The following is a 47,869-nucleotide window of genomic DNA, read 5'->3' as shown; positions in this document are numbered from 1 at the left end:
GCCCGCCTGCGTGTTCGGTAAATTTAGACCGCTTAGCGGCGCAAGTATCGCCCGCTGCGAGCGTGATTTTTAGCTCAAAATCCTATAAAAATTCGCTCATTTTTTCTCTTTATTTTGTTTGATTTCCTCAAGACTTAGACCGCTTTTACCGATGCTGTCCATACCGAGCGTTTCGATCATCACGAGTATTGCGGCTGGGTCTTTGCCTAATACGCGTGCTAGCGTATTCGTAATCTCGGCGATGATTTGCTTTTTTTGCTCTTTTGTAGGCTCCGGAGCGGCTACTTTTATATTTACGAATGGCATTTTCTCTCCTTAAATTTGATAAAGCAGGGCTAATTATATCAAATTTTAGCCTGTTACCCGTCTCGCTTGCGTTCTAAAATTTAAGTAGATATATTAGAATTTAACTTTAAATTTGATTTAAAGCTAGTATGATTATTATGTGATTTGGTAGTAGTAAAATTAGTTAAATTTACCCAAAAGGAGCGAATATGCGTAAGATTTTTTTCGGTTCTATCGTTTTGGCTGCGGCCTTGGCAAGCGGCGCGCTTATAGCGGTGCCGCAGACTGCGAGTGCGGGCGTTTTGGCGCATCAAGTAAAAACCCAGGGCGAGCTTGGCTCGGTGTTTATCAACCCCTACGACGTGGCGCCTCTGACCGCCGTCATTGATCGCGCCGGCAAGGACATCAAGGATATCCACGTGCGGGTGCTCGGTAAGCCGAACGGCGGCATCGACATCGCCTATAACGTCTCCGAGCATGCGCTGCTGACGCACGACGGCGTGCCGATCTGGGGGCTGTACCCCGACTATCTAAACGAGGTCGAAGTAAGCTACGTTTTTAACGGCGAAAAGAAGGTCGAAAAGTATAAAATTTACGCTCAGCCGATCGTGACGTATAGCCGCGATTATAGATTTGGCCACATGCAAAAGATGAAGGTCAAAAAGGTCGATCCTGCGTTTAAAAATAGGCTCTATCTCATCAACAACACCATCACGAGCGTCCATAAACCGCTTGATTGGAAAAACGGCGGTACGGCTAGCTGGAACGACTTTACGGAAAATTTCGTCGTCGATACTCAGGGCGAGGTCAGATGGTATCTGGACTATCAGAAATTTTATGACCGCAGCGAGCGCAGAGTGATGGACGGCGGCATGATGATGGGCTTTCATCAGCTGCCAAACGGCGATCTGAGCTGGGGCATGGCGCAGCGATATATGCGTTACGATATGATGGGCAAGGAGGTGTATAATCGCGAGCTGCCGCGCGGCTACATCGACCTTAGCCACGAGGTGATGCCGCTAAAAGGCGATCATCTGCTGCTTCGCGTCGGTAAATACAACTACCACCACGCAGACGGCAGGATCTCGCACACGATCAGAGATCACATCATCGAAGTGGACGGCAGCGGCAAGGTCGTGGACGAGTGGGATCTGAATGAAATTTTCGGCAAAAACGTTTACCGCAGCAACCTAATCAAAGCTCTTGACGCTCGCGCCGTGTGCCTAAATATCGATATGGACGCCAAAGAGATCAAAATCAGCGACGATCTGCCTTTCGGCGACGTGACCTCGACCGGCACGGGACGCAACTGGGCGCACGTAAACTCGATCTCGCACGATCCTAGCGACGACAGCATCATCCTCTCGCTTCGCCACCAAGGCATAGTTAAGATCGGCCGCGACAAAAAGGTAAAATGGATCCTAGCGTCTCCTGAGGGCTGGAGCGCGGACTTTAAAGAAAAAGTGCTCGTTCCCGTCGATAAAAACGGCAACAAAATCAAATGCGAAAACTCAAAATGCGAGGGCGACTTCGACTGGTCGTGGACGCAGCACACCGCGTGGCTCACTCCGCGCTACGATAACAAGGGCTCCGTCAAGCACATCAGCGTATTTGACAACGGCGACGGCCGCGGCATGGAGCAGCCTGCGCTAAAAGAGCAAAAATACTCCCGCGCGGTCGAGTACAAGATCGATGAGAAAAAGGGCACGGTCGAGCAGACGTGGGAGTTTGGCAAGGAGCGCGGATTTGACTTCTATAGCGCGGTTACTAGCGTCGTGGAGTGGCAAAAGGATAAAAGCACGTACTTCATCTCAAGCTCGAACGTCTATCTGCTAAAACCTGATAAGACGATCAAAATGGTGCTCGTGGAGATCGATCCGAAAACAAACGACATTAAATTTGAAATGGACGTGGAGTCTGCGTCTAGAGACGACGTAGCATACCGCGCGATGGTGATCGATCCGAATATTTTTGATTATTAAAATTTCGCGCCGAGATTAAATTTAGTGCGATCGCCGCAGTAAATTTAGAATTTACGCGGCGGGTTAAATTCGGTCTGAAATTTAACCCGTTTGCTTAAATTTTACCCATCGCGTCGTTGAAATTCGGCTTATCAAATTTGCCGAATTTAATCTTTTAAGACTTAAATTCTACTCGCTTATAAAATATTTCTGAGCGTATGCAGCGTCGTTGTAAAGCCCTTCGCCGTATCTGTCTTTACCGTAATTTTTAATTATCTCTTGCCCTGCGCTTGAAGCTACGAAATCTATAAAATCTTTCGATTTCTTGCTTTCGGCAGTATCGCTATCGTTTTGTCTTAGGGCGCAATACGTATTTATTAGATATTTATCGCCGCGAAATAGAATTTCGCTGGATTTTATGTCTTTTTTCGCCACGACCCAAGTACTGCTATCGCTCATAAAATATGCTCCGTTTTTATCGGCTTTTAAAAGAGTCGCTAACATAAAATCTTTATTTGCCTCATACCACTGGCCTTGCGGAACGATATTTGCCATTTTCCAGATACTAAGCTCTTTTTTATGAGTTCCGGAGTTGTCCGCTCTGGTGTAAAAAAGGCTTTGGGATTTGGCTATATCGGTATAGGCCTCTGTTACGTTTTGGGCGGTTTTTATCTTTGCGGGATCGCTTTTAGGCCCTACGATAAAAAACTCGTTTGATCCGATCAACGTCCTTTGCGTAGCCCAGCCCTCTTTTACGGCGCTTATTTCCGCCTTTGGAGCGTGAACCATAGCGATATCTATCTTTTTATTTTTCAAAAGTTCGAGAGTCTGACCGCTTCCTGCTTTTATCCAGCAAATTTTGGTGTCGTTTGCCTTGCTAAATTCATTAGATAAAACTTCGAGTAGCCCAAGCTCTCCCGGGCTTCCCGTAGCAAGCTTTAGCTCCGTTTTTCCATCTCCATACACTGCGGTGCACTCACTCGCCATCAAACTGGCGCATAGCAAAATCGCGATACAAATAGACTTTTTCATAGCTACTCCTTGTTTTGAAATGTAAAATTTCAGGCATTATACAACCAAGGAACTTAAACTCGAAATGGTTAAAGAATTAAAAAAGAAGCTCGTTGCTTAGATTTTATTTCAAATTTACCCTTTATTTTATACAATCTTTAAAATTTACCGCAAAGGAATTTGATGAAAATGCTTTCTAAATTTATACGAATTTTAGCTGCCGTTTGCTTGCTTGGCGTAGGTGCAAACGCGCTGGAGGAGGGCGTTAATTATCAAGTGCTGCAAAAGCCGCTAAACGTACCGAAAAACAGCATCGTTAAAATTTTTAACTACGATTGCCCGCACTGCTATACGTTCGATAGGACGGTCACGCCGCAGCTGATGAAAAAGCTTGAGGGGACGGAATTTTTGCCGTGGCATCTAAAGACCAAGGGCGTGTTCGGACAGACCGCAAGCGGCGTATTCGCAGCCCTCATCGTGCTTGATGAAAAGGATGACGTCGGCCCGCTAAGCGATGAGTCGAAATTTAAAAAGGCGAAATTTGCGATTTACAAAGCGATCCACGACAAAAAGGACGATTTCGGCGGCGGTAGCGATAAGCAGAGATTTATCAAAACCGCGCTGGATGCTGCGGGCGTGAGCGTGGGCGAATACGAAGCGGCGCTTGCTAGCAAAAAGGCGCAGGCTCTGCTCGCGCAGTGGGACGGGGGCTACGAAGTCGCGGTGATTTCGGGCGTGCCGGCGTTTGTCGTGAGCGGCAAGTATCTCTTAAACACCTCCTCGTTCGGTTCGCTAGACGATATGGTCGCCGCGGCAAAGGAGCTGCTGGCGAAATAGGCTTCGCCGCGCCAAAGCAAACTTTGTTTTACGCGCTGCATTAAATTTAGCCGCGAGGCTTCTAACAAATTTTATCGCTAAGCCCTGCGGCGCGATAGCGACTAAATTTTAAGTTTTCAAAGCGCGGGTTTCGGCAGGTAAAATTTGAGCCGAAATTTAGAAATTTGACTTTAAATTTAAATGTAAAATTTCAAGGCGAAGTATTTTTACGTCAGACGAGGCAGCGGCAAACGAGGCGAGGGAGCGGACTCGCTCGTCCGTGACAGAAGCCGAGCGAGCCGCTTTCTGCTTGCAGTTGCGACCGCAAGGGAAGCAAAGCGAAGTATGGCGGAAAAAGACGAGCCGCAAAATAAAATTTAACGCCAAATTTGAACGTAGAAATTTCAAGGTGAAGTATTTTTGTCATAGACAAGGCGGATAAGCAAGGGCAAAGGAGCGTATATATAATACGTGACTGCAGCCCGCAGCGAGATCCAACGAAGTATAGGGCAAAAAGACAAGCCGCAAATTTCAAAATTTACCCTACTCGCCGCTTAGCAGGATGTATCCGCTCTCGCTAATATTCTTAAACCTCACCCCCAGCTCCCGCTTTAGCCTTAGCACGACGTTTTGTATCGCGCCCTTGCTCGTTTGCTCGCCCTCGTAGACGAACTCCTCGATCATCTCGTAGCTCACGAGCTTGTTTAGATTGTACGCAAAGAGCCAAAAGAGCTTGTTTTGCAAAAATGATAGATAAATTTCCTCGCCGTTTTTGTAGATCTTTTCTTTGGCGAGATTTATGCTGGTTTGCGGGCCCAGGCGCACGAGCTTTTCGTCCTTTTCGTAGGTTAGAGCCACGAGCAGACGGCACAGAGCGGCGATATCGACGGGCTTTTTTAGAAACGACGCCGCGCCGTGCTCGATGCTTTTGATGAGGTTGTCGTCGGTGTCGTAGGAGGTAAAGACGATAAATTTTTGCGCGGGCTTTATGCGTATCATCTCTTTCATCATCTCAAAGCCGTTCATCGCGGGCATGTGGATGTCGGTGATGACGATGGCGGGGGCTAGCTTTTTAAAGCGCTCCAGCCCCTCTAGCCCGTCGCCTGCGCCCCAGACGCTTAGGCAGTATGGTTTTAGCCCGCCTATTAGCAGCTCCCTTGCGATCTCGTCGTCCTCGACGATGAGGACGCTCAGGTCTTTAAGTAGCTTTAAATGCTCTTGCATCTCACTCCTTTAAATTTATCTCAAAGCCGAGCTCAAACGTCGTCGGATCACCCGCGCTTAGCAGTCTGATGTCGCCTGAAAGCTTTTCGTTTGCTAGCTTTTTGCCAAAATACAGCCCGATGCCGCTTCCTTGCTTTTTGGTGGTTTTTGGCTGGGTTAAAATTTTATCCCGAAGCTCCTTGCTCACACCGCTACCGTAGTCCGTGACGGCTATTTTGCACGTGCCGTTTTCAAATTTGACGTCAATAAAAACCTGCCGCTTGGCAATCTCGTCTTTGTATCGCTCCACGACCGCGTCTTTGGCGTTGTGAATGAGGATGAGTAAAATTTGCTGCACGATGCCCATTCGCTGCGTGGCCTCTTCGTCTTTAAATTCGCGCAAGCTTACTGAGACGTTTGCCTTGCTAAGCTCGGTGTGCATGAGCTTTAGCAGGTCTTTGATGCAGCGCTGCACGCTAAATTTTTGCGGAGCGTCGCTGTTTTTATAAAAATTTCTAAAAATCTCGATCGTATCGCTTAAAAGCACGGTCGCAGCCTGCCCCTTTTGCAGCATACTCTCTAGCGTCGCGGCGTCTAGCTTGCCGTCTTTTTGCAGCATGAGTAGGCTTGAGATCATCAAATTTAGCGAATTAACCGGCTGGATAAACTGATGATTTATGCCGCTGATTAGCTCGCCCGCCTCGCTCATACGGGCTTTGTGCTTGAGCAGGGCTTCGTAGTCGTCTTGTAGGTTTTTGATTTTTGAGTACATAAAGTTATGTAAGAAATTTGCCACCAGTGCCAACGCCGCGAAAGCAAAAAGCAAGATGAGGGCATTTTTTAGCACGGAGTTAAGCAGCGCGGCGAGCTCCTTTTCGTTATCGGTACCTGCGCCGATGAACCAGTTTAGCGTGGGGATCTCGGCGACGGAGATGAAATTTGATCCGATATTTAGGCTCGTGATATCCTCATCACGCAAAAAAAGCTCTTTAAATTTATCCTCGATCTGTTTTTTTAGTGCCGCATCCTTCATCGGCGTTAAAATTTCGCCGCCGTGTGTTACGATAAAGGCGTATGAATCGGGCGCGAGTTTAAATTTTTCCATATTTTTTAGTATGTTTTGCAGCTTCACCACGCCGCAAAATACCCCCGCAAACGAGCCGCCGTCCATGACGGGCACGCATAAATTTAGCGTCGGCTCGCCTAAAATTTTATGGCGCTGCATAAAATTTACCGTGGGCGCGAGCGTGCTTTTGGTCTCCTCAAACCATACAAGCCCCGTGCGCAGGCTCTTTGGCATCGCCTCGTCGCCCTCTAGCTCCTTACCGTCTACGAAAATTTCTCCGTCCTTGCGCAAAAACTGCAAGGCGTCGAATTCCGCGGAATTTTCTTTAAAAAGCCGTATGAAGCCGCCGAGTTTTTCGCTATCTTGCGAGATGCCCGCATTTTGAATAAATTTAGCCGCGCGCACCAGCGAGTGCAGGCGCTCGTCTAACCAAAACGAGAAATTCCCGACAATATTTTCGCTCGCGGCAATCTTGTTTTTATCCGCGAGAGCGACGATCTGCGCCTTGGCGTCCTCGTAGTTTTTCACGCCCAAAAGCACCACGAAAAGGCTTGCGAAAATGATGATGAAGTAGATTTTAAAATTATGCTCGCGTAAGGCTTTCATACGGCGAGTATAGCAAAATCGGTCTAAATTTAGACCGATTTAAGCTTTTTTAAAAGTTAAAATTTTGCAAATAAACATCGCGGCGAGCACGACGAAGCAGACTCCAAAGCCGATCAGCGTGCAGTCGGCCATCGACATAAATTTGCTTGATGGGATCAGGTACCAGCCGTCCTCGTAAAGATCGACGAGATACTTCTGAAAGCCACTTAGCGTGACGCCGTCGGGAACCAGCGGATTATCGTAGCCGCAGTCGCCCGTAGGCAAGAACCAATCAGGCGCCCATCGCTCAAGCGGCAAGCCGAACGGATAGTGCGGCTCGGTCGAGCAGCCCTGCACGCCGAACGGATCGTCTCCGTGCACAGCGTCGTGGATCTTGGCTAGCTTTACGCTATACATTATGCCCTGGATCGCGCCCCAAAAAGAGAGCAGATAACCTATACCCGCGAGCACTAAATTTTTGGGATTTACGATAGCTACGAGCCCGCCGAGCGCCATACACAAAAATGCAAAGCGGATATAGACGCACTGCTCGCAAGGCGGCATATAGACGTAGTTTTGAAACAGCGAGTGCGCTAGGATAACAAGCCCGACGCTCACCGCTATAAGGATCGCCCACGGCAGGCGGCTACATCCGAATTTTGCTATTTTTTCCGCAAATTTCATGCTCGCGCCCTATTTTTTGAGCAGCTCTTCGATTAGCTGCGCCATGCCGTCGATGGAGCTGATGGACTTCGTCATGATGAGGTATTTGCCGTTTACGACAAATGCCGGCACGCCTTGGATCTTGGCTACATCGTAGCTCTCGTCCCATTTTTTAAGCAGTTCGGCGACCTTTGGATCCTCCAGCTTTTTTTGATAGTCCGCCTCGCTGATGCCGGCCGCATCAAGCCCCGTCTTTAAAAACGCAGCCTCGTCTTTGCCGTCGCTCCAGCGCTGCTTTTGATCGTGATAGGCCTTGTAGTAGGCAAATTTCGCCTTTTTAAACAGCGAGTTTTCATCTAGCAGGCTCACGCCTTTTTCCTCATCCATCACGACCAAAACGGCAAAAATTTTACTCGCTGCCTCGCCGTATTCGCCCTTGGTTTTTAGATGAAATGGCACGTATTTTAGCCCCGCGACTTTTTCTACGACCTTCGGCGTTACGGTCTTGTCGTATTTGTAGCAAAACGGGCATGCGTAGCTAAATACCTTAACTAGCGTGTTTTGCTCGACTGGTAGCGGCTTTTGCAGCTTTACGTAATCCTCGCCCTCGGTAAACGCGGTCGCGCTAAGGGCGCCGAACATCGCAACGGCTAGAAAGCCTTTGCTAAATTTAGAAAGTAGGTTCATGGAGTGCTCCTTAAAATGATTTTGTTTGCGTTAATTTTATATCCTCTCGCCGCCGCAGAACTCACGCTAAGATAAATTTTAGATTAAATTTATAAAATTTCGACTAAATTTTGGCACAAAAGCCAAAATTTGAAATTATTTTTTACAATTAAGCAAGTTTTAATAAACGCGTGATTTCTACGTTAGCGAGGTTGATTAAAATTACGATATCAAACCAATTCAAAGGAGAATAAGATGAAGCGAACTCTTTCCTCATTTGCGCTAGCTGTGGCGCTTTTAGGCGGTCTAAGCACGGCCGCGCTGGCTATCGGCGGACCTAGCGGCGCACACATCGACTACGCCGTCCCGGGCAAGATCGGCGAAGTAGTCGTTAATCCATACGACATCGCGCCTCTAACGGCGGTGATCAAAAACGGCGGCTATACGCTAGCAAACGCGAAAGTCACTATCGTGCCAAAGCCGGGCGGTCAGGTTATCAGCTATAAAGTCGCCGACAAGCACCTGCGCACTCACGGCGGAATTCCCGTTTTCGGACTATATCCTGACTATCAAAACACCGCCCTGGTCGAGTATGATAAAATTTATAAAGGTGGAACCGAGCACGTAAAAGAAAGTTATAAAATTTACGCGCCTGCTATTTATCTAGAAAGCTCGGGCATGCCGTCTCAAAAGGGCGCGCTGTTTGATAAGATCGAGGTCGTGAAGGCTCCGAGCGCGAAATTTGCAAACCGCCTCTACTATGTAAATAACTTCGTAAATAAAACCGGCAAAGGCACCAAAGTCGTGTGGAACAACCCCGCAGGCGGCGCGATCGAGTGGAACTACAGCCCCAATAACTTCATCCTAGACACCAAAGGCGAAGTGCGCTGGTACCTGGAGCCGAGTAAAATTTACGACCTCAAGCAGCCTTTTTCCGCGGGCGTCATGATGGGCTTTAAGCAAAACGACGACGGCGCGATGACGTGGGGATACGGCCAAAGATACGCCAAATACGACATAATGGGTCGCGAAATTTTTAACCGCGAGCTACCTGCGAGCTACAATGACTTCTCGCACTCTATGGACGTGGCGCAAAACGGGCATTATTTCCTCCGCGCGGCAAACGCCAACTATAAACGAGCCGACGGTAAAAACGTCCGCACGGTCCGAGACGTCATCGTCGAGGTCGATAGAGACGGCAACGTCGTGGATGATTTTAGGCTGTATGAAATTTTAGATCCGTATCGCGACATCGTGTTAAAAACGCTCGATCAAGGCGCGGTGTGCCTAAATATCGACGCTAGCAAGGCGGGCCACACCGCGAGCACGGACGAGCTAGCCGCGATGGATACGAACGAAAAATGGGGCGACATCGTGGGTTCGGGCCCTGGACGCAACTGGGCGCACGTAAATAGCGTAGACTACGACCCAAGCGACGATAGTATCATCATCTCCAGCCGCCACCAAGACGCCGTCATCAAGATCGGCCGCGACAAAAAAGTCAAATGGATAATGGGCGCGCACAAAGGCTGGAAGGACCAGTTTAAAGATTATTTGCTCCAGCCGGTAGATAAAGACGGCAAAAAGATCGTCTGCGAGGACGAGTACTCAAAATGCCCGGGCTACGAGAGCGAGAAGGGTGGATTTGACTGGCAGTGGACGCAGCACACGGCATTTCGAATCGATAGCAAGTCCAAAAAGGGCGTCGTGTATCTCACCGTCTTTGACAACGGCGACACACGCGGTATGGAGCAGCCTGCGATGACGGGTATGAAATACTCCCGCGCGGTCGTTTATAAAATCGACGAAAAAGCTAAAACCGTCGAGCAAGTCTGGGAATACGGCAAACAACGCGGCAGCGAGTGGTATAGCTCGGTTACTTCGCTAGCGCAGTATCAAGACGACCTTGATAGCGTGATGGTTTACTCGGCGGTTGCGGGCATGCAGTTTGACATCGCCAAAGGTCGCCCGGTCGGCGTACCTAGCCCTCACATCAATGAGTTTGAATGGGGCGCAAAAGAGCCTAGCATCGAAATCAAAATGACCAACGCGATGGGCTATCAGGCGTTTCCGTTTAGCCTAGAAAAGGCGTTTGAGAAGTAAAATTTTAAAATTTAGCGGTCGCGTTTTGGGCGCGGCCGCTTTTGTTTTAGATTATGGTCAAATTCTACACATCTACTCGATAGAATTTCATCCGAATTTGCTAAATTTTATCCCTCGGTACGGCAAAATTTAGCCGAAAACATAGCTCTTTATTCTAGATAAAATTTAATCATCGGATTTGCGATTTCGCGCTCTGCTTTTGCTATAATTTCGCTCTGCTAAAATTAATAAGCGTTATTTCGGTATAGACGAGCTAGTGCACGGTTTGGATGAAATTTGCATCCCGCTTGAGGGCGGGGGACGACGGGTATGAGGTTAATGCGCCCAAAGGATATTCGTGCGGCAAGGCGGCGCAGCAAAGGAGAAAGAGTGGAAAAATCTAGAAAAAAGGAACTCAAAAAGCTCGCGGCGTAGCGGCAGCGAGATGCATTTGAAAAGAGCCTGTCTATGAATAGGGCGGAGTTTGAGGGGCTATTTGAGTTCTTGGGCTAGAGCTTGGCGCATCGCGACTGCGACGGCACGCATAGGCTCATACTGGATTTTGCGAGCTCGCCGCGTGCCGAATGAGGCGGCGGTTTTGGACTTTTGCGAGCAAAACGGCGGATATTGCGACCGCGAAGTTCTAAACAACGTGCAAAATTGCTTCGAATTTTAAGGGGCTATGTGCAGAAAGACATGGTTTTGCCCCTGCATCGCATTTCGTAAATTTTTATCTGCGCGGCATTTAAATTTAGCCTAAAATTTCCCCGATAAAAAACAGCGCCGACATCGCAAACGTGCATAGTGCGACTACCTTTAGCTGTCCGTCGAAGTCGCGACACTCCCGCACTTTTAAGACGAAAAATAGGTGCCAAATAAGCGGCGCAAAGCTAATTACGTAGAGCAGTCTCACGCCCGAGTCGCCGCGCAAAAGCGAGTAGCAAAGCATCAATCCCGCTCCGCCCGCGATCAGCGCGTAGTGATAGCGTTTGGCCGCGGGCAGCCCGATACGCACAGGGATCGTGCGCTTGCCCTTGAGCGCGTCATTTTGCACGTCGCGCATGTTGTTTAGATTTAGCACGGCGGTGCTTAGCATCCCACACGCGCACGCAGGTAGCAGCAGCGCCGCATCAAGCGAACGTGCGTGTAAAAAGTATGAGCCCAGCACGCTCAAAAGTCCAAAAAACAAAAACACGAAAACGTCGCCGAGCCCCCGATATCCGTATGCGCCGGCTCCCACGGTGTAGCGGATCGCAGCAAATATCGACGCGCCGCCTAGCGCTAAAAACAGTAGCACGAGATAAAACCGCTCGCCGAATGCCAAAACGCTTAGCGCGAGGCTCGAAAATGCCGAAAGCAGCGCCGTAGCGACGATGACGCGCTTCATCTGCTCCGCGCTCATCTGCCCAGTTTGGATCGCGCGGCGCGGCCCCAGCCTACCATCGTCGTCGGTGCCCTTTACTGCGTCGCCGTAGTCGTTGGCGTAGTCGCTAAGTACCTGAAACAGCAGCGTCGTAAGCAGCGTCAGTGCGAAAATATCCGCTCTAAATACGCCTGCGCCGTATGCCGCGCCGCTACCGAGCAACACGCCCGAGACGCTAAGCGGCAGCGATCTAAGGCGAGCTGATGCGTAAAGAGCCTTTGCGGTTATCATTTTTTGCCTTTTGTTGATTTTTGGAGCCGAATTTACGGCGAACCCGAGATAAAATTTAGCGGAAAAACGCCAAAAATATCATAAATTTAGACTATTCATAGAGTAAATTTTATTTAAATTCGCCTTTTTAATATAAATAGCGGTAAAATAGAGCCAAAAATTTTAGGAATTGTGATGAAAAAAGTTCTTACCGTTCAAGATATATCCTGCGTGGGCAAGGTTTCGCTGACCGTCGCCTTACCAATACTAAGCGCGATGGGGATGAGTACGAGCGTGATCCCTACGGCGGTTTTATCGATGCATACGGGCTTTTCGGGCTACACCTTTTGCGATCTAAGCTCTCAAATACGCGCGATCATGGCGCACTGGAAAGACCGCGGAGTGGTATTTGACGGCATCTACACGGGCTTTTTGGGCTCGGCGGCACAGATCGAGATTATGGGCGAGCTATTTGCGAGCTTTGGCGGCGCAGGCAAGACCATTTTGGTCGATCCTTGTATGGGTGATAACGGCGTGTTTTATCCGGGCTTTAACGAGGATTTTGCCCGCATGATGGCGCTTCTGTGCGCTCAAGCCGACGTCATTACGCCCAATATCACCGAGGCCTGCGCGATCACCGGGGTGCCGTACCGAGAGGACGCAGATAGAGATTTCATCATGGATCTGCTTGCGCGCCTTAGAGAGCTTGGCGCTAGACAGGTTATTTTAAAGGGCATCGGCTACATCGCCGATCAGTGCGGGGTTTTTAGTTACGACGCGCGTACGGGTAGGACGAACGAGTATTTTCACGAGCTGCTGCCGGTTAAATTTAACGGCACCGGCGATATTTTCGCAGCCGTAGCCTTCGGCGCGATAATGCGCGGCAAGTCGCTAGAAACGGCGGTTCGAGTCGCTGCGGACTTCGTCGTCAGCACGATCAAAGAGACGATGAGCGACGAGGAGCGCAAGGACTACGAAGGGGTCGATTTCGAAGCGATAATTCCCGAGCTGGTGAGGAAAATCTAAGTTCTAGACGGATTTGGAACTCGCCGCGCGGACAGCGGGTTTACGGTAGAGCTTTAAAATTTTACCATAAAAAATTCCTAAATTTTATCTGCTGCGTGAAATTTTAAAATTTCAAAATTTATGTGTCGTGTGAGGCGTGGAATTCTATAGGCGATGTGGAATTTTAGAATTCATGCATTGCACGGACTTATAATTTTATCTCCTGCATAGAATTTTAAAATTTGCACCGAAGTAAAGATGCGAAATTTATCACTAGCACGGAATTATAAACGCAAGGCTACAGCGAATTTATCTGCTTGCGAGTTTGAGCTGCATTTTGAAATTTCGTACAAAATCTGCTTAAAATTTTATTCCTGCGAGTCGTGCGCCATGCACTTATAAAATAATCTCAAAATTTATGAGTAAAATTTAGATTAAAATCCATATTTAAATTCTGATTAAAAATCCTGTGAAAATACTATATTTATTTAAAATTTTAACATTACGCAGACTATACTCGCCTAAATAGAACAACAAAATACTATATTTATTTAAAATTTTAACGGCACTAAATTGCAATATCTGATAGCGAAAAATGAGATGATACGGAAAATTTTATGAGATACCAAGCATCAAGACGGCTACACTATAGCGGTTACTATAAGCGGTAGCGATACGGATAAGATAAATACTTACACAGAAAAAGAAGGATTGTAATAGCAAAGACGATTGGAATTTGAATGTGTAAAAAAGCACTTAATTAAATTTTTCTAATCATTTGGCGAGATTATATGATTTTAAAATTTAAATTAAGAAGGACGGCATAGTCGTGAAATTTAAATATGAGCGTCGGGCGCAAAATAGCCGCGGAGTGGATCGGCTAGCTCCGCTAAAAGCGCCATATAAAGGGTAAATTTAAAATCGAAGCTTTGCCGAATTTTAAATTTACCCGATTTGCCTCGCTATTAAATTTATTCGCCCAGGAAGTATTTCAGATCCGTCTGCGCGTCGCCGCTGATTAGGCGAAGACCGAAATTTTGCACCAAAAAGCCCAAAATTTCGTCGTTGAAAAACTCAGGCACCGTAGGGCCTACGTTGATATTCTTAACGCCTAGGCTAAACAGCGCAAGCAGGATGATGACCGCCTTTTGCTCCATCCACATCAGCACGATCGAGACCGGCAGGTCGTTTACCGCGATGCCCGTAGCCTCGCTAAGTGCCAGGGCGATCTTGACCGCGCCGTTGCTGTCGTTGCACTGGCCTAGATCGATATATCGCGGAAGCTCGGTGTCTGGCACGTTTCCGAAATCCACGTCGTTGAAGCGGAATTTGCCGCAGCTGGAGGTCAAAATCACGCAGTCCTTCGGCAGGCTAAGCGCTAGCTCGCGGTAATACTCGCGTCCTTTGCCCGGTGCGTCGCAGCCTGCGATGACGAAAAAGCGGCGGATTTTGCCCGATTTGATCGCGTCTAAAATTTGCGGCGCGAGGCTCAAAATCGTCTTATAGTGTCCGCCCGTCACCAAACTCTCGTCGCTGTCCATGCTCACGTCGCCGCACGCAAGCGCACACTCGATGAGCGGCGTAAAATCGTCGTTTTGGATATGTTTGATGCCGTCGGTGCCCGCGATAGAGTAGCCAAACAGCCTGTCTGCGTAGCTACAGGACGAGCGAAGCGGCACGATGCAGTTGGTGGTCATCAAAATCGCGCCTTTAAATTCGTTAAAAAGCTTGGTCTGATCGAACCACGCCTTGCCGACGTTGCCCTTTAGATGCGGATACTTGCGAAGCTGCGGATAGCCGTGCGCAGGAAGCATCTCGGAGTGGGTGTAGATATTGATGCCTTTGCCCTCGGTCGCTTTTAGTAGCGCCTCAAGAGCGTGCAGGTTGTGCCCGCTAACCAAAATCGCCTTGCCCTCGACCTTGTTTTGACTAACCTTAACCGGGGTCGGTACGCCGAATTTTGCGGTATGCGCCTCGCTTAAGATATCCATCATCTGCACGCCTGCGCTTCCGACGGCCATCAGCTGCGAGATATGCTCGTCAAAGTTAAAATTTGAGTTCGTCAGCGTGAAATACAGCGTGTCCGCCATGACGGTATCGACCGCGCTAGTATCGGCGCCGAGCTCGTGCGCGTGGTGGCGGTAGGCGCTAAGGCCCTTAAGCCCGAAAACCATAGTGTCTTGAAGCAGGCTTAATGTGGAATTTTTGCCACAGGTGCCGCGGTCTTGGCCTTTGGCGCCGCAGCCCTCGGGCGCGCTCATTTGGCACTGATGACAGAACATCTCTAGATTGTCGCTCATAGAAAATCCTTTGTAAAAAAATTTAGTTGGTAATTTTAAGATTTTATTTAGGCAAAAAAATTGATTATAATCAAGAAATGGCTAAATTTTATCAAATTTATTTACAAAATGAGAATTTTAAATTTTATAAAAGGTATTCTAGATTGCTTAGAAAGTATAACGAGAAATTAGAATATTAAAAAATTTCTGGAACAAATTTTTATAAAACTAAGAAAACTTAAAGCTCTTTAAACATTGATAAAATCAGGGGTCTAAAGGAATTTTTGAGTATATATGGCTCCGGATGCTGGATTCGAACCAGCGACCAAGCGGTTAACAGCCGCCTACTCTACCGCTGAGCTAATCCGGAACGCGTAGAATGGATGGTGCGGATGAAAGGACTTGAACCTTCATGCCGTGAGGCGCCAGATCCTAAGTCTGGTGTGTCTGCCAATTTCACCACATCCGCAAAAAAGAAAGCGCATATTAGCCAAAAAGCTCTTAATATGAGCTTAATATGGTACGCCCAAGAGGATTCGAACCTCTGGCCTACGGCTTAGAAGGCCGTTGCTCTATCCAACTGAGCTATGAGCGCAAAATATCAAATCAGTGGTACGCTCGAAAGGAGTCGAACCTTCAACCTACAGATCCGAAGTCTGTTGCTCTATCCAATTGAGCTACGAGCGCATAAAGTGGGGTGAGTTGTGGGAATCGAACCCACGACCCTCAGGACCACAATCTGATGCTCTAACCTACTGAGCTAAACTCACCACAATGGTCGGAGCGAAAGGATTCGAACCTTCGACCCTCTGGTCCCAAACCAGATGCGCTACCAGCCTGCGCTACGCTCCGTAGATTTTCGTGGATTGAATGAAAAGCGTATTATATATATTTTTTCTTAAATTCCGCTTTTTACGGCTCTAAATTTAATGAAATTTAGCAAGTCTCATCTGTTTTTCTAAATTTTTCAATAAAATTCGCATCAGCGCCAGTCCCTTCGTGCGGTGCGAAATTTTAAATTTTACCTCAGCGGGCAGCTCTCCGATCGTGCGGTCAAATCCGCGCGGAATAAACATAAAATCGTATCCGAATCCGTTGTGACCGCGCTCTTCGCAGATCGCCGTGCCGTACATAAAACCATGCGTGCAAAACTCGTCCAAATCGCATTTTAGCGCGATCGCCGCCGTGTAATGCGCAGGGCTCTCCTCTAGCTCCAGCGCGCGTAGGCTAGCGGCTAATTTCTCGCGATTGCTCGCATCCGTCGCGCCTGAGCCGCTAAAGCGCGCCGAAAATATCCCCGGAGCCCCGCCCAGCGCGTCCACGCAGATACCGCTATCATCGCTTAGCACGAAAAATTCGCTCTGCAAATTTTTACTTTTTAGCGCCTCATACACTGTGCGAACTTTAATAAGCGCGTTTTGTTTGAAGCTCGTGCCGCATTCGTCGATCTCAAAAGGATCCAGCACCTCGCCGAGCGCGCACACGTCGTATCCCGTGAAAAATTCTTTTATCTCTTTTACCTTATTTTTATTGCTCGTCGCAAGTAAAATTTTCATCCGCTCTCCTTAAATTTAAGCCGCCATTTTACCCAAAATCAAAGAATTCGTTACGATTTTTGGCTATAATCGGCACAAATTTCATATTATTTGAGGTCTAAGATTATGCTAAAAAGCGTTCTTCCGCTTAGTTTTATCATCGCTACGAGGTTTTTTGGATTATTTATTTTACTGCCCGTGCTTAGCCTGTATGCATTGAGCTTGAACGGCGCGAACGAAAGCTTAGTGGGGCTACTTTTTGGAATTTATGCGATTATGCAAGTGATTTTGCAAACGCCATTTGGAGTGCTAAGCGATAAGATCGGACGTAAAAAAACCCTTGCGATAGGGCTAGCGCTTTTTATCGTGGGCGCTTGCGTTTGCGCGGCGAGCGAGAGTATTTATACGATGATTTTTGGGCGCTTTTTGCAAGGCTGCGGTGCTGTAGGAGCCGTAGCTACCGCACTAATTAGCGATTTTACGCGAGAGGAAGAGCGCGGTAAGGCGATGGCGGTAATGGGCGCGATGATAGGCGTGAGCTTTGGTGTCGCAATGATTTTAAGTCCGCTTTTAAGCGCTAAATTTGGGCTTGCCAGCCTATTTCATCTAAGTTCGGCGCTTACGCTTTTATGTTTGATGCTGCTTTTTTTCGTAGTACCCACCGAACCGCATATCCGCTCCCTGCGCCAAAAGGTCCCGCTCGGCTCACTTTTGAGTGACAAAAATTTAATGCTTATGAATTTAACGAATTTTTTTCAAAAAGCTTTCATGACGGCAGCATTTTTTCTAATTCCAATTTTGCTCGTGCAAAAATTCGGACTTTCCAAAAGTGATTTGACCAAAATTTATGCTCTAGGCGCTATTTTCGGCTTTACCGCGATGGGCGCGAGCGGTGCTTTAGGCGAAAAGCGCGCGCTAGCTAAGCAAATTCTACTTATCGGCATTTGCTTTTTCATCGCTTCGTATTTGATTTTTGCGTTTGCTAGCGGGGCGAGCGCTTTCGTGGTGGGTGTGATGCTCTTTTTCGTGGGATTTAACGCGCATGAGCCCATTATGCAAAGCCTTGCGTCCAAATTTGCCAAAGTCGCTCAAAAAGGCGCTGCGCTTGGGATTTTTAATTCGTTCGGATTTTTTGGCAGTTTTTTGGGCGGGCTATGCGGCGGCGCACTTTTTGGCAAAATTGGCATCGAAGCGCTAGGCATTGGCGTCGCGGTTTTGGGTGTGATCTGGCTTGTGCTACTTTCTAGGCTGAGCGATCCGAAACTTTTTAAGAATTTATACTTTCCTAAAGGCGGCGATTTTTCCGCACTACAGGGCGTCAAGGGTATTATTGAAATTTACGAGACCGATAGCGAACTTGTTGTGAAATTTAACTCGAAATTGATAAATGAAGATCAAATTTATAAAATCGTAGGAGGCAAATGATGGAATTTGAAAAATTTGAAAGCGTGATGGAGCGCTTCGCAAACACGGTGCAAAAGTCCTCGCGCATCGAAAAGGTCGCGATCACGCAGGCGCTAGGGCGTATTTTGGCAAGCGATGTCGCGGCGCCTTTTAGCACTCCGCGCCGTCCGACCGCCGCGATGGACGGCTACGCGCTAAAGGGCGCGGATCTGAGCGAGGGGGCGAAATTTAAGATCGTCGGCACGACGCCTGCAGGCAAGATGCCTGGCGCCGCGGCAAAGGCGGGAGAATGCGTCAAAACCTTCACCGGCGGGCTTATGTGCGAGGGTAGCGACACGCTTCTGCCGATCGAAAACGTGCAGGTACAAGGCAGCGAGATCGTCGTCACAAAACCCGTTTCAGCAGGCTTTGCCGTGCGCGCGGCGGGCGAGAGCTACCGCGAGGGCGAGCTTTTGCTTAGAAGCGGCACGAAGCTCGGCTTTTCGCAGATCGCGCTGCTAGCCGAGCTAGGACTATTTCACATAAGCGTATTCGTCCGCCCAAAAGTAGCGATCCTTGCCACCGGCAGCGAGATCAAGGACTTCGGCGAAAGGCTCGAAAACGACGCTCAAATTTATAGCTCTAACCATATCGCGCTTGCAAATTTAGTAACGCAGCTAGGCTGCGAAGCGATGATAATGCCTCTAGTACGCGACGACGAAAAAGAGCTAGAAGGCGCGATCCTATCGGCTTTACAGAGCGCCGACATACTTCTAACAAGCGGCGGAGTGAGCGTCGGGGACTACGACTTCGTGCAAAGCACGCTGCAATCAAAATTTGAGCTCATCGTAAAGGGCGCGGCGATCAAACCGGGCCGCCACGTGCGCGTAGCCAAAACCGGCGAAAAATATATCTTCGCGTTCCCAGGCTTCCCGCTCTCGGCGCTTATTACGTGCATTTTGTTTCTGCGCGTATATTTGCAAAAATCCTTCGGCGTGCGCGAAAACACGGAATTTAGCGCGATCTTAGATCACGACTACGTAAAAAAAACGCCGTGGCTGGAGTTTATGCCCGCCGTTTTGCAAAACAGAGAGGGGCGACTTTTTGTTAGCCTACAAAGCAAAAAGCAGGGCTCCAGCGCGATTTTGAACAATTTAGACGACGATAGCGTCCTGCTCGTCGCACCGCTAGAGGTCAAAGAGCTCAAAAAAGGCGAGCTCGTGCGCGTGATCTTGGTACCTAAAATTTAGCGCGCAGCAGTTCGGAGGCGGCTGCGACGGCGGACGGAATTTAACTGCCGCGAGGGTTAAAATTTTGCCATCGCGAGGCGTTAAATTTGGCTGCGAAAGCTCTACTTTGTGGCTTTGAAAAGTTGAAATTTAGATCCAAATCGCGCGTCGAGGCGGGCTCATTAGATTTTTTACTGCGCACCACTATACGGCGAGTGTGCTAAAATTTTTACCATCGCACAATTTCAGCTCCAAGCTACTTCGCGGGCGAAATTCGGGTATTTGCGAGAGATAAAGCGAAAATGAAAGATAAATTTTATAGCGCTCCGGCGGGCGTTTTCGGCGAATACAAAGCAGGCGTAAAATGAGCCAAACTCACCCTTTTAAGCCGATTTTCGATGAGAATTCTAAAATTTTAATCCTCGGCTCTTTCCCCTCCGTCATTTCTCGCAAGCTGGGATTTTACTACGCAAATCCGCAAAATCGCTTTTGGCGGGTGCTGGCGCAAATTTTAAACTCGCCGCCGCCTACGAGCACGGACGAAAAGATAAAATTCCTGCTCGCCCGCCGCATCGCCATCTACGACGCTGCGATCTGCTGCGAGATAAAGGGTTCGAGTGACGCCAAAATGACCGCCGTCGTGCCTGCGAATTTAGAGCCGATCTTTAGCGACGCGCGTATCGCGCAGGTATTCGCAAACGGCGGCAAGGCGCACGAAATCTGCGAAAAATACCTAAAAACTCAAATTTTAAGCGCAACGGGCAGAGAGCCGATCAAGCTACCCTCGACTAGCCCAGCGAATGCAAATTTTAGCTTTGAAAGGCTCGTGCGCGAGTGGACGGCTGTAGCCAAAACGCTAAAGAACGACCAAATTTAGCGCTCAGTTCCGTTAAACGGCGCGCGAAAGACTTACGGGTACGGCTTGCGCTCTGCCCGCATCATAAACCAAATCCACGGCCCAAACTCCGCGAGGATTTATCTAAAATTTAGCTTCAAATTTTAAAATTCTTCAAATTTAACCAAGCCAAAGGAAGCAAAATATGAAAACTCACAAAGCCGCGCAAAATTCGCTCAATTTGGGCTTAAATTTAATGCGAAATTTTAGCTTTCCAAGCGCATTAAAGTTCCTGCTTCTGCTTCCGTTTTTGGCGCTAGGCGCGCAAGCTCTGGAGCCAAAAATCGTAATGCAACCCGAGCCGAGCTTAAAAAACGGCCTGTATTTCGTAGCGGACAAGCCCTACAGCGGGACGCTCAAGGTACTGCATTATAGCGCCGAGGATCTCTACGACGTAAATTTTATGGGCGTCGTCTATCCCAGAGCAAAGCCGCTGCCGCCCACGCTAATCCGCGAGATCGACGTAAAGGACGGCACTGCGATGCTTCAGCGCGATTACTTTGACGGCAGAGATAAGCCCTCAAACGAATATCCGCTAAAAAACGGCATGTACGACGGCGTCGCTAAGAGCTACTACGCAGACGGCGGCGAGCTGAAGTCGCAGAGCGAATACAAAGCCGGCAAGCGCGAGGGCTTTTACAAGCTGTATTATCAGGAAAGCGGCAAGCTAAAGCAGCAGGGCGCGTATAAAAATGATAGACGCGAGGGCGTTTTCACCGACTACTACGAAAGTGGCGAAGTAAGCGCGCGCCATCCGTATAAGGGCGGGCTGCGAAACGGCAAGGACGTGGATTATTACAAAAGCGGCAAAGTGCGCGGCGTGCGAACATACAAAGCGGGCAAGCGCCAAGGCACGGAAAAATGGTATTACGAAAGCGGCGCACTAAAGCAGACTGGCGCATACAAGGACGACAGCAAACAGGGCGTTTGGAAGTTATTTTACGAGGACGGCAAGACGCGCGTAGTCGAAAATTTCAAAGACGGCGAGCGCGACGGCGCCGTACGCGAATACTACGCAAGCGGCGCGCTGCAGGGCGAATACGAGTTTGAGTGCGGCAGGCAAACGGGCACGAGTAAGCAATACTACGCAAGCGGTGCGCTTGCGGCGAAGGTGATGTTCAGAGACGGGCGCAAACACGGGCTATACGAAACTTACCACGAAAACGGCGCGCTCAAGGCTAGAGTTACGTTCAAGGATGGCCTGGAGACGGGTACGGCGAAGCACTACTACGCAGACGGCAAGCTCGAAGCCGAGGGCGAGTTTGAGCACGGAAGGCTCGTGCGCGCCAAAAAATACGACGAAAGCGGCAAGCTAATCAGCGACAAATCCGATAAAAACGGACTAGCGAGGGAGTAAAATTTGGGAAATTTAAGGACTTGATGGCATCTAGATTAGACAATCGTTGTATAATAAGAGCAATAAAACTCAAGAAATAGAAATGAATAATCAAAAATTTGGATATGAGATAGACTTTTTGCCAGTGGGCGATGGTGGTAGCGGAGATGCAATAGCTGTTCGGTATGGTAATCCTGGGAACTATAAAGTTATGGTGGTAGATGGGGGAACAAAAGAATCCGGTAAACAACTCGTAGAACATATTCGAAAGTATTACGAAACGAACTTTGTTGATTATGTAGTAAATACACATCCAGATAAAGACCATGCTTCTGGGTTAACTGAAGTTCTACAAAATTTAGATGTTGGCGAGCTTTGGCTGCATAGACCTTGGCACTACATCAGGGATATTATGAACCATATAAATCAGAATTCGAATTTGATACTTGACGGCAGGGTTACTGAAGACAGTTTACGCAGAAAATTTGAAGACGAATATTATAGATATGCAAAAGAGCTAGAAGATATAGCTTTAGATAGAGGAATTGCCATGGATGAACCATATACGGGCTGTCAAATAGGAAGTTTTTACGTTTTATCACCATATATTAATTGGTATTTATTTGATTTGATCGTAAATTCTGATAAAACAGAAGATATAAAAATACTAGCTGCAAAAGAGAAATTATTTCATGCACTAAAAGATATATCGTTTAATATTGCAGAAAGCTTTGGTTTAGAAACGTTAAGGGAAGGTGGTAAAACAAGCAACGAAAACGAGAGTAGCGTAATTTTATACGCAAAATTTAATGACAACGGCATTTTATTAACCGGCGATGCTGGAAATATTGCATTAAATCGCGCGTACAATTACGCTATTAGTTGCGATGTTGATATTTCGCAAAATTTGAAATTTATTCAAATTCCACACCATGGAAGCAGACGAAACGTTAGTCCTAGCATCTTAGACAAAATAGTGGGTAGCAGAGGCAAACAGCCAAAAGAATCCATAAGTGCTTTCGTATCGGTTGGAGAAAATGATCCAAAGCATCCAAGGCGCGTTGTTACGAATGCTTTTATTAGACGCGGATGTAAAGTAATAGAAACGAAAGGTAGTGCTAAGCGGCATCGCGATAATATGCCTGGTAGAGTAGATTGGATTGCGGCCGAACCAGCTCCATTTTACAGCAAGGTTGAAAGTTATGACTGATTTAAAACTTTTTGGTGCATATAATCTTTGTGCCAGATTTGCCCCTGGATTTTTGTTTATAGTTTCGATATATATCTTAAAAGGCTATGATTTAACTAAACTAGAGACTAATAGCTTTGTCTATATTGTAGCGATAGCAATCTTGTCTTTTGCTTGTGGATCTACTTCTGCTAGCATAATAAAAATAGCCGAGAGATCGTTTTGGGGAAAATTTGGCAATCCAATAATCATTTATCTAAAATGTTATAAAAAAGACCTATACGACAGTCTATTCGAAAAATTTAAAAATGACGATGTAATAAAAACCGAAATTTTAAAAATAACTAGAAACGATGAAAAGCTGCTGTGGAAAAATATCTCATACGGTTTTTTTAGAAATTCTATTTTGCTTTCTATTATTGGTTTTTATTTTTCGTATTTAACCGGATACTTTTGTATAAATCTTATGGTTTGCTTTTCTATTATAGTTATGACTCTTTTATCTACGATTTTGTATGCTCAGCAAGCTATTGAAAGCTATATTGAAATTAGTAGTACAAGAGCTTTAGATAAATAGAGCTAAATATTTTATGGAACTATATCTAGTTAAAATTTTGTTGAGTTTAAGATATAAATTTCTATGAGCGATAGGATGGGGGGGCGACACTCAAATGCGCGTCGGTTTTTCAGAAAACAAGTACTTGAGATGAATGGCTGACTCTCGAACAGATCGGCATATGTTTGGGCAGAAACAGTCACGTGAAATTTTATATGAGCGATCAGACGAAAATAGTCCTACACTCTGACTCAAGCGATTTGTGGTGCTCGGTGTAGGGGACAGAAGGAGATTGTTTGGGTAAGACCAGAAAAACTCTCGGGCGCATACTACAGCTAGGTGTCAGGTCAATATCGGATGTGTATTTGAATAGAGCGGTCGATTGGTAAGATTTTATAAAATTTAAGCTCTAAATTTTCCCGTTTTTAAGGAGGGGGGGGGGTAGCATTATTTTCAGAATTTATTTCAAAGGAGTGAAGATGAGATATGCACTAGGTGTCGCGCTTGCGACGTTAATTTTTACGGGATGCGGCGCAGACGAAGTAGAGCTCGTGAAAAACTACACTTTGCCTGATTTCAAGTCTATGAGTATCGGCACGGCAATCGAGGGCTCGAAAATGTGTAAAAATATCACGTGGAGCAGAGAGGAAAACGGCGGATTAAAGACAGTCAAAATGGTTTGCGACTTGGATATGGAGAAAGTACTGGCAAATATTATAGAATCAAATAAAAAGCGCGAGCAAGATATGTTGAGCCGTATTTTAGATAGCGCTATGATCTTTTATGGAGGAAAGACTTATGATAAGCAAGATCTGCTTAAGATAGCGAACGAGCATTGCAAAATAAACGATGCGAAATTTCAAGAAACGATCAAGACTAAAGGGAAAATAGCTTATGACGATCAAAAAATGCTAGTTGATTGTGACGATAAGCTAAAAGATGAAATATTAAAGCCCGGCGATTCTAGAATTAACGAAACAAATTCTATGGGTGAGATTATGATGTTTTTGAAAGAAGCCGTTTATTTATCTCAGCTAACACCCGAACAAGAAAAAGCGCAGCTAGGAAAAGCGGCAAAGCTATCATCCTCCACGATTGAGCTAAATTTTGTGGTAAATGCCGACAAGAGCGTAAGTCTGTCCGATAAATTTAAATTTACTCAAGACGGCAAAGAAGATTCCAATAATAGAATAAGCTCAAAAAATATTCTTGCGGGCTTCTACGAAAGATAAAAAGACTCTTTATTCACGGCTAAATTTTGATTAAATTTAAAATTTAGCCGCCTTTTTATATCAAAATTTCATTCAAAATTTTACGTGGATTTTAAATTTAAAGTGCCATGCTTCTCCCGTCGTCGAGGTTAAATTTTAAGCTTTATTGCGGCGTGCGGACTGAATTTGTGCTGCGAGGAATTTTAAATTTTATTCAGCATACTGCGCGGCGCGGATAAGCTAGCGAGCCGAGCTTGCGGTTTTAGATAAAATTTCGACCTTATACGGACTCTTGCAAGATACGAAAGTGCGGTTAAAATTTCAAAGAGCGGTGCAAGAGCAGGCTTCAGCCGCGGGCGTGGGCTGAGGAAGTGCGGTTAAAATTCTGAGGAGCTAGCGAAAAAGCGTATTCGCCTGCCAAAACTAGCGATTATCGTATCGGCTGAAATCAGCGTGCTTTGCATTCAAATATGAGTTTCGGCGCCGTTTGCCGACGGAATATCGGTCGAAATCAGTGTACTTCGTCTTTGGATATTTAGTTTTGCACCGTCTAAAATATCAATCGAAATCGGCGGTTTTTCCTCGCCGATCAAGTAAGCTTGCTGCCGCATTAATCAAACAGTGAGGGTTGCAGCGATTTGATCTTGTAGCTTGCACGGTGAAACGGCGTGAGCCCGTACCGCTCGATCGCCGCGATGTGCGTGCGCGAACCATAGCCTTTGTTTTGCGCAAAGCCGTATTGCGGGTAGCGCTGCGCGAGCTCATACATCGTGCGGTCGCGCGTGGCCTTGGCAAGGATGCTCGCCGCGCTTACTTCGGCGATTTGCGCGTCGGCCTTTACGAGCGTCTGAAGCCCGCGTACGCCGAAGGTTGCGTTACCGTCGTAGATGATCTGTCCGCTAAAACCCATAAAATACGCGAGAATCTGCTCAAGCGCCGATCTTAGACATGCACTGAGTCCGATCTCATCGACCTGTGCGCTTGAAATTTCGACGATTTTGTAGCGCGAGTTTTTGGTGATCTGGGCGTAGAGCTCCTCGCGGCGCTTTTCGCTTAGCTTCTTGCTATCGGCAAGGCCTGCGATTTCGCGCGCTAGCACGCAACCCGCGACGCAAAGCGGTCCTGCAAGGCAGCCGCGCCCCGCCTCGTCGATGCCGCAAATTTGCCCGCTCACTGCGCGTCCTTTCGCACGACTGGCGCGGCGCCGCTTAGCAGGTCGTGTAAGTTCAGCCTGTCTTTGCGAAAGAAGCAGATCAAAAGCCCGATGACGCTAAAGCCCGCAAGCACGAAGCATCCAAAGCGAGTTAAGGCTCTAAAGAAGCTTACTTTGCGTCCGCTGCGAACGTCGATGAGGTAAAGCCCCGTGAGCTTGTAGCCAGGTGTCTGGGCGCTGCGAGTGTAGAATGCTGCGCAAATAGCGCCGTAAGCAAGCCAGATAAGCGCGATCGCGGCTTGGTTGTGCCACAGAGCCTCTTTCGAGCCCAAGACGAGATAAGTAACGCCGTAGAATAGGGGCATCGCGATGATGAAAAGATCGACGATGAAGGCCTTTATGCGCAGAAAAATCGGTGAAATTTTAGCTTTTTGTTTTGCCATTTTACTTCGTTTCGGATTAAATTTTAAAATTCCGTCGCGCTAAAGCCGAAGGATAAAATTTAATCTCGTTGCGGTTTGTTAGCAGCAAATCGACACCTAGTTTCCGCGACTGCCGGGCTTGATCGCCTTGCTTCCGGCAGCACAAAGCGGGCAGGTCGCGGGCTCGTAAATTTCAAACTCGAAATTGCCTAGCGCAAAAAACGGCTTATCTGCAGGCAGCTTGGCGCCAGCTTTAGCGACACTGCCAGCCAAATTTGCAACCTTGCAAAATCCGCGATTGGCAAGCGCAGCAAAGCCCACGACCTCTCCGCCTAGGTTTTCGATGAGCTTTGCGCTTTCAAGAGCAGAGCCGCCCGTCGTGATGATGTCCTCACAGATGATAAATCTCTCGCCCTTATGCACTTCAAAGCCGCGGCGCAGGCTCATTACGCGATCCACGCGCTCGGTAAAGATGAAGCGCTTTTTCGCCGCGCGAGCTAGCTCGTAGCCCGCTAAAATTCCGCCCAGCGCGGGCGAGCAGACGCTATCAAACTCTACGCCTGCTTTTTTGATGATTGTGGCAAGCTCGTCTGCGAGCTGCCCTGCTAGCTGCGGATCTTCAAGTACTTTGGCGCTTTGCAGATAGAATTCCGAATGGTTGCCGCTTGAAAGTAGAAAATGCCCTCGCAAATATGCGCCGCAGTCGCGATAGATTTTTTCTATATTCACAGCTCAGACCTTCAAAAGCTCGGCTTCTTTGGCCTTAACTGCGTCGTCGATTTTACTTGAGTAAGAGTCGGTGATCTTTTGCACCTCGTCGTAGCCCTTTTTGGCGTCGTCTTCGGAGATCGCTTTGTCTTTTTCGAGCTTTTTGATTTCGTCGTTAGCGTCTTTGCGGACGTTGCGAATGCCGATTTTGGCCTTCTCGCCCATCGCTTTGGCCTTTTTTGCGTTTTCTTGGCGCTGATCGAGCGTCATCGGCGGGAAAAACAGCTTCACGCTCTCGCCGTCATTATTCGGATTGACGCCGATATTTGCCGCTGCGATCGCGCTTTCGATCGCCTTTAGTATCGGTTTCTCCCACGGCGTGATCGAAATCGTTACCGCATCGGTCGAAAGGACGGTCGCGACTTGATTCAGCGGAGTTTGCGAGCCGTAATAATCCACAAAAATATGATCCAGGATCGCCACGCTCACTTTACCGGTACGTAGCGTCGTAAAGTCCTTTTTCAAAGCCTCGATAGCTCGATCGCCGTTTGCTCTTTGCTCTTTGTAGATAGCTTCTAGCATTCAAATCCTTTAAATAAAATTTGCGAAATTATAGCGTTAAAAAAATAAGAATAGCATTTAAAAGCGCGGATTTTGCGCTTTTAAATTTTAAAATTTAGAGTTTATTTGGTTGTATTTTGATCTGCGGAAGCAGCGCTGGCATTGGTATCGCTTGATGCTTGCGACCGAGCAGGCGCGCTAGCTGCGGTAGTATCGGTCGCAGGAGCTGCGGGCGCTTCGATTTTCGTATCCGTCGCATTGGTCTCGCCGCTAATTATTGAATTTGACTCAGTGCTTGCCGGAGTAAAATTAGGCTTTGCGCCTGAAGCTGGGATGGATGGCACACCGGGGACAGCGTTTGGCACGGATTTAGTAGCATTCGCTTCGATCTTGACGCGATCGACTACGGAAGATTTAGCATCTTGCTGATAGAAATACGCAAGCACGAGTGTATTTATCACAAATAGAATTCCCATTGCGGCGGTAAATTTAGCTAAAAACCCCGCCGGTCCCTTCGCTCCAAATAAGCTTTCGTTGCTTCCGCTGTATGCGCCAAGCCCGATAGAAGAGCTCTTTTGCAGCAGGACGGAGATCGTAATTATCACGGCGAAGACGACTTGTAAAACCAAAAATAACGTAGTCACTATAAAAACCTTTTGAAAAAATTGAATTCGCGATTATAATAAAAGATTTATAAATTTTAAGTTAAGAGTGCACCGCGCGAAGCGGTGCATAGAATTTAGTCTCTGCTTGCGCCGAAAATTCTTAGCAGCGAAAGGAAGAGGTTGTAGATGTTTAGATACATACTCACGGCGGCCATTATCGGTGAGGTATAGGTGCCGTTTATGATGTTTTTAGTATCGTAGATGATATACATCGAAAAGACTAAAGCCGAAAACGCGGCAATCGCTAGATCAAGCATAGAGCTTTTGAAAAAGAAATAGTTCAAAAGGCTTAGGCCGATAATGGCTATAAGCGATATGAATAGCGGCTTGCCCCACGAATCGAAGCGAGTTTTGGTATTCATCGCATAAACGGTAAGCGCACCGAAAGTCACCGCAGTAGCTACGAAAGCCTGCGTCACTACGCTACCTGCGCCCGCTGCGATATATATAGCGATCAGTTTGCCTATAGTAAGGCCGGTGATAAAGGTAAATGCAAAAAGTAAAACTAGCGCGATCGTGTTGGCGCCGCGATTTACGGCTGCTTGCATACCAAAGATCAGTCCCATCAAAAGTATTAGATATACGATCGGATTAAGAGCTAAGCTAACGCCGAAGTTCATCGCTACGAAAGCTCCCGCGGTAGCGGCCACCATAGAGGCGGTCAAAAGCGCGTAGGTTTCCTTGATGGTCTTAGATATCCGTCCTTGTTCCAGTGATGCGTCCGATAGTTCATAGCCGTCCGCGTAATTTCGTCTGTCGTATAGACTCATATTTTTTCTCCTTCTTTTGATTTATGAGCGGGGAGTTTAGCGAAAATTTGGTAAATATATAATTAAAAATTCCCAGAATTCTATCTATTTATGAAAGTAATATATAATTCCCGACTTTTTTAAGGAGAAAGTATGCCCAGCCAGTTAATAAATGGAGCTATTAAATTTATGGAAGAAAATTTTGCCGAGCATGCCGAGCTTTTCGGGAGTCTGGCAAATCATCAAAAGCCCCACACGCTTTTTATCGGCTGCTCTGATTCGCGCGTGGTGCCAAATCTAATTACTTCGACGCTTCCAGGAGAGCTTTTTGTTGTACGAAATATTGCAAACGTCGTTCCTCCATACCGCATTAGCGAGGAATTTTTAGCGACTACCTCAGCAATTGAATACGCGCTGTATTCGCTAAATATCAAAAATATCATCGTTTGTGGGCACAGCAACTGCGGAGGCTGCGCGGCGCTGTTTTATGACGCAAAAAAGCTCGAAAAAATTCCAAACGTAAGGCGCTGGCTAAATTTAATGCAGCCTGTAAAAGACGAGGTCGAAAAGCTAAAAGATATCGGTGCCGACAAGCGCGAGTGGATCACCGAGCGATTAAATATTATAAATTCCATGCAAAATTTACTTAGCTTTCCTGGCATCAAAGACGCCTACAAAAACGGCGAGATTAAAATTTACGGCTGGCACTACGTCATCGAAACGGGCGAGCTATTCAACTACGACGACGAAGGCGCGCATTTTACGCTATTAAATAAGGGGATGGATTATGAAAAAATCTATAATCAGCTTTTTAACGATTAGTCTTTTTAGCACCACTTTAGCATTTGCAGATCTCAACACGACCGGCGAGGGAAGCTTTGTAGAGACAAATTCTTCCGCGCCCGAGGCAAATCTTACTTTAGAAAACAACAAAACCGAGATCAAAAAAGAGGTCGCTAAAATTTTATCCAAATCCCTTGGTGCAGAGGATGGCAATAAAACTGAAGTAATAAATATGATCGCAGAAAAGGTCGCTAAAACGGAGACTTCGCAGAAAAAAGCTCCTAACGGCGAGACGCTTATCTCTGTAATCAAAGAGATTAAAAAGCTAAATTTGCAGCGCAGCTCCCTGCTTAACGGCGGCGATGCCAACGCGAGCAAAAACGAACTGGATGCCATCGATCGCAATAAAGCTAAGCTCTTTGATCGCCTACCTTTTGCGATTACGCAGCAGGATATGGATATCGAAAGCATAATATCGTATGCGCAAAATAAAAAGAACATCCAAACTACGCTAAAAAAATACGCTAAAAAGCAGAGCTCTCCCGAATACGTAAATGCAAGCGCGGATTTAGAAAAAATGGAAATGGCGGAGATCTTTTATACCTCGCTTATGAAAATTGAGGATATGTTTGTAAACGGCGCAAGCAGAAGCGCGCTTGAAAGTGAGCTGAGTAGCACGCTACTAAATATCCAAACTAGGGATTTTAGCAAACTTAATGATTTGAAAAATAATCTAAGCAGTCAAGAGCAGATAGACGCCTTAGAGTCTAAAATCAACGATTTGAAAAACGACAAGCAGACCTACGACGAGGTGCTTACGTATCTGTCGCGAAATAGCGATCTACTCGCAAGCAGCGTGGTTTTTACGAGCTTAAATTTTAAGTCGGTGATCGATTATATCAACGATAAAATTCCGTTTAAGCTCAGCCACGTAAATTTCGGCAAGCTCATTCTAATCACGCTGATTACGCTATTTTTCTACTCGCTTCGCAGGCTGCTTGCCAACATCATCTATTTCGTATTTAAATTCTTTAATAAAAGCTTTTCCCTGGATAGCGAAACTCTAAAAACGCAAGTAGTGGGCATTATCAAGCGTCCGATGGGTATTTTGCTGATCGCTTATTCGGTCGATATCTGTCTTAGTATATTTTATTATCCGGCGCCTGTGCCGATAAAATTTGCAAATTTATTCTCGATCGTTTACGTGGTACTTTGGGCATGGCTCATCATCGAAATCATCGATGGCTACGGCATTGTCGTGCTTGGAAACATCACGAAAAAAGGCGTCAGAAAAGATATCATAAATCTAGTCGTTAAAATTCTATATGTCATCGTAATCATCATCGCCGCACTTTTGGTACTAAAGCGTCTAGGCTTTGACATCTCGGCGCTTATGGCATCGCTTGGAATCGGCGGACTTGCGATCGCATTTGCGACTAAGGACATCATCGCCAATTTCTTCTCATCCGTGATGCTATTGTTTGATAACTCGTTCTCGCAAGGTGATTGGGTCGTATTAGGAGACATAGAAGGAAACGTCGTAGAAACGGGCTTTAGAAAGACGACGATCAGGACCTTTGATAACGCTCTTGTTTTTGTGCCGAATTCCAACATAATGGCGCAAAATATCAAAAACTGGAGCCGCAGGAAGGTAGGACGGAATTTAAAGCTTACCGTGGGCGTCGAATACGGCGCGAGCACGGCTCAACTGCGAAAGTGCGTAAACGACATCAAAGAGATGCTAAAATCTCACCCAGGCATCGCTCAATCTGCAGATACGGCATTAAATTCTAAAGATTTTCGTATGCGCTATAGACAAAATATGGTCTCTATCGACGATTTAGCGGGCTATAAAAGCACTATGTTCGTGGCGTTAGATAGCTTTGGCGATTCGTCTATTAACATTTTAGTTTACTGCTTCACAAAAACCGTAATATGGGCAAATTTTATCCAAACCAAAGAGGATGTTTTATTTAAAATAATGGAGATCGTGGAGCAAAACGGGCTATCGTTTGCCTTCCCATCGCAGAGCGTTTATATCGAAAATATCCCGGAAATAGCAAGCGAATGCGTAAAATCAAAAGTAAATTCCAACGACAAAGGAGAGCAAAATGGCTGATTTCGATGACTTCGAAGACGAAGAGTTCGATGAGGACGAATACGAGGACGATGATTTAATCGGAGGCGACGAGAGTTACAACTACAACTACGACGAGGACGATTACAGTTACGAAGACGACGACGGTTTTAATGATTATAGCGATTTGGACAGCGAGGATTATTAGTGTTTAGATCCAGGGCGCTGCCTTTTGATCCGCGCACGAATAAAATCGCGAGCTTGCAGAGTTTGAAATTTCACCACGGCGGGCTTTGCGAGGACTACGTCTCCGCCCTAAATCGAGACATTGCGGATACGCCGATACAAAACGCGGATCTTTTTACGATCATCACGCAGTCGTTCAAGGCCGCGCGCGGCGAGGAGTGCAATTTTGCGCAAATTTTAAAGCTCTATCGGATCTGCCTAGGTTTTAGCCGTATTTTTAACAACGCCTCTGAAATTTACAATCACGATTTTTACTTCGACTGCATCGCGCAGCCAAGCGAGCCTAGTGGCGAGCTCGCGGATGCTTTGGCGCAGGCTTTCGGCGGGATGGAAAATTTTAAAAGCGAGTTTTTAAAGCGCGCGATGGGGCTTTTCGGCAGCGGCTGGTGCTGGCTTGCGTGCGACGAGCGCGCGGCGAATTTAGAAATCATCACGACGCAAAATGCGGACACGCCGATCGTGCGTGGTAAAATTCCGCTTTTAGCCTGCGATCTTTGGGAGCACGCCTATTATGTCGATCATCAAAATGCGCGCAAGTCCTACGTGGAGAATTTCCTGCACTTTGCGGACTTTGGCTTCGCAAGCGACGCCTACTTCCAGGCGAAAAAGCAAGGACTTGACTCCGTAAAGCTCTACATCGGCGAGCTTCACCCCGTCGTATCTTCGCGCTGCGATTGCGGCTGCTGCGGATAAATTCGGGCTTTTACCGAGTAAACTTTAGCGCTGCGGATTTTCGGTTCTCTATGCCCGCCGCGCGCTAAATTTCAAGCGCCTTCCGCTTCTTGGCGTCTGCGGATTTAAATTTTACGATTTTTAATTTGAAGCTCGTCTCGCCTAGAGCTCCGTTTGTCGTTCCTGCGCGCTAAATTTCATTCCGCTGCGTTGCCATCTGGCAGCCCCGTCTTTTCAAACACGCTAAAATTTTATCGTAAGCGTTTTACTCTGCAAATACAGCGTCGCACGGGCGTTCACATGAAATTTCGCTTAGTAGCCATGTCGGCTATAAAATTTTAACGCTGCCGCGCGCGCATTGAAATTTTAACGCTTACGAGCGGAGGCTCCATAAAATTTTAAAGTTGCAAATAAGCGGCCTGCTCTTTGCCTCTGTAGCAGAAACAGCCGATCCGCTGCCTGCGTTGCGTCGTATTGCCGCGCCGCCCGTCCTTTCGCATCGGCTCTTTATTACGTTGCGCGTGCTTAAATTTACTCGCATCGTCAAGCGATATGGCGTCGCGAGCAGGGTGGATGTATGATTTGAAATTTGCGCCGCAAAAAACGGCGCATATCCCTATCTCGCGCGGCAATGAGGCGAGCTTTAGCGATATGATTTTAAATTTGGCGATAAATTTCGAGCAAAATTCCAAAGATAGCGACTTATCGTGATCTAAGGCCGTGCGGTCGCAAGACGTACAGACGGCGCACGGGCAAAATTTTAACGGCGCGCGCAGATTTTCTAGCGGCGCGCAGGAGGCTCTGGGCGGCGCGCAAAAAGGCTCGGGCGATACGCTCGCTAGCGGCGGAGGAAGAATTTTAAAATTTCGCCCGCCCGGCTTCATCCGCCCCACGCTCGCCTCTCCTGCACTTTGCGCCCGCACTCTTTGCTAATTTTTGCGCCCGTTTTACTCCGCTCGGTCCTTTGATTTATCAAATTTCATCCGCTCCTCAAGCCGCTTAAACTCGTCCGTATAAATGAGCGCATTATCGACGCACTCGAGCCAAAACTCCAGCGTTCGCGTGTCTTTGCCGAAGTGCTTTTGCAATAGCTCTTCGACGCTCATCACGCCGCACTCGCGCAAAAACGCCTTGTACGCGCCGATAAATTTATCGCCCGCCCGCCTAAACTCGCCCAGCAAAAACTGCGAGAGCAGGTAGCCGACCGTGTAGGGGTAGTTGTAGATGTATTGATCGGTCTTGTAAAAATGCAGCTTAAAGTACGGCAAAAAGCCCTCTGCGTCCTGCGTCGTATCGCCGTAACGTCCGCGCCACGCCTTTTGCATGAGCTCTTCTATCTGCGCCGTGCCGACTGCGCCCTTTTGCCTGGTCTTTAAAAAAGCGATCTCAAAATCAAACCGCACGCCGATATGCAGCATGAAATTTGCCGCAGATTTTAGCTCCTGCCACAAGATATCAAAGAGCAAATTCTTATCCGCGCTGTTTTTTCTCAGATAGTTTCGCAGCACGGCTTCGTTAAAAGTGCTCGCAGCCTCCGCTAGCGTCATAGGAAACTGCGTGTGTAGCGCGGGCAGATCGCGCATGATCCAGTAGTGCCACGCATGTCCGAGCTCGTGCGCCTGCTGGATCATATGCGCCTGCGTGCCCATGTAGCTAGAAAACACGCGCGGCTGCCGAAATTTGTCAAATCTCGTATAAAACGCGCCGCCTGCTTTGTTTTCGCGCACCTGCGCCTCGATCCAGTTTTTCTGCAGCATCATTTTGATAAATTTAGGTATCTCCTCGCTAACCTCGCCCAGAGCCGCGCAGATGGTCTCTATCGCCCGTTCGTACGGGATCTCATCAGTGCCAGCAAAGGGAGATGGTGCGAGTAGATCGCAGGCGTAAATTTTACCCTGCGGAAAGTACTTCGCGCGTAGACTCACGCACTCTCTGATCTTGTCTGATCTGCGATCTAGCGCCGCAAACATCGCCGTTACGGCCTGCTCGCTGATTTTATTTTGCTGCAAGCTAGGCGTGAAGATATCCGTCCCCGCCGCCCTAAATTCGCCAAGCCTAAAGCCCTGAAGCAAATTTAAAACGTCGGCGTACAAGCTCGCGTGCCTAGCGTAATGCTCCGCCAGCCCCTCAAATACGCTCTTTCGTAGCGCGGTATCTGGCGAGCCCTTTAAAACGCCCGCGCATTTTGAGAGATTGTAGACGCTTTTTGCGCCGTGTTTATCCGTAGCCTGCACGGAGATGAGGTTGTTTAGGTGCCTAAATACGCCGTAAAGCGGAGTAAAACTGCTAGCCGCCGTATCTTCGTAAATTTTACGTTCTTTTGCGTCAAATTTTGCCCGCCAGCTACTTTTGCGCTCGTCGTAAAGAAATTTTATCCGCGCAAACTCCTGCGTTTGGCGCGCGGTATCAGAGGGGTCTAGCGCGTCCATCTTTTCAAAAATGATCTCTTTAATCCGTTCAAGGCGCAAAAATTTCTCCCTGATTTTCGCCTCAGCTGCGCCTGCTCGCTCGTCTTTGGTATCATCGCTTGATTTGCAGCGGCAAAACGCGAGCAAGGAGTTTGCCTCCTCAAAGCCGCGCTCGTATGCGTCTATCAGCAAATTTAACTCGCCACCCGCGCCGAGTAGCCTCTCTATCTCGCCTAAAATTTCGTCCAAATTTGACAGCGCGTCCGTAAATCTCGCATCGTCAAAGTCGCCGTACGCGTCCTCAAACGTCCATCTAGGAAGTTGCATCTCTCGCCTCACAAAGAGAGTAAAAATACGAAAATATGGTGGCTAACTAGACCCAAGACCGCAGGCACGCTGCAGCGCTTGACGATATCGAGCGGACTGCATTTTAGCATGCCCGCTATCGCGACGACTACGCCAGCTACGGGCGAGAGAGGACGAGCGATAGTCGAGGCCTGGTGCATCGGTAGCACGAGCATCACCGAGCTCACGTTTAGCTTAGCCGCGATATGAGGCACCATCTCGATGAGCGGGTAGAAGCTCGCTCCGTTTGAGCCCGAGATGATCGTAACAAGCGTCGTGATGACGACGAAAAGTACCGACATGCCAAAGCCGCCAAATCCTAGCGAATTTGCGAGTTTTACGATGCTATCTAGCATGCCTAGCGCCTTAAAGCCTTCTGCAAATACGCCCGCTGCGATGATAAGGATCACGACGCCGCTTAGGCTCTTACCCATCGCTTGGAAAAATACCTTGACCCCTTCGGCGATCGGGTCAAATTTAAACCTATGCCTGACCGCTTCAAAAAGCATCGCGATGACGACTGAAAGGATGATGATAGCCGAGATGTCAAGCTTGATAGAGGCGATGCAGTACTGCGAAAATACTACCACCAAAATCATCGGTAAAAATGGCAGTATCGCGTAAATTTTAGGCGCGACGGCCTCGGGATTTTGCACTGCGCCGTCAAATTCCATCACTTCGCCCACGTGCTCGCTGCACACCCAGCCCTCTTTTTTATCGAGGTATCTGTTCCAAAAAACGAGCGCGATACCCATCACGATCGAGGTCGGAAGCGCGGCCGGAATTTTATATATGAAAACGTAATCTAAAATGCTAAGCTGCGTAGCCTTCGCCGCGGCGGCGGTCGATGCGCCGATGAGTACCATCGAGGCGGCTCCGGACATCGCGCAGATCGAGCCTACGGTGAGCTTGTTTAGTCCAAGCGAGATGAGTACGGGCCCTAAAAGCGCGAGGCATAGCACGCCAAGCCCCACCGCGCTAGTGATAACCATGCTGATGAGCTTAGCCACCGCAAACGCGACGAATACCATGACGTATGGATTTTTGATCCTAGCAAAGCGCTTCGTAGCTATAGAGACGAAAGCGTGGTTCGCGCCGATATGCGTCATATAGCTAGCAAAGCCAACCATAAACATGATGATAAGACCTAAATTTGCAAATCTGTTTGAGAACATATAGCGAATAAACTCGATGATGTTTAGGTAGGCGTTGCCCGTCGCTACGGCCTGTTTAGGCATGAAATTCCCCGTCCCCAGCGCGACCGAGCAGATCAACATAAAAACGCCCGAAAGAAAAAGCACGAGCGGTGCGTACTTGCCGCGCACTATCGCCCAACCCACTATAAACAGCACTACCGTGCCGATAATAATACCTGCAGCCATTTTAGCTCCTTTTGCAGTAAAATTTGAGCGAATTTTACTACAAACATCGATATTTTAAGCTAAAACGGAGATTATTTTTCGGCTTCCTCCCCTAGGATACTTTGCGCGAGCTTTGATTGATTGAAATTTTACATTTAGAGCGCGGATTTGCGACTGAATTTATAAATTTAAAGCGGATCTCGGCTCAGTGAAGGGAACTGCACCGCAGCATAGGGCGGACGCGGCGATGGAATTTTAAAATTTTACTCCCTCTTTCTTATGCGGCGACTAGCGAGCGGCAGGTAGATATATGCGGCGTAAAATAGCGCGCACTGAGAGCTTTTGACAGCGGTCGGTTCGCGTGCGACGCGGCGAGTGAAACGGCGTGCAGTGTACGACTGGCAAACGAGCGCGAGCGGCAGATACTGCGTTTTGAAGTCGAGATTAAGCCGGGGTAATGAGAATTTTAAAATTTTAACTAAATTTAATAAAAATTCCCTTGCCTTTTAGCCCCTAAAGGCAATTAAAATTTATGTGATTTAACTTCTTTGTATACGCATAAATTTCAACGTAAAAACAATCACACTAAACGATAACGAACAGAAAGGTTTTCATTGCTTTGCCAAAAAATTACAAGTATAAATTTAATTTTAAAATTTCGCCGCAAAAATTTCGCTCTCTCAATCCACTAAATTCCATGCGCCGCAATTCTGCCGCGCATGCGGCGCTTTACGCCTTTTAGCGAAATAGTCTTGCGGTAAAATTACAAGATAAACCGTCCGCATCGCATCGCCGAAATTCCACGCGCTGTTTCGCGCGCGAAGGCGGTAAAATTTAGAAATTTTAACCAAACTTTCGCTATCATCACGGCTTAAATTTTCACCCAAAGGAAACCGATGTTTGAATGGATCGCCTCACCCGAGGCATGGATCAGCCTGGCGACGCTCACGGGGCTTGAGATCGTACTTGGCATCGACAATATCATCTTTATCGCGATTCTGTGCGGCCGCTTGCCCGAGGCGCAGCGCGGACGCGCCCGTATAATGGGGCTCGCGCTTGCGATGTTCACGCGCATACTGCTACTTCTTAGCCTAAGCTGGATCATGGGGCTAACTAAGCCGCTATTTAGCGTGCTTGCGCGCGATTTTAGCGGACGCGATCTCGTGCTGATCGGCGGCGGATTGTTTCTGCTCGTCAAATCCACGCTCGAGATCCACTCCAGCGCCACGGGCGAGGCACACGAGCATAGCGCTAGCGGCGGCAAGGCGAGCTTCGGCGGCACGCTCGTGCAGATCGCCGTTTTGGACATCATCTTTTCGCTCGACAGCGTCATCACCGCCGTGGGCATGGCGCAGCACCTACCTGTGATGATCCTCGCAGTGATCATCGCCGTGGGCGTGATGATGCTCGCTAGCGGCGCGATTGCGCGCTTCGTGGACGCAAACCCGACGATCAAAATTTTAGCACTTGCGTTTTTGATCCTAGTGGGCGTCTCGCTGATCGCCGACGGCCTGGGCTTTCACATACCTAAGGGCTACATCTACTTCTCGATGGCGTTTTCGCTGCTGGTGGAACTCATCAATATCCAGATCCGCAAAAAATCCGCCGCGAAATAGAGGGGCGAAATTTTGCGAGATCTCAAAGGCGCGCATGGGCTTTGCTAAATTTCTTTCGCCGCGACGTATAAAGCTTGCTCGCGGCCCGGCCAGGGGTTTTAAACTACAGTTCGCGGCTGAAGGCACGGCTAAATTTAGCTTTACGCTTGAGGGCTTGCACTTTGCGGGAAATTTGGACTTAAAGCGCGACGGACTTTATCTGCCGATACGCGAGGGCGACGAGCTGGCGGTGATATACGAGGCTTCAAGCTCAAATTCCGGCGGGGAGGCTTTGAGGGGCTTAAATTCCGATCGCGAGGCTTCAAGCAGTGCCGATTTAAGCGGCGAAAATTACGTGCCGCGCCCTAACTGCGAAGTTTCAAGTAGCGGAAATTCCACCGCCACAAATTCAAACCGCGACGCATATAGCGATACAGCGGCAAGTGCGCGCCAAAATTCTACAGCATCTGATTTATCGGACAAAGATCGCAGCGGCATAAACTCCGCCGCTTTGGGTCTTACCCGCAAAGACTTAAGCGGTTTCCTCTCTTTAAATTCTACCCGCGAGGAGCACGGCGCTTCGACAAACCTCGCCCTCTCTCCGCTAGATTTCGTTAATCTTGGCCTAGGCGCGCAGCGCTGGAAGGACGCCGGCAGCACGGCACTCGCCGCGATATTCGCAGCCTTCGGCGTAGCGCTAGCCGCGATGAGCATCTACTGCATAATTTTTATCTTTGATGCAAGGGCTCCTGCGGGACTACTAGCCCTGCTCACCCTCGCGCCTTTTGCGTATTGTAGCTTCAAGTTTATGCGAAGAAACTGGCGCGCCGCGAAGTTTGGACGCATATTTGCGGCTCTCGCGCACTCCAAAGAGCCCAAGCGAAGCGGCGAAGCAGAGGGTTACGCTAGCGGCGTGCGCGTGCTGCAAAGCGGCGACATTTATTATTTCGGCTTCGCGCTGGACGGAGTGTATTTATCTGGCGAAAACAAGCTGCAGATTGTCTCTAGCACGCTACGCGCGGATCAAAATTTAGCGGAGCTCGCAGACGGCGAGAATTACACGAAATTTAAAAATTTAGACGCAGAAAATTCTGCAAATTCTGCGAGCTCTGTAAATTCTGCCAACGCAGCAAATTCTATAAATTCCGCCCGCTCCGCCGAAGTTTCGGCGCCCGCTAAGACAAAGAACGCCTCGCAGAGCTTTGAGCTGCAAAATGGCGATATTCTTCGCGCGCGCTACAAAGACTACCGCGTAAGCGGGCTGTGGAACCAAAGCCGCGACATGAAGCTAGGCGATACGCGCAGCGGGCTTCGGCGCGTGATAGATTTTATCGCGGGCGTGGCACTACAAATAGGTCTGCGTCTAGGCGGCGCGCTCGTGCTGACGTGGCTCGGCGATCACATCGGCGGCTCCTTCGGCAACGCCCTAAGCTTCATCGGATTTTTGCTGCTGCTTAGCCTTATGCTTTGAAAGGCGAATTTCAAACGGCAGCCTCGCGGAATTTTGCAACTTCAAGGAATTTCAAATTTCTAAATTTCGCAGAATTCCGCAGCGAGCGGATTCGGGTTTTAAATTGAGGGCGCAAATTCTAAATCCAAATCTCGCGCGGCGCAAATTTGCGCTATAATCTAGCGAAAATCAAAGATTTAAAGGATGCGACTTGAAAATTTTAATCTCGTTTTTGTGCTTATTAAGCTTCATGTTCGCCGAGGCAGCGCCCGCTTTGGCAGAAGGTGCAAACAGCGCTCAAAAGGATCAAAACCTAGAAATTTTAACGGCAAATTTAGACGCGGCGCTGAAAGAAATCGATGAAGCCAGGCATCGCCCCGATGGTACGCCTTACGAGAGCATCGTTAGGTTAAGGGCTGCGTTTATGGAGTTTTTGCAAAGCGCGGGCGAGAGAGCGCCTCAAATTTTAAAATCCTTGAGGTTCGCCCCGAATATGGCGATCTCGCAGGACGGCAAGTTTCGGGCATATTCGGTAGATATCAGCACCGGCGGCACGATGGGCGCGAGCTACGTAGCGTATCAATACGTAAGCGGCGGGCAAAATTTCATTATGGATTTTGCAGACAAAGGTGCGCAGCAGATGCAAGAATGCGTTCTTGGCGGCAGGTGGGATTGCGCCTGCGGCGATTGGGCAGTCGGTACCGCATGGGGCGGCGATCGAGTGATAAAAGTTTTTAAAGTTAAAGAAAATCTATATCTTATTTACGGAGGATCAAAGGGCTCTACTAAGCTCACAAACGACGAATTTTGGGCGGTAGAAGCAAGCGAAGCGGGTATAAACCTAGCGAATATATTCCACTACGTCCGTTCATGCGGCGGAGATTGCGACTGCTCTAAAAGGAGCTCTTTGGTGCCGCCGCCGCACGACTCCGCTCGATTCGGCATAGAATATGATTTTTTTTCATATTTAGACGGCAGTGACGAGATAAAGAATAAATACGCTAAAAGGACGTTTTTGACCTTTGAAAACGGCATACTGGGCGCTCTTAAGGTAAAATATAGCGATAAATACCCAGACGGCGAGCTTGTCGATGAATATCAATACTTTAAATTTGACGGCGAAAAATTTACGATAGAGAGTAAAATAATTCATTGCGAGCCCGGTAAAATTATAGAGGAGTTAGTCGCGCCCTCTAGCGCGCAGGGGCTTTGATGGGTACCGTGATGCTTGGCGGGTGCGCTAAATTTTAAGGCGCGACAAAATTTCAAATTTCAGGCGCGTAAGATTTCGGCTGCGAAATTTTAAAATTCTAAATTTCAAAGCGTAAAATTTCAAGGCGCGGATTTTATTTTCAGGATTTCAAATTTTACGGTGCAGAATTTCGCAATGTGGATTAAAATTTTAAATTTCAAAACGCGCGGAATTTTACGCGCCTTAAAATTCCAAAGCACGAAATCGAAAAGCAAAATTTTAAAATTTCAAATTTCAAAGCACGCGAAACCGCAGCACGGCGTGTGAAGCTATAGTGCGCGAGGCTGTGACACGCAAAGCCACGGCGAGCCGCCCGCTAGCTCCAAATTCTTTCGTTTAGTTTTAGGTTTTTTACAATCGCCAAAAAGTTCGAAAGCTCGCGCTTGAGCTGCGCGGCGGGGTTGCGGCGTAGCACGCTTTCGTCGATGTCCGGCTCGAAATTATCGCGCCCAGTATTTACGAAAATGTAAATTTTGCTATCTGCAAAGCTAAGGCTAACGGGCGCGGCTACGGCGCCTGCGAAGCGCAAGAGTCTCCGCATAAAGGCGGGCGTTAGAATATACATCGCGCCCGCCGCGTCCGCGGAATACACGGCGAAGGCGGCGTTAAACTCCGCATCGTCCATATCGATCCTCTTTAGCCCGAGAGTGTTCGGCGCGCCGGCGCGAGCGGGAAAAATCAGGGTTTTGGCACTTATGCGTTTGTTAAATTCCGCGTAGAAAAAGGTGCCGAGGATTTCGCTTTCCGAAAATCTATTAAATAAGCTCACGTCGCAAAATGCGAACTTCACGCCGTCATAAACGCCCGAGACCCTGTCGTTGCCGCCTTTAAATTTATCTAGTCGAAAAAAGAGCCCGGAGAGCTTAAGCTTGGCGGGATCGATATCGCCCGAAATTTCATATCGGTAGCCGAACGCTTTAAAATAAGGCATTAGATAGTGCTCTTTAAAAGCGCGCCGAAATTTTATCGAATAATCTCGTTTGAAGACTCTAAATAATACGAATAAGCTATAAGCAGCCAAGATTAAAATTATAATCGCGAGTAAGATATATTTGGAAATCGTGGGGCGATTTTGTAAATCATTTAGAAATAGGCTCATAGCAAAAAGGCAGGCAGCGTAGATTATCTTAGCTTTTATGGAGCTTTCATCGCACAAAACGGCTACTATAAGAACAACCGCGAATAATCCGATAAGCGGCAACAAATCTATCATCTCTCCTCCGTCGCGCAGTTTGTATAACAAAAACACGCCGTAGCCGAGCATGCACGCCGCCGCGAAGATCGTATTTCTTTTCGCCTTATACAAAAGCCCCAGCCTGATCTGCTCCAGCTCGCTTGCGCTCAATCGCCCCTCCTAAAATTTAAATCCGATTATGGCGCTAGCGAGCTTTAAATTCGCTTACGAATGGCGCCGGAATTTTAAAATTTAGACTTGGATAAATTTGCGATTAAATTTTAGCGGCTGATTGTTTAAATGGAGCGAAGGCGGAATTTCTGTAGAAATTTAAGCGGCGCGAAATTTTAAAAATTCCGTGCCGCGAATGGAGACAAAATTTTACGAACGCGTTTAAATTTCGCTATAAAATTTCATCTGCGCGGCAGCGTAAAATTTCGCAAAATAAACGCCGCAGATTATGCTGCGAAATTTAGGACGCCCGAGCGAACGCCGATAAATTTACGGACGCCCGCGCTGCAAAAAGCGCCGCGCGGACGCCGCTAGCAAAATTTAAATTTTTCTATAAGGCGCCTGTCCGACTTCGTAGAAGTTGTTGCCCTCGCTATCGATCGCTACGATAGCAGGGAAATCCTCGACGGTCAGCCTCGCGACCGCCTCGGGACCGAGCTCAGGGTAGGCTAGCACTTCGTATTTTTTGATGCTTTGGCTGATTAGCGCGCCCGCGCCGCCGATAGCGACCATATAGACGCAGCCCGATTTTTTCATCGCCTCGACGACGGCGTCGCTGCGGTAGCCCTTGCCGATCATGCCGTTGATGCCTACCTCGTTTATCATCGTAGGAGTATATTTATCCATGCGTCCGCTGGTAGTAGGTCCTGCAGCGCCGATAGCTTGACCCGGTTTGGCGGGGGTCGGTCCCAGATAATATATCGTCTCGCCGGCTAAGTTTACGGGTAGCTTCTCGCCGCGAGCGAGGGTTTCGGTTAGAGCCTTGTGCGCTGCGTCGCGGGCTGCGATGATGGTGCCACTGATTAGGACGTTATCGCCCGCCTTTAGGCTTTTTACTACGCTTTTATCGAAAGGTGCGGTAATTCTTTTAACTTCTGACATGATTTCCTCCTTATAGTTCAGCGTCGGCATGGCGAGCCGCGTGGCAGTTGATATTAACGGCGACCGGAAGCCCTGCTATGTGGGTCGGATACCACTCTACATTGACCTTAACGGCGGTATTTATGCCGCCCAAACCCTGCGGACCGACGCCCGTAGCGCGCGCCATCTCCAGTAGCTCATCCTCTAGCTTGGCGTAGCGCTCGTCGGGATTTCTGCTGTCGATCGAGCGAACCGCGGCTTGCTTGGCTAAAAGCGCCGCCTTATCCATCGTGCCGCCGATACCGACGCCTACGACCATAGGAGGACAGGCGTTAGGGCCTGCGTATTTGACCGCCTCTAAAAATACTTTTTTTACCCCCTCGATGCCGTCTGCGGGAACGAGCATTTTTAGTACCGATTTGTTTTCGCTACCGAAGCCCTTCGGGGCTACTTTGATCTTAAGTTTATCTCCGGGGACGATACGGGTATTGATGACCGCAGGGGTATTGTTTGTGGTGTTTTTGCGCTCAAAAAGTGGCTCTGCGACCACGGATTTGCGCAGATAGCCGCCTACGTAGCCGTCCGCGACGCCTGCGTTGATAGCATCCTCCAGATATCCGCCCTCGATATGCACATCCTGACCGAGTTCGACAAAAACTACCGTCATACCGGTATCTTGACAGATCGGCGCGACCTCTTTTGCCGCTAAATCGGCATTTTGTAAGAGCTTGCCCAAGATATCTTTGCCGATAGGCGAAGTCTCGTTCTCGCGCGCTTTCTCAAACGCTGCGCGCATATCGGGCGTGACTTGATAACAGGCTTTTTTGCAAAGCTCGCTGACTACTTTGGTAATTTCATCCGCTTGGATCGTTTTCATGATCTCTCCTTATATTGAAATTTTAATGGATTATATTCCGTTAAACTAAAAACTTAGTTTAAAATTTTATCTTCATTTAATAAATTTTAACAAAAGGCTAGAAAATAAGCGGCTTTTAATCTTTTTATAATAAAATACCACTTTTCGAATTATCAAATACTAAAAATTTTGCGAAGAAATTTTAAAATCAAGGAAACCTATGAAAAAGAAAACTCTTGTGCTGCTCGTGGGCGCTTGTGTGCTTATAGGAATGATACTTTCTCTTGGGATCGCAGAGATGGTTCACCTTACGGGCACCGATAAATTTTGCGTATCCTGTCATACGATGCAGCCGATGGCAAACGCCTTTCACAACGACGTTCACGGCGGCAATAACCCGCAAGGCTTCAAGGCCGATTGCGTCGCCTGTCACGTCTCTCATGAAAATACCTTTATGTATCTTTGGACCAAAGCTCTAACCTCCGCAAATGATGTCTACAAGACGGTCTTTACCGATGCCGATAAGATCGACTGGCAAGAAAAACGCAAGGAGCGAAATCATTTCGTTTATGAAAGCGGCTGTCTAAGCTGCCACCGAAATTTAAAAGAGCAAAATAATCAAGTAAATAAAGCCTGGCTTGCGCATAGGGATTATTTCGCGGGCACTACCGGCAAAACCTGCGTGCAGTGCCACGAAAATGTCGGTCACAAAAATATGGGTATAGAGATTACCAAATATTGGGATAAATACAACCGAGAAAATAACAAAACCAAGTAAAGGAGAAGCAATGCTAAAAAAAGTCGCTATTTTAATAGCCTGTATCGCATCGTTTGCATTCGCAGAAATGCCCGCGCAGCATGCGAATATGTCCGCGTCGGACGCGAACGTAAGCAATTCCGTAAACGTTAGTCTTACGAAGAATTTAAAGGTAAATAGGCAGCTTACGCCGCTAGCTAGACGCTGCGTCGAGTGCCATGCCGAAAAAACTCCGGGCGTCGTTGCGGATTGGAAGATGAGCCGCCACGCTCACGTAGGCGTTAGCTGTACCGACTGCCACTCGCAGCCAGCAGATAGCCCTATGGCAGCTAAAGAGCCGCATCCGAAAGACACAGACAATCATATTTCGGTGCTAGTTAGCCCTAAAACCTGTGCCAAATGCCACAGTAACGAGGTTAAAGAGTTTGAAAACAGCGGTCACGCAAGAGGCGCTATGCAGATGCAAGCCAACAAAGGAATGGTTGATCTAATGTATCACTACGAAGGACGTGATATCCCTGATCTTAAACACGCGCCTGATATTACCGGCTGCTCTCAATGCCACGGTAGCGTCATTAAAATGGATGAGCATAACAAGCCTACCAAAGAGACCTGGCCCGTTTACGGCATCGGTACGGTTTATCCGGACGGTAGCGTAGGCGGATGCAAATCATGCCACTCGAGTCATAAATTTTCGATTGCTGAAGCTCGTAAGCCTGCTGCTTGCGCATCTTGCCACTTAGGACCTGATCATCCGGATATCGAAATTTACAACAACTCAATGCACGGACACGTATTTAACGCCGAAGGCAATGAATGGAAATTTGACAGCGCTCCTGGTACTTGGGCAGTTCCTGACTACCGCGCCCCTACATGCGCGACCTGCCATATTAGCGGCGGTGTGGGCGATCTAAACTCCACTCACAATGTATCTCAACGCTTGAAGTGGAATTTGTGGCAGCCTAAGAGCAATCTACGCACCGGCGGTAATGAGACCGCGGTAAGCGAGTTTTTAAATACCGGCAAGTTAAACGTCGGCAATCCTTTGGCGGGTAATCTAAACGGTCCTGAGGCAGCGCGTGCCGAGATGAAGCAAGTCTGCAAAGAGTGCCATGCAAGCACCCACACGAATAATTTCTTTGAGGTGGGCGATAAGCAGGTACTTCTATATAACGTTTACAACGACGAAGCGACTAAGATGCTAAAAGATCTTAAGGAAAAGAAACTTCTAAAAGATGATCCTTGGGCGGATGCGTTCCAGCGTATTTATTACACTTCGTGGCATCACGAGGGTCGCAGAATGCGCCAAGGCGCGCTAATGGGCGGACCTGATTATTCGCATTGGCACGGCGTATTCGAGGTCAAAAACGACATTAGAGAGATGCGCGAAATCTACGAGCGCCGCATCAAAACCGGCAAGATCGAGGAATAATCCTTCTTAGTCTGCTAAATTCTGCCAGACCAAACAGATCAAGCTTGTAAGCCCCTGCACTTCGCGGGGGCTTTTTTATTTGGATAAAATTTTAGAATTTTATTTCGTAATCCGCAAAGCCCATCGAAAATCGCCCCTAAAAGCCACTACAAAATCACTGTCTAATTATTTAAGATCATTGAGAATTTATGACGGAAGTAGCTGATAAATTAGAGTAAATTTATCTCTTTGCAATCCAAAATTAGCTACAATCGCGCATATCATTTAAAAGGAATTTTATGGACAAGCAAACGGCATTAGACTTTTTGAGACTTCATCAGCCGATGCCTGCGCAGCTTTCGGATCAGCTCGCGGCAGAGTTTCGCGCGGTACGGGAATTTTTGCGTGATAATCCCTGCGACGAGGCGCTTGAGCCGCTTTTGCGCTCGCTAAATGAGGGCGACGGCGCAGGTGAATATCCACTCGTGGACGAGGTATTGGGCGCGGCGGACGATGCTGCTGCGGTAGCTGCGATCAGAGCGGTCTTGGAGGATCCAAACACGGGCAGCGGAGCGCGATTTTGGGCGACGCTTTTTAGCGTGGGCTTCGTCCGTAAGGAGCTCATCGCAAGTCTGGAGACATCGCTTAAATACGCAAACGATGATTTGATCGAGCTTACGAAGGAGCAGATCGAAATGTTTAAGCAGCTGGTGTAAAGCTAGCTGCGTAACTTATAGTTACGCCTTGCTCGATAGATTGCGCCGCTACAAAGCAAATCCAAATTTATAAAAATCGGCTTAATCGCAGGCTGCTTTTAAATTTTAAAATTTTGCGGTCGCTTAAAATTTCTAGAGGCGGCGATTATGCAAGAGCCGCACTTTATTTTCTATGGGCTGTGGCAGGCGCCCTGTGCGAGGGTTGCTATCGGCAAAGATATAGCGTCGCCGCTAAGTGCGAGCGGCGCAGGCACCGCGAGATATGTATCTAGGAGGGTAGAAATTTCACGGCGTCGTTTGAAGTAAAATTTTAAATCTGCGGGCTTGTGATAGAATTTAAGTCGTAATAATGAAGCAGAATTTAATATGCGGCGAGCTCACCGCTGAAATTTTAAGATTACGTCGCGCAGTGACGAGATTTTGCTCGGTGTAATCCGTACGAAATTTTAAGCCGTAAAGATAAAGCGGAATTTCTCATACGTGATTTTTTGAGACGAAATTTTAAGTAATGAGTTTGAAGCGGAATTTTAAGGTGCGAGTTAGAGACTATAAACTCGCACCGTCGATAGAGGATGCCGCGCCTTTTTGCGGGCTGAGAACTTCGACCGCGCAACAAAGAATTCCACGCCATTTCGCACTATAGCTACGGACCTCGACCACGCAGTGAGCAAAGGCTACGCTATGCGACTAAGGATGTTGTACTATTTCGCAAGCGATCTTGTAGCGAGATTAGATTATGAGTCTCGGCGTGCGGCGTAGGAATTTGGGCGGGTGTGATCCGTGCGGGATTACACGGCGCAGATTTTGGACCAGCGGTTGCACTGCTA

At 47.8% G+C, this 47,869-nt stretch carries 44 protein-coding genes, 6 tRNA genes and 1 pseudogene; 24 read left to right on the top strand and 27 right to left on the bottom strand.

The window, feature by feature from the left end; genetic code table 11:
- Positions 1–96: 96 nt before the first annotated feature.
- Complete coding sequence (locus Q0600_RS07415; RefSeq protein ID WP_005872687.1) at positions 97–306, bottom strand: 4-oxalocrotonate tautomerase family protein; 210 nt, start codon at positions 304–306, stop codon at positions 97–99.
- Positions 307–494: 188 nt separating this feature from the next.
- On the opposite strand from Q0600_RS07415, the gene Q0600_RS07410 reads away from it, so the two are divergent.
- On the top strand, positions 495–2,267 hold the full coding sequence (locus Q0600_RS07410; RefSeq protein ID WP_298758708.1) for an aryl-sulfate sulfotransferase: 1,773 nt from the start codon (positions 495–497) through the stop codon (positions 2,265–2,267).
- Positions 2,268–2,435: 168 nt separating this feature from the next.
- Here Q0600_RS07410 and Q0600_RS07405 read toward each other — a convergent pair whose 3' ends face one another.
- Positions 2,436–3,278 (bottom strand): substrate-binding domain-containing protein, encoded by an 843-nt coding sequence (locus Q0600_RS07405; RefSeq protein ID WP_298082365.1) that lies wholly within the window; start codon positions 3,276–3,278, stop codon positions 2,436–2,438.
- A gap of 162 nt (positions 3,279–3,440) precedes the next feature.
- Between Q0600_RS07405 and Q0600_RS07400 the strand changes: the two genes are divergently transcribed.
- Positions 3,441–4,094, top strand: coding sequence for a thiol:disulfide interchange protein DsbA/DsbL (locus tag Q0600_RS07400; protein ID WP_298758706.1), 654 nt, complete (start codon positions 3,441–3,443; stop codon positions 4,092–4,094).
- A gap of 522 nt (positions 4,095–4,616) precedes the next feature.
- Here the strand turns inward: Q0600_RS07400 and Q0600_RS07395 are convergent.
- The 4 genes from Q0600_RS07395 to Q0600_RS07380 are packed head-to-tail and all read right to left on the bottom strand — an operon-like array spanning position 4,617 to position 8,277.
- Positions 4,617–5,297: a response regulator gene (locus Q0600_RS07395; protein ID WP_298758704.1), complete on the bottom strand. Its 681-nt coding sequence runs from the start codon at positions 5,295–5,297 to the stop codon at positions 4,617–4,619.
- 1 nt (position 5,298) lies between these two features.
- Positions 5,299–6,948: a sensor histidine kinase gene (locus tag Q0600_RS07390; protein ID WP_298758701.1), complete on the bottom strand. Its 1,650-nt coding sequence runs from the start codon at positions 6,946–6,948 to the stop codon at positions 5,299–5,301.
- A gap of 39 nt (positions 6,949–6,987) precedes the next feature.
- The gene (gene dsbI / locus Q0600_RS07385; protein ID WP_298758699.1) at positions 6,988–7,611 is read right to left on the bottom strand and encodes a protein-disulfide oxidoreductase DsbI; all 624 of its coding nucleotides are present in this window, start codon (positions 7,609–7,611) and stop codon (positions 6,988–6,990) included.
- 9 nt (positions 7,612–7,620) lie between these two features.
- Entirely contained in the window at positions 7,621–8,277 is a 657-nt protein-coding gene (locus tag Q0600_RS07380) for a thiol:disulfide interchange protein DsbA/DsbL (protein ID WP_298758696.1), read from the bottom strand.
- A gap of 234 nt (positions 8,278–8,511) precedes the next feature.
- Here Q0600_RS07380 and Q0600_RS07375 point away from each other — a divergent pair, with 234 nt between their 5' ends.
- Together Q0600_RS07375 and Q0600_RS07370 are read left to right on the top strand one after the other, a co-directional pair.
- Entirely contained in the window at positions 8,512–10,359 is a 1,848-nt protein-coding gene (locus Q0600_RS07375; RefSeq protein ID WP_298758693.1) for an aryl-sulfate sulfotransferase, read from the top strand.
- 463 nt (positions 10,360–10,822) lie between these two features.
- Positions 10,823–11,014 carry a hypothetical protein gene (locus tag Q0600_RS07370; protein WP_297915975.1) on the top strand — a complete coding sequence of 64 codons (192 nt, stop codon included), beginning with the start codon at positions 10,823–10,825 and terminating at the stop codon, positions 11,012–11,014.
- A gap of 75 nt (positions 11,015–11,089) precedes the next feature.
- On the opposite strand, the gene menA is transcribed toward Q0600_RS07370, so the two are convergent.
- A complete protein-coding gene (gene menA / locus Q0600_RS07365; RefSeq protein ID WP_298758688.1) occupies positions 11,090–11,992 on the bottom strand; it encodes a 1,4-dihydroxy-2-naphthoate octaprenyltransferase in 903 nt (300 codons plus the stop codon).
- A 174-nt stretch (positions 11,993–12,166) separates the two neighbouring features.
- Here menA and Q0600_RS07360 point away from each other — a divergent pair, with 174 nt between their 5' ends.
- Positions 12,167–12,997 (top strand): pyridoxamine kinase, encoded by an 831-nt coding sequence (locus Q0600_RS07360; protein ID WP_298029051.1) that lies wholly within the window; start codon positions 12,167–12,169, stop codon positions 12,995–12,997.
- 950 nt (positions 12,998–13,947) lie between these two features.
- Here Q0600_RS07360 and hcp read toward each other — a convergent pair.
- The 8 genes from hcp to Q0600_RS07320 all read right to left on the bottom strand — a co-directional run bounded on the left by hcp (position 13,948) and on the right by Q0600_RS07320 (position 16,811).
- Positions 13,948–15,276: a hydroxylamine reductase gene (gene hcp / locus Q0600_RS07355; RefSeq protein ID WP_298758683.1), complete on the bottom strand. Its 1,329-nt coding sequence runs from the start codon at positions 15,274–15,276 to the stop codon at positions 13,948–13,950.
- 274 nt (positions 15,277–15,550) lie between these two features.
- A tRNA-Asn gene (locus Q0600_RS07350) sits at positions 15,551–15,625 on the bottom strand.
- Positions 15,626–15,639: 14 nt separating this feature from the next.
- Positions 15,640–15,724, bottom strand: a tRNA-Leu gene (locus tag Q0600_RS07345).
- A 49-nt stretch (positions 15,725–15,773) separates the two neighbouring features.
- Positions 15,774–15,850 (bottom strand) — tRNA-Arg (locus tag Q0600_RS07340).
- 15 nt (positions 15,851–15,865) lie between these two features.
- A tRNA-Arg gene (locus Q0600_RS07335) sits at positions 15,866–15,942 on the bottom strand.
- 6 nt (positions 15,943–15,948) lie between these two features.
- Positions 15,949–16,025: transfer RNA gene (locus Q0600_RS07330), tRNA-His, on the bottom strand.
- A gap of 5 nt (positions 16,026–16,030) precedes the next feature.
- Positions 16,031–16,107, bottom strand: a tRNA-Pro gene (locus Q0600_RS07325).
- 74 nt (positions 16,108–16,181) lie between these two features.
- Positions 16,182–16,811 (bottom strand): non-canonical purine NTP pyrophosphatase, encoded by a 630-nt coding sequence (locus tag Q0600_RS07320; RefSeq protein WP_298758680.1) that lies wholly within the window; start codon positions 16,809–16,811, stop codon positions 16,182–16,184.
- Positions 16,812–16,916: 105 nt separating this feature from the next.
- Here Q0600_RS07320 and Q0600_RS07315 point away from each other — a divergent pair, with 105 nt between their 5' ends.
- The 7 genes from Q0600_RS07315 (at position 16,917) to Q0600_RS07285 (ending at position 24,610) form a co-directional block, all read left to right on the top strand.
- Positions 16,917–18,215 carry an MFS transporter gene (locus Q0600_RS07315; protein ID WP_298758677.1) on the top strand — a complete coding sequence of 433 codons (1,299 nt, stop codon included), beginning with the start codon at positions 16,917–16,919 and terminating at the stop codon, positions 18,213–18,215.
- Complete coding sequence (locus tag Q0600_RS07310; protein ID WP_298758675.1) at positions 18,212–19,423, top strand: molybdopterin molybdotransferase MoeA; 1,212 nt, start codon at positions 18,212–18,214, stop codon at positions 19,421–19,423. The genes Q0600_RS07315 and Q0600_RS07310 overlap by 4 nt, the downstream gene beginning before the upstream one ends.
- A 343-nt stretch (positions 19,424–19,766) precedes the next feature.
- On the top strand, positions 19,767–20,279 hold the full coding sequence (locus Q0600_RS07305; RefSeq protein ID WP_298758672.1) for a DNA-deoxyinosine glycosylase: 513 nt from the start codon (positions 19,767–19,769) through the stop codon (positions 20,277–20,279).
- Between the two features lie 163 nt (positions 20,280–20,442).
- Positions 20,443–21,654 (top strand): toxin-antitoxin system YwqK family antitoxin, encoded by a 1,212-nt coding sequence (locus Q0600_RS07300; protein ID WP_298758670.1) that lies wholly within the window; start codon positions 20,443–20,445, stop codon positions 21,652–21,654.
- An 82-nt stretch (positions 21,655–21,736) separates the two neighbouring features.
- The gene (locus tag Q0600_RS07295; protein ID WP_298758668.1) at positions 21,737–22,843 is read left to right on the top strand and encodes an MBL fold metallo-hydrolase; all 1,107 of its coding nucleotides are present in this window, start codon (positions 21,737–21,739) and stop codon (positions 22,841–22,843) included.
- The gene (locus tag Q0600_RS07290) at positions 22,836–23,399 is read left to right on the top strand and encodes a hypothetical protein (protein WP_298758665.1); all 564 of its coding nucleotides are present in this window, start codon (positions 22,836–22,838) and stop codon (positions 23,397–23,399) included. The genes Q0600_RS07295 and Q0600_RS07290 overlap by 8 nt, the downstream gene beginning before the upstream one ends.
- A gap of 458 nt (positions 23,400–23,857) precedes the next feature.
- A complete protein-coding gene (locus tag Q0600_RS07285; RefSeq protein WP_298758662.1) occupies positions 23,858–24,610 on the top strand; it encodes a hypothetical protein in 753 nt (250 codons plus the stop codon).
- 589 nt (positions 24,611–25,199) lie between these two features.
- On the opposite strand, the gene Q0600_RS07280 is transcribed toward Q0600_RS07285, so the two are convergent.
- From Q0600_RS07280 to Q0600_RS07255, 6 genes and pseudogenes are all read right to left on the bottom strand, one after another.
- The gene (locus Q0600_RS07280) at positions 25,200–25,763 is read right to left on the bottom strand and encodes a ribonuclease HII (RefSeq protein WP_298758658.1); all 564 of its coding nucleotides are present in this window, start codon (positions 25,761–25,763) and stop codon (positions 25,200–25,202) included.
- Positions 25,760–26,185: an RDD family protein gene (locus Q0600_RS07275; protein WP_298758655.1), complete on the bottom strand. Its 426-nt coding sequence runs from the start codon at positions 26,183–26,185 to the stop codon at positions 25,760–25,762. The genes Q0600_RS07280 and Q0600_RS07275 overlap by 4 nt, the downstream gene beginning before the upstream one ends.
- Positions 26,186–26,281: 96 nt before the next feature.
- On the bottom strand, positions 26,282–26,893 hold the full coding sequence (pyrE, locus tag Q0600_RS07270) for an orotate phosphoribosyltransferase (protein ID WP_298758652.1): 612 nt from the start codon (positions 26,891–26,893) through the stop codon (positions 26,282–26,284).
- 3 nt (positions 26,894–26,896) lie between these two features.
- The gene (gene frr / locus Q0600_RS07265; RefSeq protein ID WP_298758650.1) at positions 26,897–27,454 is read right to left on the bottom strand and encodes a ribosome recycling factor; all 558 of its coding nucleotides are present in this window, start codon (positions 27,452–27,454) and stop codon (positions 26,897–26,899) included.
- Between the two features lie 302 nt (positions 27,455–27,756).
- Positions 27,757–28,077: pseudogene (gene secG / locus Q0600_RS10580) on the bottom strand (preprotein translocase subunit SecG); the annotation flags it as partial.
- Between the two features lie 95 nt (positions 28,078–28,172).
- A complete protein-coding gene (locus tag Q0600_RS07255; RefSeq protein ID WP_298758644.1) occupies positions 28,173–28,868 on the bottom strand; it encodes a Bax inhibitor-1/YccA family protein in 696 nt (231 codons plus the stop codon).
- Positions 28,869–29,000: 132 nt separating this feature from the next.
- Between Q0600_RS07255 and Q0600_RS07250 the strand changes: the two genes are divergently transcribed.
- The 6 genes from Q0600_RS07250 (at position 29,001) to Q0600_RS07225 (ending at position 33,558) form a co-directional block, all read left to right on the top strand.
- Positions 29,001–29,669 (top strand): carbonic anhydrase, encoded by a 669-nt coding sequence (locus Q0600_RS07250; protein WP_298758640.1) that lies wholly within the window; start codon positions 29,001–29,003, stop codon positions 29,667–29,669.
- Complete coding sequence (locus Q0600_RS07245) at positions 29,635–31,749, top strand: mechanosensitive ion channel family protein (protein WP_298758637.1); 2,115 nt, start codon at positions 29,635–29,637, stop codon at positions 31,747–31,749. The genes Q0600_RS07250 and Q0600_RS07245 overlap by 35 nt, the downstream gene beginning before the upstream one ends.
- Positions 31,742–31,915 carry a hypothetical protein gene (locus tag Q0600_RS07240; protein ID WP_005870938.1) on the top strand — a complete coding sequence of 58 codons (174 nt, stop codon included), beginning with the start codon at positions 31,742–31,744 and terminating at the stop codon, positions 31,913–31,915. The genes Q0600_RS07245 and Q0600_RS07240 overlap by 8 nt, the downstream gene beginning before the upstream one ends.
- On the top strand, positions 31,915–32,646 hold the full coding sequence (locus Q0600_RS07235) for a superoxide dismutase (RefSeq protein WP_298758634.1): 732 nt from the start codon (positions 31,915–31,917) through the stop codon (positions 32,644–32,646). The genes Q0600_RS07240 and Q0600_RS07235 overlap by 1 nt, the downstream gene beginning before the upstream one ends.
- A gap of 552 nt (positions 32,647–33,198) precedes the next feature.
- Positions 33,199–33,336 (top strand): hypothetical protein, encoded by a 138-nt coding sequence (locus tag Q0600_RS07230; protein WP_297917570.1) that lies wholly within the window; start codon positions 33,199–33,201, stop codon positions 33,334–33,336.
- Positions 33,337–33,345: 9 nt separating this feature from the next.
- The gene (locus Q0600_RS07225; RefSeq protein ID WP_297917567.1) at positions 33,346–33,558 is read left to right on the top strand and encodes a hypothetical protein; all 213 of its coding nucleotides are present in this window, start codon (positions 33,346–33,348) and stop codon (positions 33,556–33,558) included.
- Between the two features lie 14 nt (positions 33,559–33,572).
- Here Q0600_RS07225 and Q0600_RS07220 read toward each other — a convergent pair whose 3' ends face one another.
- The 3 genes from Q0600_RS07220 to Q0600_RS07210 all read right to left on the bottom strand — a co-directional run bounded on the left by Q0600_RS07220 (position 33,573) and on the right by Q0600_RS07210 (position 37,626).
- Positions 33,573–35,360, bottom strand: coding sequence for a M3 family metallopeptidase (locus tag Q0600_RS07220; RefSeq protein WP_298758630.1), 1,788 nt, complete (start codon positions 35,358–35,360; stop codon positions 33,573–33,575).
- Between the two features lie 8 nt (positions 35,361–35,368).
- Positions 35,369–36,760: a C4-dicarboxylate transporter DcuC gene (dcuC, locus tag Q0600_RS07215; RefSeq protein ID WP_298758627.1), complete on the bottom strand. Its 1,392-nt coding sequence runs from the start codon at positions 36,758–36,760 to the stop codon at positions 35,369–35,371.
- Positions 36,761–37,419: 659 nt separating this feature from the next.
- A complete protein-coding gene (locus tag Q0600_RS07210; RefSeq protein ID WP_298758624.1) occupies positions 37,420–37,626 on the bottom strand; it encodes a hypothetical protein in 207 nt (68 codons plus the stop codon).
- A gap of 9 nt (positions 37,627–37,635) precedes the next feature.
- Between Q0600_RS07210 and Q0600_RS07205 the strand changes: the two genes are divergently transcribed.
- From Q0600_RS07205 to Q0600_RS07195, 3 genes are all read left to right on the top strand, one after another.
- Positions 37,636–38,355: a TerC family protein gene (locus tag Q0600_RS07205; RefSeq protein WP_298758621.1), complete on the top strand. Its 720-nt coding sequence runs from the start codon at positions 37,636–37,638 to the stop codon at positions 38,353–38,355.
- Positions 38,356–38,389: 34 nt separating this feature from the next.
- The gene (locus tag Q0600_RS07200; protein ID WP_298758618.1) at positions 38,390–39,805 is read left to right on the top strand and encodes a hypothetical protein; all 1,416 of its coding nucleotides are present in this window, start codon (positions 38,390–38,392) and stop codon (positions 39,803–39,805) included.
- Between the two features lie 190 nt (positions 39,806–39,995).
- Complete coding sequence (locus tag Q0600_RS07195) at positions 39,996–40,997, top strand: hypothetical protein (protein WP_298758615.1); 1,002 nt, start codon at positions 39,996–39,998, stop codon at positions 40,995–40,997.
- 355 nt (positions 40,998–41,352) lie between these two features.
- Here the strand turns inward: Q0600_RS07195 and Q0600_RS07190 are convergent, their stop codons facing one another.
- The 3 genes from Q0600_RS07190 to Q0600_RS07180 form a co-directional block, all read right to left on the bottom strand.
- A complete protein-coding gene (locus Q0600_RS07190) occupies positions 41,353–42,381 on the bottom strand; it encodes a DUF3137 domain-containing protein (RefSeq protein ID WP_298758613.1) in 1,029 nt (342 codons plus the stop codon).
- 381 nt (positions 42,382–42,762) lie between these two features.
- Positions 42,763–43,323 carry a Fe-S-containing hydro-lyase gene (locus Q0600_RS07185; protein WP_040303892.1) on the bottom strand — a complete coding sequence of 187 codons (561 nt, stop codon included), beginning with the start codon at positions 43,321–43,323 and terminating at the stop codon, positions 42,763–42,765.
- Between the two features lie 10 nt (positions 43,324–43,333).
- Complete coding sequence (locus tag Q0600_RS07180) at positions 43,334–44,179, bottom strand: fumarate hydratase (protein ID WP_297962983.1); 846 nt, start codon at positions 44,177–44,179, stop codon at positions 43,334–43,336.
- A gap of 199 nt (positions 44,180–44,378) precedes the next feature.
- Here Q0600_RS07180 and Q0600_RS07175 point away from each other — a divergent pair, with 199 nt between their 5' ends.
- The 3 genes from Q0600_RS07175 (at position 44,379) to Q0600_RS07165 (ending at position 47,042) form a co-directional block, all read left to right on the top strand.
- Entirely contained in the window at positions 44,379–44,936 is a 558-nt protein-coding gene (locus Q0600_RS07175; protein ID WP_291940163.1) for a NapC/NirT family cytochrome c, read from the top strand.
- Positions 44,937–44,946: 10 nt separating this feature from the next.
- Positions 44,947–46,347: a multiheme c-type cytochrome gene (locus tag Q0600_RS07170; RefSeq protein WP_298758609.1), complete on the top strand. Its 1,401-nt coding sequence runs from the start codon at positions 44,947–44,949 to the stop codon at positions 46,345–46,347.
- A gap of 278 nt (positions 46,348–46,625) precedes the next feature.
- Positions 46,626–47,042, top strand: coding sequence for a hypothetical protein (locus Q0600_RS07165; protein WP_298758606.1), 417 nt, complete (start codon positions 46,626–46,628; stop codon positions 47,040–47,042).
- Positions 47,043–47,869: the final 827 nt, after the last annotated feature.

Source organism: uncultured Campylobacter sp., assembly GCF_938041645.1.
In the GTDB taxonomy this organism is placed as follows: Bacteria; Campylobacterota; Campylobacteria; order Campylobacterales; family Campylobacteraceae; genus Campylobacter_B.
Note: the sequence above shows the minus strand (reverse complement) of the source record. Positions and strands in the feature narration are given on the sequence as shown.

Excerpts from the sequence above, each read along its gene's own strand:
- Q0600_RS07415 (WP_005872687.1), bottom strand. The coding sequence starts at position 306 with ATGCCATTCGTAAATATAAAAGTAGCCGCTCCGGAGCCTACAAAAGAG.
- Q0600_RS07410 (WP_298758708.1), top strand. The coding sequence starts at position 495 with ATGCGTAAGATTTTTTTCGGTTCTATCGTTTTGGCTGCGGCCTTGGCA.
- Q0600_RS07405 (WP_298082365.1), bottom strand. The coding sequence starts at position 3,278 with ATGAAAAAGTCTATTTGTATCGCGATTTTGCTATGCGCCAGTTTGATG.
- Q0600_RS07400 (WP_298758706.1), top strand. The coding sequence starts at position 3,441 with ATGAAAATGCTTTCTAAATTTATACGAATTTTAGCTGCCGTTTGCTTG.
- Q0600_RS07395 (WP_298758704.1), bottom strand. The coding sequence starts at position 5,297 with ATGCAAGAGCATTTAAAGCTACTTAAAGACCTGAGCGTCCTCATCGTC.
- Q0600_RS07390 (WP_298758701.1), bottom strand. The coding sequence starts at position 6,948 with ATGAAAGCCTTACGCGAGCATAATTTTAAAATCTACTTCATCATCATT.
- dsbI (WP_298758699.1), bottom strand. The coding sequence starts at position 7,611 with ATGAAATTTGCGGAAAAAATAGCAAAATTCGGATGTAGCCGCCTGCCG.
- Q0600_RS07380 (WP_298758696.1), bottom strand. The coding sequence starts at position 8,277 with ATGAACCTACTTTCTAAATTTAGCAAAGGCTTTCTAGCCGTTGCGATG.
- Q0600_RS07375 (WP_298758693.1), top strand. The coding sequence starts at position 8,512 with ATGAAGCGAACTCTTTCCTCATTTGCGCTAGCTGTGGCGCTTTTAGGC.
- menA (WP_298758688.1), bottom strand. The coding sequence starts at position 11,992 with ATGATAACCGCAAAGGCTCTTTACGCATCAGCTCGCCTTAGATCGCTG.
- Q0600_RS07360 (WP_298029051.1), top strand. The coding sequence starts at position 12,167 with ATGAAAAAAGTTCTTACCGTTCAAGATATATCCTGCGTGGGCAAGGTT.
- hcp (WP_298758683.1), bottom strand. The coding sequence starts at position 15,276 with ATGAGCGACAATCTAGAGATGTTCTGTCATCAGTGCCAAATGAGCGCG.
- Q0600_RS07320 (WP_298758680.1), bottom strand. The coding sequence starts at position 16,811 with ATGAAAATTTTACTTGCGACGAGCAATAAAAATAAGGTAAAAGAGATA.
- Q0600_RS07315 (WP_298758677.1), top strand. The coding sequence starts at position 16,917 with ATGCTAAAAAGCGTTCTTCCGCTTAGTTTTATCATCGCTACGAGGTTT.
- Q0600_RS07310 (WP_298758675.1), top strand. The coding sequence starts at position 18,212 with ATGATGGAATTTGAAAAATTTGAAAGCGTGATGGAGCGCTTCGCAAAC.
- Q0600_RS07305 (WP_298758672.1), top strand. The coding sequence starts at position 19,767 with ATGAGCCAAACTCACCCTTTTAAGCCGATTTTCGATGAGAATTCTAAA.
- Q0600_RS07300 (WP_298758670.1), top strand. The coding sequence starts at position 20,443 with ATGAAAACTCACAAAGCCGCGCAAAATTCGCTCAATTTGGGCTTAAAT.
- Q0600_RS07295 (WP_298758668.1), top strand. The coding sequence starts at position 21,737 with ATGAATAATCAAAAATTTGGATATGAGATAGACTTTTTGCCAGTGGGC.
- Q0600_RS07290 (WP_298758665.1), top strand. The coding sequence starts at position 22,836 with ATGACTGATTTAAAACTTTTTGGTGCATATAATCTTTGTGCCAGATTT.
- Q0600_RS07285 (WP_298758662.1), top strand. The coding sequence starts at position 23,858 with ATGAGATATGCACTAGGTGTCGCGCTTGCGACGTTAATTTTTACGGGA.
- Q0600_RS07275 (WP_298758655.1), bottom strand. The coding sequence starts at position 26,185 with ATGGCAAAACAAAAAGCTAAAATTTCACCGATTTTTCTGCGCATAAAG.
- frr (WP_298758650.1), bottom strand. The coding sequence starts at position 27,454 with ATGCTAGAAGCTATCTACAAAGAGCAAAGAGCAAACGGCGATCGAGCT.
- Q0600_RS07255 (WP_298758644.1), bottom strand. The coding sequence starts at position 28,868 with ATGAGTCTATACGACAGACGAAATTACGCGGACGGCTATGAACTATCG.
- Q0600_RS07250 (WP_298758640.1), top strand. The coding sequence starts at position 29,001 with ATGCCCAGCCAGTTAATAAATGGAGCTATTAAATTTATGGAAGAAAAT.
- Q0600_RS07245 (WP_298758637.1), top strand. The coding sequence starts at position 29,635 with ATGAAAAAATCTATAATCAGCTTTTTAACGATTAGTCTTTTTAGCACC.
- Q0600_RS07240 (WP_005870938.1), top strand. The coding sequence starts at position 31,742 with ATGGCTGATTTCGATGACTTCGAAGACGAAGAGTTCGATGAGGACGAA.
- Q0600_RS07230 (WP_297917570.1), top strand. The coding sequence starts at position 33,199 with ATGTATGATTTGAAATTTGCGCCGCAAAAAACGGCGCATATCCCTATC.
- Q0600_RS07220 (WP_298758630.1), bottom strand. The coding sequence starts at position 35,360 with ATGCAACTTCCTAGATGGACGTTTGAGGACGCGTACGGCGACTTTGAC.
- dcuC (WP_298758627.1), bottom strand. The coding sequence starts at position 36,760 with ATGGCTGCAGGTATTATTATCGGCACGGTAGTGCTGTTTATAGTGGGT.
- Q0600_RS07205 (WP_298758621.1), top strand. The coding sequence starts at position 37,636 with ATGTTTGAATGGATCGCCTCACCCGAGGCATGGATCAGCCTGGCGACG.
- Q0600_RS07200 (WP_298758618.1), top strand. The coding sequence starts at position 38,390 with ATGGGCTTTGCTAAATTTCTTTCGCCGCGACGTATAAAGCTTGCTCGC.
- Q0600_RS07185 (WP_040303892.1), bottom strand. The coding sequence starts at position 43,323 with ATGTCAGAAGTTAAAAGAATTACCGCACCTTTCGATAAAAGCGTAGTA.
- Q0600_RS07180 (WP_297962983.1), bottom strand. The coding sequence starts at position 44,179 with ATGAAAACGATCCAAGCGGATGAAATTACCAAAGTAGTCAGCGAGCTT.
- Q0600_RS07175 (WP_291940163.1), top strand. The coding sequence starts at position 44,379 with ATGAAAAAGAAAACTCTTGTGCTGCTCGTGGGCGCTTGTGTGCTTATA.
- Q0600_RS07170 (WP_298758609.1), top strand. The coding sequence starts at position 44,947 with ATGCTAAAAAAAGTCGCTATTTTAATAGCCTGTATCGCATCGTTTGCA.
- Q0600_RS07165 (WP_298758606.1), top strand. The coding sequence starts at position 46,626 with ATGGACAAGCAAACGGCATTAGACTTTTTGAGACTTCATCAGCCGATG.